Annotated in this window: 46 protein-coding genes (2 of these 46 running past the window's edge); 35 read left to right on the forward strand and 11 right to left on the reverse strand. The window is 71.5% G+C overall.

What is annotated here, in order from left to right; genetic code table 11:
- Both ACFY1P_RS17590 and ACFY1P_RS17595 read right to left on the reverse strand, forming a co-directional pair.
- Positions 1 to 2,197, reverse strand: partial view of a helix-hairpin-helix domain-containing protein gene (locus ACFY1P_RS17590; RefSeq protein WP_361533240.1) — the 5' portion only. It extends 515 nt beyond the left edge of the window; the window shows 2,197 of its 2,712 coding nt (coding positions 1-2,197); it begins with the start codon at positions 2,195 to 2,197; the stop codon falls past the left edge of the window.
- Entirely contained in the window at positions 2,194 to 3,177 is a 984-nt protein-coding gene (locus ACFY1P_RS17595) for an aldo/keto reductase (RefSeq protein WP_361533237.1), read from the reverse strand. The genes ACFY1P_RS17590 and ACFY1P_RS17595 overlap by 4 nt, the downstream gene beginning before the upstream one ends.
- Positions 3,178 to 3,338: 161 nt before the next feature.
- Between ACFY1P_RS17595 and ACFY1P_RS17600 the strand changes: the two genes are divergently transcribed.
- A complete protein-coding gene (locus ACFY1P_RS17600; protein ID WP_361533249.1) occupies positions 3,339 to 4,388 on the forward strand; it encodes an LLM class F420-dependent oxidoreductase in 1,050 nt (349 codons plus the stop codon).
- A gap of 168 nt (positions 4,389 to 4,556) precedes the next feature.
- On the opposite strand, the gene corA is transcribed toward ACFY1P_RS17600, so the two are convergent.
- Complete coding sequence (gene corA, locus ACFY1P_RS17605; protein ID WP_361533234.1) at positions 4,557 to 5,540, reverse strand: magnesium/cobalt transporter CorA; 984 nt, start codon at positions 5,538 to 5,540, stop codon at positions 4,557 to 4,559.
- 211 nt (positions 5,541 to 5,751) lie between these two features.
- Here corA and ACFY1P_RS17610 point away from each other — a divergent pair, with 211 nt between their 5' ends.
- The 4 genes from ACFY1P_RS17610 (at position 5,752) to mshC (ending at position 9,571) form a co-directional block, all read left to right on the forward strand.
- Positions 5,752 to 6,447, forward strand: coding sequence for a histidine phosphatase family protein (locus ACFY1P_RS17610; RefSeq protein ID WP_361533231.1), 696 nt, complete (start codon positions 5,752 to 5,754; stop codon positions 6,445 to 6,447).
- A 143-nt stretch (positions 6,448 to 6,590) separates the two neighbouring features.
- The gene (locus ACFY1P_RS17615; protein ID WP_361533228.1) at positions 6,591 to 7,181 is read left to right on the forward strand and encodes a DUF3090 domain-containing protein; all 591 of its coding nucleotides are present in this window, start codon (positions 6,591 to 6,593) and stop codon (positions 7,179 to 7,181) included.
- The gene (locus ACFY1P_RS17620) at positions 7,145 to 7,972 is read left to right on the forward strand and encodes an SCO1664 family protein (protein ID WP_390751067.1); all 828 of its coding nucleotides are present in this window, start codon (positions 7,145 to 7,147) and stop codon (positions 7,970 to 7,972) included. The genes ACFY1P_RS17615 and ACFY1P_RS17620 overlap by 37 nt, the downstream gene beginning before the upstream one ends.
- A gap of 369 nt (positions 7,973 to 8,341) precedes the next feature.
- A complete protein-coding gene (gene mshC / locus ACFY1P_RS17625; protein WP_361529668.1) occupies positions 8,342 to 9,571 on the forward strand; it encodes a cysteine--1-D-myo-inosityl 2-amino-2-deoxy-alpha-D-glucopyranoside ligase in 1,230 nt (409 codons plus the stop codon).
- Between the two features lie 94 nt (positions 9,572 to 9,665).
- On the opposite strand, the gene ACFY1P_RS17630 is transcribed toward mshC, so the two are convergent.
- The gene (locus tag ACFY1P_RS17630) at positions 9,666 to 11,393 is read right to left on the reverse strand and encodes an AAA family ATPase (protein WP_390751068.1); all 1,728 of its coding nucleotides are present in this window, start codon (positions 11,391 to 11,393) and stop codon (positions 9,666 to 9,668) included.
- Positions 11,394 to 11,581: 188 nt separating this feature from the next.
- On the opposite strand from ACFY1P_RS17630, the gene ACFY1P_RS17635 reads away from it, so the two are divergent.
- The gene (locus ACFY1P_RS17635) at positions 11,582 to 13,129 is read left to right on the forward strand and encodes a N,N-dimethylformamidase beta subunit family domain-containing protein (RefSeq protein ID WP_390751069.1); all 1,548 of its coding nucleotides are present in this window, start codon (positions 11,582 to 11,584) and stop codon (positions 13,127 to 13,129) included.
- Positions 13,130 to 13,153: 24 nt separating this feature from the next.
- Here the strand turns inward: ACFY1P_RS17635 and ACFY1P_RS17640 are convergent, their stop codons facing one another.
- Positions 13,154 to 14,206: a hypothetical protein gene (locus ACFY1P_RS17640; protein ID WP_390751070.1), complete on the reverse strand. Its 1,053-nt coding sequence runs from the start codon at positions 14,204 to 14,206 to the stop codon at positions 13,154 to 13,156.
- Between the two features lie 47 nt (positions 14,207 to 14,253).
- Positions 14,254 to 15,858, reverse strand: coding sequence for a M48 family metallopeptidase (locus ACFY1P_RS17645; protein ID WP_361529656.1), 1,605 nt, complete (start codon positions 15,856 to 15,858; stop codon positions 14,254 to 14,256).
- A 191-nt stretch (positions 15,859 to 16,049) separates the two neighbouring features.
- On the opposite strand from ACFY1P_RS17645, the gene ACFY1P_RS17650 reads away from it, so the two are divergent.
- Positions 16,050 to 18,338, forward strand: a complete 2,289-nt coding sequence (locus ACFY1P_RS17650) for a TIM-barrel domain-containing protein (protein WP_361529653.1) — start codon at positions 16,050 to 16,052, stop codon at positions 18,336 to 18,338.
- Between the two features lie 303 nt (positions 18,339 to 18,641).
- Here the strand turns inward: ACFY1P_RS17650 and metH are convergent, their stop codons facing one another.
- Positions 18,642 to 22,148 carry a methionine synthase gene (metH, locus tag ACFY1P_RS17655; protein ID WP_361529650.1) on the reverse strand — a complete coding sequence of 1,169 codons (3,507 nt, stop codon included), beginning with the start codon at positions 22,146 to 22,148 and terminating at the stop codon, positions 18,642 to 18,644.
- Positions 22,149 to 22,397: 249 nt separating this feature from the next.
- On the opposite strand from metH, the gene ACFY1P_RS17660 reads away from it, so the two are divergent.
- The 9 genes from ACFY1P_RS17660 (at position 22,398) to ACFY1P_RS17700 (ending at position 34,413) form a co-directional block, all read left to right on the forward strand.
- Entirely contained in the window at positions 22,398 to 23,162 is a 765-nt protein-coding gene (locus ACFY1P_RS17660) for an IclR family transcriptional regulator (RefSeq protein WP_361529647.1), read from the forward strand.
- A gap of 309 nt (positions 23,163 to 23,471) precedes the next feature.
- On the forward strand, positions 23,472 to 24,254 hold the full coding sequence (locus ACFY1P_RS17665; RefSeq protein ID WP_361529644.1) for an MIP/aquaporin family protein: 783 nt from the start codon (positions 23,472 to 23,474) through the stop codon (positions 24,252 to 24,254).
- Positions 24,255 to 24,295: 41 nt separating this feature from the next.
- Positions 24,296 to 25,828: a glycerol kinase GlpK gene (gene glpK, locus ACFY1P_RS17670; protein WP_390751071.1), complete on the forward strand. Its 1,533-nt coding sequence runs from the start codon at positions 24,296 to 24,298 to the stop codon at positions 25,826 to 25,828.
- Positions 25,829 to 25,830: 2 nt separating this feature from the next.
- Positions 25,831 to 27,438, forward strand: coding sequence for a glycerol-3-phosphate dehydrogenase/oxidase (locus ACFY1P_RS17675; RefSeq protein ID WP_361529638.1), 1,608 nt, complete (start codon positions 25,831 to 25,833; stop codon positions 27,436 to 27,438).
- 120 nt (positions 27,439 to 27,558) lie between these two features.
- Positions 27,559 to 28,623, forward strand: a complete 1,065-nt coding sequence (locus ACFY1P_RS17680) for a glycosyl hydrolase family 18 protein (RefSeq protein WP_361532722.1) — start codon at positions 27,559 to 27,561, stop codon at positions 28,621 to 28,623.
- Between the two features lie 210 nt (positions 28,624 to 28,833).
- On the forward strand, positions 28,834 to 29,844 hold the full coding sequence (locus ACFY1P_RS17685; RefSeq protein ID WP_390751072.1) for a PAC2 family protein: 1,011 nt from the start codon (positions 28,834 to 28,836) through the stop codon (positions 29,842 to 29,844).
- 163 nt (positions 29,845 to 30,007) lie between these two features.
- On the forward strand, positions 30,008 to 30,703 hold the full coding sequence (locus ACFY1P_RS17690; RefSeq protein WP_361532704.1) for an HAD family phosphatase: 696 nt from the start codon (positions 30,008 to 30,010) through the stop codon (positions 30,701 to 30,703).
- A gap of 442 nt (positions 30,704 to 31,145) precedes the next feature.
- Positions 31,146 to 32,744 carry an ABC transporter substrate-binding protein gene (locus tag ACFY1P_RS17695; RefSeq protein WP_361532706.1) on the forward strand — a complete coding sequence of 533 codons (1,599 nt, stop codon included), beginning with the start codon at positions 31,146 to 31,148 and terminating at the stop codon, positions 32,742 to 32,744.
- A 73-nt stretch (positions 32,745 to 32,817) separates the two neighbouring features.
- Positions 32,818 to 34,413 carry an ABC transporter substrate-binding protein gene (locus tag ACFY1P_RS17700; protein WP_361532709.1) on the forward strand — a complete coding sequence of 532 codons (1,596 nt, stop codon included), beginning with the start codon at positions 32,818 to 32,820 and terminating at the stop codon, positions 34,411 to 34,413.
- Between the two features lie 56 nt (positions 34,414 to 34,469).
- Here ACFY1P_RS17700 and ACFY1P_RS17705 read toward each other — a convergent pair whose 3' ends face one another.
- Together ACFY1P_RS17705 and ACFY1P_RS17710 are read right to left on the reverse strand one after the other, a co-directional pair.
- The gene (locus ACFY1P_RS17705) at positions 34,470 to 35,141 is read right to left on the reverse strand and encodes a response regulator transcription factor (protein WP_301888638.1); all 672 of its coding nucleotides are present in this window, start codon (positions 35,139 to 35,141) and stop codon (positions 34,470 to 34,472) included.
- A 13-nt stretch (positions 35,142 to 35,154) separates the two neighbouring features.
- Positions 35,155 to 36,135 carry a RecB family exonuclease gene (locus tag ACFY1P_RS17710; protein WP_390751073.1) on the reverse strand — a complete coding sequence of 327 codons (981 nt, stop codon included), beginning with the start codon at positions 36,133 to 36,135 and terminating at the stop codon, positions 35,155 to 35,157.
- Positions 36,136 to 36,257: 122 nt separating this feature from the next.
- On the opposite strand from ACFY1P_RS17710, the gene ACFY1P_RS17715 reads away from it, so the two are divergent.
- The 3 genes from ACFY1P_RS17715 to ACFY1P_RS17725 all read left to right on the forward strand — a co-directional run bounded on the left by ACFY1P_RS17715 (position 36,258) and on the right by ACFY1P_RS17725 (position 39,226).
- The gene (locus ACFY1P_RS17715) at positions 36,258 to 37,496 is read left to right on the forward strand and encodes a site-2 protease family protein (RefSeq protein ID WP_390751074.1); all 1,239 of its coding nucleotides are present in this window, start codon (positions 36,258 to 36,260) and stop codon (positions 37,494 to 37,496) included.
- A gap of 59 nt (positions 37,497 to 37,555) precedes the next feature.
- The gene (locus ACFY1P_RS17720) at positions 37,556 to 38,461 is read left to right on the forward strand and encodes a tRNA (adenine-N1)-methyltransferase (RefSeq protein WP_366003105.1); all 906 of its coding nucleotides are present in this window, start codon (positions 37,556 to 37,558) and stop codon (positions 38,459 to 38,461) included.
- Between the two features lie 186 nt (positions 38,462 to 38,647).
- A complete protein-coding gene (locus ACFY1P_RS17725) occupies positions 38,648 to 39,226 on the forward strand; it encodes a hypothetical protein (RefSeq protein ID WP_361534363.1) in 579 nt (192 codons plus the stop codon).
- 4 nt (positions 39,227 to 39,230) lie between these two features.
- On the opposite strand, the gene ACFY1P_RS17730 is transcribed toward ACFY1P_RS17725, so the two are convergent.
- On the reverse strand, positions 39,231 to 39,533 hold the full coding sequence (locus ACFY1P_RS17730; protein ID WP_361534376.1) for a ferredoxin: 303 nt from the start codon (positions 39,531 to 39,533) through the stop codon (positions 39,231 to 39,233).
- Positions 39,534 to 39,854: 321 nt separating this feature from the next.
- Between ACFY1P_RS17730 and arc the strand changes: the two genes are divergently transcribed.
- The 5 genes from arc (at position 39,855) to prcA (ending at position 45,719) form a co-directional block, all read left to right on the forward strand.
- Positions 39,855 to 41,621: a proteasome ATPase gene (gene arc / locus ACFY1P_RS17735; RefSeq protein WP_361534366.1), complete on the forward strand. Its 1,767-nt coding sequence runs from the start codon at positions 39,855 to 39,857 to the stop codon at positions 41,619 to 41,621.
- Positions 41,622 to 41,957: 336 nt separating this feature from the next.
- A complete protein-coding gene (dop, locus tag ACFY1P_RS17740; protein ID WP_390751075.1) occupies positions 41,958 to 43,469 on the forward strand; it encodes a depupylase/deamidase Dop in 1,512 nt (503 codons plus the stop codon).
- Between the two features lie 144 nt (positions 43,470 to 43,613).
- Positions 43,614 to 43,832, forward strand: coding sequence for a ubiquitin-like protein Pup (locus ACFY1P_RS17745; protein WP_058045164.1), 219 nt, complete (start codon positions 43,614 to 43,616; stop codon positions 43,830 to 43,832).
- A gap of 229 nt (positions 43,833 to 44,061) precedes the next feature.
- Complete coding sequence (gene prcB, locus ACFY1P_RS17750) at positions 44,062 to 44,907, forward strand: proteasome subunit beta (protein WP_361534371.1); 846 nt, start codon at positions 44,062 to 44,064, stop codon at positions 44,905 to 44,907.
- 47 nt (positions 44,908 to 44,954) lie between these two features.
- Positions 44,955 to 45,719 (forward strand): proteasome subunit alpha, encoded by a 765-nt coding sequence (gene prcA, locus ACFY1P_RS17755; protein WP_361534373.1) that lies wholly within the window; start codon positions 44,955 to 44,957, stop codon positions 45,717 to 45,719.
- Positions 45,720 to 45,729: 10 nt separating this feature from the next.
- Here the strand turns inward: prcA and ACFY1P_RS17760 are convergent, their stop codons facing one another.
- Entirely contained in the window at positions 45,730 to 46,734 is a 1,005-nt protein-coding gene (locus tag ACFY1P_RS17760) for a LacI family DNA-binding transcriptional regulator (RefSeq protein ID WP_390751086.1), read from the reverse strand.
- A gap of 635 nt (positions 46,735 to 47,369) precedes the next feature.
- Here ACFY1P_RS17760 and ACFY1P_RS17765 point away from each other — a divergent pair.
- The 11 genes from ACFY1P_RS17765 to ACFY1P_RS17815 form a co-directional block, all read left to right on the forward strand.
- Positions 47,370 to 48,632, forward strand: a complete 1,263-nt coding sequence (locus ACFY1P_RS17765) for an MFS transporter (RefSeq protein ID WP_361535503.1) — start codon at positions 47,370 to 47,372, stop codon at positions 48,630 to 48,632.
- 9 nt (positions 48,633 to 48,641) lie between these two features.
- Positions 48,642 to 50,003, forward strand: coding sequence for a Pup--protein ligase (gene pafA / locus ACFY1P_RS17770; RefSeq protein WP_361535500.1), 1,362 nt, complete (start codon positions 48,642 to 48,644; stop codon positions 50,001 to 50,003).
- A gap of 137 nt (positions 50,004 to 50,140) precedes the next feature.
- Positions 50,141 to 51,121, forward strand: coding sequence for an FKBP-type peptidyl-prolyl cis-trans isomerase (locus ACFY1P_RS17775; protein WP_361533779.1), 981 nt, complete (start codon positions 50,141 to 50,143; stop codon positions 51,119 to 51,121).
- A 65-nt stretch (positions 51,122 to 51,186) separates the two neighbouring features.
- Positions 51,187 to 51,558, forward strand: a complete 372-nt coding sequence (locus tag ACFY1P_RS17780; protein ID WP_361533782.1) for an FKBP-type peptidyl-prolyl cis-trans isomerase — start codon at positions 51,187 to 51,189, stop codon at positions 51,556 to 51,558.
- Between the two features lie 141 nt (positions 51,559 to 51,699).
- Positions 51,700 to 52,725, forward strand: a complete 1,026-nt coding sequence (locus ACFY1P_RS17785; RefSeq protein ID WP_361533785.1) for a WYL domain-containing protein — start codon at positions 51,700 to 51,702, stop codon at positions 52,723 to 52,725.
- Between the two features lie 44 nt (positions 52,726 to 52,769).
- A complete protein-coding gene (locus ACFY1P_RS17790) occupies positions 52,770 to 53,732 on the forward strand; it encodes a WYL domain-containing protein (protein ID WP_361533788.1) in 963 nt (320 codons plus the stop codon).
- 32 nt (positions 53,733 to 53,764) lie between these two features.
- Positions 53,765 to 54,019, forward strand: coding sequence for a hypothetical protein (locus ACFY1P_RS17795; protein ID WP_361533791.1), 255 nt, complete (start codon positions 53,765 to 53,767; stop codon positions 54,017 to 54,019).
- A gap of 69 nt (positions 54,020 to 54,088) precedes the next feature.
- Positions 54,089 to 54,295 (forward strand): hypothetical protein, encoded by a 207-nt coding sequence (locus tag ACFY1P_RS17800; protein ID WP_361533794.1) that lies wholly within the window; start codon positions 54,089 to 54,091, stop codon positions 54,293 to 54,295.
- A gap of 243 nt (positions 54,296 to 54,538) precedes the next feature.
- On the forward strand, positions 54,539 to 54,820 hold the full coding sequence (gene tatA, locus ACFY1P_RS17805) for a Sec-independent protein translocase subunit TatA (protein WP_361533797.1): 282 nt from the start codon (positions 54,539 to 54,541) through the stop codon (positions 54,818 to 54,820).
- A gap of 107 nt (positions 54,821 to 54,927) precedes the next feature.
- Positions 54,928 to 55,824: a twin-arginine translocase subunit TatC gene (gene tatC / locus ACFY1P_RS17810; protein ID WP_361533803.1), complete on the forward strand. Its 897-nt coding sequence runs from the start codon at positions 54,928 to 54,930 to the stop codon at positions 55,822 to 55,824.
- Between the two features lie 148 nt (positions 55,825 to 55,972).
- Positions 55,973 to 57,671, forward strand: the 5' portion of a protein-coding gene (locus ACFY1P_RS17815) for a DEAD/DEAH box helicase (protein ID WP_390751076.1). The gene runs 1,118 nt beyond the window's last position; 1,699 of the gene's 2,817 nt are visible here — the first part of the coding sequence; the start codon lies at positions 55,973 to 55,975; its stop codon lies off the right edge, out of view.

Raw genomic sequence — 57,671 nt, forward strand, 5'->3', positions numbered from 1 at the left:
GCACACCGATCGCCCGGGGGACGGAGTCCGCGACGAGCTGCACCGTGCGGTGCACGGCCTCGCCCGGGTCGCGGACCGGGACGATCACGACCTCCTTGCCGGGGGCGTCCACCTTGTTCAACTCGCCGATGCCGATGCCCGACACGAGTTCGCCGAGCGGGCCCGGATCCGGGGTGCGCGAGACGACGGCGGGGCAGGCGTGGGCGGCCACCACATCGGCGAACACCCGGCCCGGTCCGGCGGACCACAGCACGCCCGGGTCACCGCTGAGCACCAGCCGGGTGCCGTCCGCCAGGGACTCCACGAGCACGGCGGCCGTCTCGACGTCGAGCTGGGGGGCGTCCAGGACGGCGAGCACATCGAGGGCGAGCGAACCGTCGGCGTCCCGCCCGGGGCCCTCCAGGCCGGACAGCAGGCCGGTGACGGTCACCGCTCCGGTTCCGCCGAGGGCCTCGGCTCCGCGGCCGCCCTCGGCGTGCACGGCCACCCAGGCGCGCAGCCCGACGGCGCGCGCCGCGCCGACCAGCGCCGCGACCTCGGCACGCGAGGCTTCCCCGCCGCTGTGCGTCACCAGTCCGGCTCCGGCGACGGCCTGGATCAACTTCTTGGCCGAAGCGGATGCCGAAGCGGCCTGCGCCGCTTCGGCGAGGGCTGCCCAGGGGTCGGCGGGGGGAGTGGCGGCGTCCGCACGGCTGTCGCCGTGGACCTCGCCTCCGGCGGCGGCTGTGCCATCGGCCGCTTCAGCGGCTGTGGTTGCGGCCACGCTCTCCGCTCCGGCCGCTCCGCCGCCGGGCTCGGCTACGGTCGTGCCGCGCTCGGTGGTGTCGCCGTTGGCGTCGGCCCCTGTTCCGGCTGTGCCGGTGTCGGGCGCGCCGCCGTCGGCGCCTGCTCCGGCTGTGCCGCCACCGGTTGTGTCGCTCTCGGCGCCTGCACCGGCTGAGCTGTCGTCAGCTGTGTCGTTGCCAGGCCCGGTTTCCGCTCCGGCCGTGCCGTCGGCCGCCGCGCGGTCGTCAGCTTCGGTTTCCGTTGCGGCCGCGCCGTCGTCTGCAGCCCCGGCCTCGGGGTCCGTTTCGGCCTTCACCGCGGGCGTGCCGTCATCGGCCGTACCGCCGTCGCCTTCGGCTTCCGCCCCGGCCTCGGTTTCCGCTCCGGTCGCGTCCTCACCGGCCGTACCGCCGTCGCGTTCCGCTTCCGGCCCGGCCGTGTCGCCGACGACGGTCTCGGCCCCAGCCGCGCCATCGTTCGCCGTACCGCCGTCGTCCCCGCTCCCCGCCCCCTCCGTGCCGGGGCGTGTCGTGAATGTGCTGATCAGGCGGGACAGGCCGTCCGCCAGGCTCTCCTCCGCCATCGCGTAGCGGTCCAGGCCCAGGAGGAGTCGGACCGGTGTCTCCTGCTCCTCGCCCTCCTCGGTGGGCCGTGCGCCAGGGGTCTCCAGCGCTTCCTGGAACACCAGCACCGTGCCCTCGGCGATGGCGCTCTGGAGGGCTTCGTCCGGATCGGGGACCGCGTGGCGGGCGAGGGCCTCGCGCAGGGTCGGCGCCTCCAGCACGGTGTGGCCTTCGAGCGCGGCGCGCTCCAGCAGCCAGCCGGTCAGAGCGGCGGCGCGGCGCTCGTCGCCGGGGCCGCACTCCGGGCCCAGCAGCGCCCGCGCGAAGCCGTCGGCCTGCTCGGGGCGCACGCCCGGGACGGCCAGCAGCTGCCAGGGGTCGTCCCGCAGGAGCGCTCCGGCCTGCTCGCCCAGTGCCTCGACCGCCCGCACGGCGAGCTGCTCCGGGGCGCCTCCGGCGGCGAGCACCTCCCGTACGCCGCCGAGCCCTTCGGCCAGGGCCGCGTCCGACAGCGGGCGGTGCGGAGCGGCGACGACGGCGGGCCGGGCCACGGCGGGGCCCGCCGTGGACGCCTCCGCGCGAGGGGCGGAGGGCCTGCGCGCCGGGCGGCTCGGCTCGTTGAAATACGAGGCGGCCGACCGCTCGCCGCTCTCCACGGCCCGCACGGCCGCGGCCAGCGCCTCCGCCACCGCGGACCGCTTCCCGGAGTCGGCGGGCTGCGCCGCGGCCGCCTCCGGCTCGGCTTCCTGCCGCCCGTCAGCCGGAACCGCCTCAGCCGGGGCCGCGTCGGGTGACGGTGCGCCACGGGACCCCAGGGGCCCGGCGTCCCCCTGGGGGTCCGGCGAGGCGGGGCGGCGGTCGGTGCTCACAGGGTGCTCCAGTCCTGATCGGGGTAGCGGTGCACAGGGGCCGACACATCGTCGAGCGCCTGGCAGATCTCGTCCGGAAGCGTAAGGGCTTCCACTGACAATGCCGCTCTGAGCTGCTGTTCGTTGCGCGCGCCGACGATCGGGGCGACCACTCCGGGCCGGTCGCGCACCCAGGCCAGGGCCACCTTCAGGGAGGTGGTGGCGAGGCCGTCCGCCGCCGTGGCGACGGCGTCGACGACGCGGCCCGCGGGCTCGTCGAGATACGGGGCGACGAAGGGGGCCAGGTGCTCGGAAGCGCCCCGGGAGTCGGCCGGGGTCGCGTGCCGGTACTTCCCGGTGAGCACGCCGCGGCCGAGCGGCGAGGACGGCAGGATCCCGATGCCCAGGTCGAGCGCGGCGGGCAGCACCTCGCGCTCGATGCCGCGCTGGAGCAGCGAATACTCCATCTGTGTGCTGGCCAGCCGACTCCGCACGCCGGGCGCGGCCAGCTGCCAGGTGGCCGCCTTGGCGAGCTGCCAGCCGCAGAAGTTGGAGACACCGGTATAGCGGGCGCGGCCGCTGCTGACGGCCATGTCGAGCGCTTGGAGGGTCTCCTCGAGAGGTGTGTGCGGGTCGAAGGCGTGGACCTGCCACAGGTCGACGTAATCCGTGCCGAGCCGCTCCAAGGAGGCGTCGAGCGCGGCGAGCAGATGGCCGCGCGAGCCGTCGAACCGCCGGTCGGCGTCGAGGACGCTGCCGGACTTGGTCGCGATGACCAGGTCGCGGCGCGGCACCAGATCCTCCATCAGCCGGCCGAGCAGATACTCGGCGCCGCCGTCCGCATAGACGTCCGCGGTGTCGACGAGCGTGCCGCCCGCTTCCCAGAACGTCTTGAGCTGATCGGCGGCATCCGGCTCGCCGGTGTCCCGCCCCCAGGTGAGCGTGCCCAGCCCGATCCGGGATACCCGCAGGCCGGTGTGGCCCAGCTGCCTTTGCTCCATGAGCGCTGAGATTACTGGCCGCGGCCCGTCCCGTGTCCGCCTGTGGACAACTCCCGGCGGCGGCCTGTGGACAACTCCCCGATGACGTACCCCGGGCCGGCGCGCTACGCTCCCCGGAACAGCGACGTTACTGATGGGTAAGGGGAGCGGTTATGGGTCGTATGAGGCTCGGGATCAACCTCGGCTACTGGGGAGCCGGGATGGACGCCGACAACCTCGAGGTCGCCCGTGAGGCCGACCGCCTCGGTTACGCGGTCTGCTGGGCCGCCGAGGCGTACGGCTCCGACGCGCCCACCGTCCTGTCCTGGGTCGCGGCCCAGACCGAGCGGATCGACATCGGTTCGGCGATCTTCCAGATCCCGGCCCGCACGCCCACGATGACCGCGATGACCGCGGCCACCCTCGACTCGCTCTCCGGCGGCCGCTTCCGGCTCGGCCTCGGGGTGTCCGGCCCGCAGGTCTCCGAGGGCTGGTACGGCGTGAAGTTCGACAAGCCGCTCGCCCGTACCCGCGAATACGTCGACATCGTCCGCAAGGCCATGTCCCGCGAGCGCGTCACCCACGACGGTGAGCACTGGACCCTGCCGCTCCCCGGCGGCCCCGGCAAGCCGATCAAGCTGACCGTCCACCCCGTGCGCGAGCGCATCCCCCTCTACATCGCCGCCATCGGCCCCAAGAACCTCGAGCAGACCGGTGAGATCGCCGACGGCGCCCTCGTCGTCTTCTTCGCGCCCGAGCACGCCGAGGAGACCACCCTGGGCGCCCTTCGCGCGGGCCGCGCCAGGATCGGCAGGGACCTCGACGGCTTCGACCTGGCCCCGACCGTCCCGATGGCCGTGGGCGACGACGTGAACGCCCTGGCCGACCTCTTCCGCCCGTACACCGCCCTCTACGTCGGCGGCATGGGCAGCGCCAAGCAGAACTTCTACAACAAGCTCGCCCAGCGCATGGGTTACGAGAAGGCCGCCGCCGAGATCCAGGAGAAGTACCTCGCCGGGGACAAGCAGGGCGCGGCCGCCGCCGTCCCGCGCGAGCTGATCGACTCCACCACCCTGCTCGGGCCCGTGGAGCGCGTCGCCGACCGGATGCAGGCGTACGCCGACGCCGGGGTGACCACCCTGTCGCTGGCCCCCGCGGGCTTCACGCTGGACGAGCGGATCGCGAGCCTGCGCGCCGGTGTGACCGCTCTGGAGCGCGCCGGACTGGCGTAGCCGAGGGGTCCGGCGGATCGGATCTACGGCCGTGGTGGGGGCTCGGGGTGTCTTCCCCGCCACGGCCGGTACAGAACACAACGCCCGTACGGCCGAGGGGTTACGCCTCGCGGGGGACCCTTTGCCGCACCTTCGACACGCCGGGCGGGGCGAACGCCGCATGCCGGGTCACAGCCACCCGCGCCGCTTGAAGTAACGGTGCAGCCAGAAGACCAGACCGGCCATCAGCACGACCGCCGCCGGGTAACCCCAGGGCTGCCGCAGCTCCGGCATGTCGTGGAAGTTCATCCCGTAGATACCGGCGATCATCGTCGGGACCGCCGCCATCGCCGCCCACGCGGAGATCTTGCGCATGTCGTCGTTCTGCTGGACGCCCACCTGTGCCAGGTGCGCGGACAGTATGTCCGTCAGCAGCCGGTCCAGCCCGTCCACGTACTCGTTCGCCCTCGTGAGGTGGTCGCTCACGTCGCGGAAGAACGGACGCGAGGGCTCCGGCACGAAGGGCACGCCCGCGCCCGCCAGCCGTGACATCGGCTCCGCCAATGGCCCCGACGCCCGCCGGAACTCCATGACCTGGCGCTTGAACGCGTAGATCCGCGACGCCGTGTTCTTGGAGTCCCCGCCCACCGGGGCGAAGACCTCCGTCTCCAGCTCCTCCAGGTCCGCCTGGAGCTCGGTCGCCACCTCGATGTACTGGTCCACGATCGCGTCGCTCACCGCGTACAGCACCGCTGCGGGTCCGTGCCGGAGCACCTCCGGCTCCTGCTCCAGCCGGTGGCGCACCTCGGCCAGCGGGCTGCCCTCGCCGTGCCGCACGGTCACCACGAAGGAGTCGCCGAGGAAGAGCATCAGCTCGCTCGTGGTGACGGTGTCCGCGTCGTCGTCGTAGGTGACGGGCTTGAGCACGACGAACAGGGAGTCCTCGTAGACCTCCAGCTTCGGTCGCTGGTGCGCCTTCAGGGCGTCCTCGACGGCCAGCGGGTGCAGCCCGAACTCGCCGGCCACCAGCTCGAACTCCTTCTCCGTGGGCTCGTGCAGCCCGATCCAGAGGAAGGAGTGGCCCTCCGCCCGCGCCTCGTCGAGGGCATCGGAGAAGTCGGCGGGGCCCTCGGTGCGGCGTCCGTCACGGTAGATAGCGCAGTCCACGATCACGCGTGCATTGTGCCGCCTTCCGGGGGACCCGGGCCACGGGCGTGGTGCGGGTGGTGTCCTCAATCGCCGGACGGGCTGTCATTGCGCACCCACATCAGCCAACTCAAGCCCGTCCGGCGATTGAGGACATGCCCGAAGGGCATTCCCGCCGTAGGCGGCAGACGGTCCCCGGACTGGCGGCCACCCGCAGCCCACCGCCTAAGGTGGCCGCATGCCCACGCTGATCCTGCTCCGGCACGGCCGGTCCACCGCCAACACCGGCGGAGTCCTCGCAGGGTGGACCCCCGGCGTCGCCCTGGACGAGCGCGGCGCCGCCCAGGCCGCCGCCCTCCCCGCCCGGCTCGCGCAGCTCCCGCTCGCCGCCGCCGTCACCAGCCCGCTCCAGCGCTGCCGGGAGACCCTCGCACCGCTGCTCGCCGCCCGGCCCGCGCTGCCCGTGCACACCGACGACCGGATCGGCGAGTGCCACTACGGCGACTGGTCCGGCCGCAAGATCGCCGAACTCACCGAGGAACCCCTCTGGGAGGTCGTCCAGCGGCACCCCTCCGCCGCGGCCTTCCCCGGCGGCGAGTCCGTACGCGCCATGCAGGCACGCGCCCTGGACGCCGTGCGGGAGTGGAACGCCCGGATCGAGGAGGAGCACGGCCCCGAGGCCGTCTACGTCATGTGCTCGCACGGCGACATCATCAAGTCCCTCGTCGCCGACGCCCTCGGCACCCACCTCGACCTCTTCCAGCGCATCGCGGTCGACCCCTGCTCGGTCACGGCCATCCGCTACACCCGGCTGCGCCCCTTCCTGGTGCGCCTCGGTGACACCGGTGACCTGCGCGGTCTCGCCCCGGCCGAGGAGCCGCCCGCCGTGCCCGGCGTCGACGGTGTCGTGGGGGGCGGGGCGGGAGCACCGTGATCGCCGTGCGCAGTAGGGTGGTGACGCGGCCCCGGCCGCCGCTTCACCCGTGATCAGCGCGCACGGAAGGCCGGCTCCCCAGCCGTTTCGCCGGCCGCCTTGAAGACCACCCGCCGACCACCCGAACCAAAGGGAGCAGGACGTTGTCCCGTCAGGTGTTCCTCTATGACCCGCCGGACCGTTTCGTCGCCGGTACGGTCGGGCTGCCGGGCCGCCGCACTTTCTTCCTCCAGGCCACCGCGGCCGGCCGGACCACCAGCGTCGCCCTGGAGAAGGCGCAGGTGGAGGCGCTCGCCGAGCGCATCGACGAGCTGCTGGACGAGGTCGTCCGGCGCACCGGCGGCAATGCCCCGGTGCCGGCCGTGGCCCCGACCGAGATCAGCGACACCGCGCCGCTCCAGACGCCCGTCGAGGAGGAGTTCCGGGTCGGCACCATGGCCCTGGCCTGGGACGGCGAGGGCCAGCGGATGATCGTGGAGGCCCAGGCGCTCGTCGAGCTGGACGCGGACACCGACGAGGACCTGGCCGAGGCCGAGGAGCGGCTGCTCCAGGACGAGGCGAACGGCCCGCCCATGCTGCGCGTACGGCTCACCGGCGCGATGGCCCGCGCGTTCGCCAAGCGGGCCCTGGAGGTCGTCAACGCCGGCCGCCCGCCCTGCCCCCTGTGCAGCCTGCCGCTCGATCCGGAGGGACACGTATGTCCGCGCCAGAACGGATACCGCCGCGGAGCGTGACCCCGCACGAGCTGCTCACCCTGGGCGAGCTCACGGTGCGCGGCCGGGTCCGCGAGGCGTCCAACGCCGTCCTCTACTGCACGGTCGAGTACGAGGGCGTGAGCGCCGCCTGTGTCTACAAACCTGTCGCCGGGGAGCGCCCCCTGTGGGACTTCCCCGACGGCACGCTCGCCCAGCGCGAGGTGGCCGCCTACGAGCTCTCCGAGGCCATGGGGTGGGGGCTCGTCCCGCCCACGGTGCTGCGGGACGGCCCGTACGGCGAGGGCATGGTCCAGCTGTGGGTCGAGGCGTCCGAGGACGCGGCCGACGGCCGGCTCCTCGCCCTCGTCGACGGCGAGGAGCCCGGTCAGGGCTGGAAGGCCGTGGGCTTCGCCGACGTGGGGGAGGAGCGCACCGCGCTGCTCGTGCACGCCGACGACGAGCGGCTGCGCCGCCTCGCCGTGCTCGACGCGGTGATCAACAACGGTGACCGCAAGGGCGGCCACCTGCTGCCCGCCGCCGACGGCCGGCTCTACGCCATCGACCACGGCGTGACCTTCAACGCCGACGACAAGCTGCGCACGCTGCTGTGGGGGTGGGCGGGCGAACCGCTGCCCGAGGAGGCGATCGAGGCGCTACGGCGACTTTCGGCCGATCTGGCCGACGGGAGCCGGTTGGCCGGGCGGCTGGCCGAACTGATCACTCCTGCCGAGATCTCGGCTTTGCGGGAGCGGGTCGCGGATCTGCTGCGGACGGGGCGGCATCGGGAGCCGAGTGGGCAGTGGCCGGCGATTCCCTGGCCGCCGGTTTGACGCCCTGCGGGCGGCGCTTTTCTCTTCCCCAGCCCCGCCCCTTCCCGAAACCGGGGAGACCCCGGACCCCAACCCGGCTTCGCCGGGTGTCCTCAAACTCCCCCAGCTACCTCCCCCAGACTCCGTCCGGGGGTGCCCCCAGAGGTGCCCCCAACGGGCTGGATTTCACGGACCGTAGCCAGCGAAATCAGCCCGTCCGGCGTTTGAGGACGCGGCCGCAGGCCGCCCCCGCCGCAGGCGGCAACGGACCCGCACTCGGCAAACCGCTCACCCCAAAAGCACAGCGCCGCGCCCGACGCAAGACCCCACATTCGGCCAACAGCCGGATCCGGTTCGTATCCGGAACATGCGTCCGGTTACGCTCATGACATGCATGCCTGGCCCGCTTCTGAGGTTCCCGCCCTGCCTGGCAGTGGCCGCGACCTCCGGATCCACGACACCGCGACCGGTGGACGGGTGACCCTCGTCCCCGGCCCCGTCGCCCGTATCTATGTGTGCGGCATCACGCCGTACGACGCGACCCACATGGGTCACGCGGCGACCTACAACGCGTTCGACCTCGTGCAGCGCGTGTGGCTCGACACCAAGCGGCAGGTTCACTACGTCCAGAACGTCACCGACATCGACGACCCGCTGCTGGAGCGGGCCGTGCGTGACGGTGAGGACTGGACCGCCCTCGCCGAGCGTGAGACCGCACTCTTCCGCGAGGACATGACCGCCCTGCGGATGCTCCCGCCCCGGCACTACGTCGGCGCCGTGGAGTCGATACCGAAGATCGTCCCCATGGTGGAGCGGCTGCGCGACGCCGGTGCCGCCTATGAGCTCGAGGGCGACATCTACTTCTCCGTCGCCGCCGACCCCGCCTTCGGCAGCGTCTCCGGGCTCGACGCCGAGGCGATGCGGCTGCTGTCCGCCGAGCGCGGCGGCGACCCGGAGCGCCCCGGCAAGAAGAACCCCCTCGACCCGATGCTGTGGATGGCCGCCCGTCCGGGCGAGCCCAGCTGGGACGGGGCCTCCCTCGGCCCCGGCCGCCCCGGCTGGCACATCGAGTGCGTCGCCATCGCCCTCGAGCACTTCGGCATGGGCTTCGACCTCCAGGGCGGCGGCTCCGACCTGGTCTTCCCGCACCACGAGATGGGCGCCTCGCACGCCCAGGCGCTCACCGGCGAGCACCCCTACGCCCAGGCGTACGCCCACGCCGGCATGGTCGCCCTCGACGGCGAGAAGATGTCCAAATCCCGCGGCAACCTCGTCTTCGTCTCCGCGCTGCGCCGCGAGGGCGTCGACCCGGCCGCGATCCGGCTCGCCCTGCTGTCCCACCACTACCGCGCGGACTGGGAGTGGACGGACGCCGTCCTGACCGAGGCGCTGGAGCGGCTCGCCCGCTGGCGTGCCGCCGTCTCGCGTCCCGACGGGCCGTCGGCCGACGCCCTGGTGGAGGAGGTCCGCGAGGCCCTCGCGGACGACCTCGACGCGCCGCGTGCCCTCGCCGCCATCGACGCCTGGGCCGCGGCCCAGGCCGCCGACGGCGGCACGGACGAGGGAGCGCCGGGTCTGGTGTCCCGCACGGCGGACGCGCTGCTGGGCGTGGCGCTCTAGGAACGCTTTCCCACCCATGGCCGGACGGGTTGCTGTCGCAGCCCGTCCGGCCACTCGCGTAGAAGGGTGTGCCTCGTCGGCGCCACCCGCGGGATCACTCCGCGGCCGCGCCCACGTGCGGCTCCACCAGCTCGCGGTACGCGCTCGTGATGTCCTCGGCGAGCAGCGCCGTGATCTCCTCCCGCGTCGGCGTGCGGCCCTCCTCCAGGACGGCCGCGACCCGCAGATCCCGCACGGCGGCTGCCTTCTGGCAGAGTTCGCGGGCCAAGCGCCCGTTGCCGAGCTTCTCGCCGAGGTCCTGGCCGATCGCCTCGGCGAAGCACCCGGCGAGCACGGCCCTGGCGGCCGGCCCCACCGTGTCGCCCTGCTGGACGAGCAGCGACTCGGCTATGCGCAGCAGTTCGTCCGCCGAGTACGAGGGGAAGTCGACCCGGGTCGTGAAGCGCGAGGCCAGACCGGGGTTGGTGTCGAGGAGTTCGGCCATCTCCTTGCGGTAGCCCGCGAGGACCACCACCAGCCGGTCCCGGTCGTCCTCCGCCCGCTTCAGCAGCACCTGCACGGCCTCCGAGCCGAACGCGTCGCCGCCGTCGTAGCCGCTGTTGACCAGGGCGTACGCCTCGTCGATGAACAGCACGCCGTCCATGGCCGAGTCGATCGCCTCGGTCGTCTTGATGGCGGTCGCCCCGAGATACTGGCCGACCAGGTCGACGCGCTGTGCCTCGACGACGTGCCCGCTCTTGAGCAGGCCCAGCCCGGCGAAGACCTTGCCGATGATCCGGGCGACGGTCGTCTTGCCGGTGCCGGGTGGCCCGGCGAACACGAAGTGCCGGGGCCGCGCCGCCGCCGGCAGCCCCTGCTCCTCGCGCAGGGCCACCATGCGCAACTGCGCGATGAGCGTACGGACCTGATGCTTGACCGGCTCCAGGCCGATCATGGCGTCCAGCGCCTGCTGTGCCTCGGTGAGGAGCGCGGCGCGTGCCTGGTCCGGCACGGGTGCGGCGGGTGTAGCGGGTTTCGTGGCCGGAAGGGGGGCCTCCGCGGGGGCGTCGTCCTCGTCGTCGCCCTCTCCCAGCAACTCCTGGATCACCTCCGCCACGTCGGCCAGGTCCGGCTCCAGGCGGTGCGCGTGCCGGTAGTGCTCCAGCGCCGCGTCCGGATCGCCGAGCCCTTCGCACGCCGCCCCGCGGTAGTAGGACAGCTCGGCCTCGAACGCGCCGCCGGAATCCAGGTGCCGGGGCATCGGCGCCAGGATCCGCAGCGCCTCGTGGAATTCCGCGCGGTGCAGGTGGGCCGCCCCGACGTACAGGCCCGCCTCTTCGGCGACCAGCCCCTCGTCCTCGATGGCACGGGCCCACGTCAGCACCCCGGGCCGGTCGCCGGTCTCATGGGCGAGGCGGACGCGCAGCAGCCGGAACTGGTCGTTCTCGAAGGGCGGCCGGGACAGTGCCTCCGCCGCCCGCTCGTACTCCTCCTCCGCCAGCAGCTGGGCCACGTTCGCGAACCACAGGTCCTCCGCGATCACGAGCCGCGCCTGGACGTACACGCCGACCCAGTACCACGACTCCAGCGGCATGCCGTACTTCTGCCGCAGGGCACCGAAGCCGGCGACGTGCTCGTTCATCGCCGCGAGGGCCTCCTCCTGGCGGTGGCCCGTGGCGTGCAGGCCCAGCCAGGCGTCGGTGGCGGTGGGGTCGTGCTGCACAGCCTCCTCGAACAGCGTGGCGGCGTCGTCGAACTCGTCCCTCCGCAGCAGCACCATCCCCTGCTTCCAGGCGCGTTCGGCCTTCTTCGCGGAACGGTGGCCCTCGAAGGCTCCCAGCACAGCTTCTCCCCACTCACACGCGACCCGGCCGACCGGGCCGCCGCCCAGGCACCGATCATCCCAGGGCCGTGACCAGGGCCGTGACCAGGGGCGAAGCCGGGCCCGGCCCCTCATGTGGCCCCGGACGGAGCAGTCCCCCTCGGTCCCCGGTTGCGCCGCCGAGGGCCCCCGCGCGCAATGGGAGGGTCATGTCCGAGCACGCGTGGGACCGGCGGCACTTCCTCGGCACCGTCGCCGGGGCGGGCGCCGGCGCGGTCGTCGCCGGGTGTTCCGGGCCGGACGGCCCACGGCGGCGGGAGCCGGGAGCCCGGGCGGTCACGGCGGAGAACGAGCGGCCGGGGGACCGCGACTGGGGGCTGCGGCGGGGCGCGGACCGGGCCGTCGAGGGGTATGCCGACCGGGTGAGCGTGCTGCCCGGCGAATCGCTGCGGCTGCATGTCTCCACCACCGCGCGGGAGTTCCGCGCCGAAGCCTTCCGCATGGGCTGGTACGGCGGTGCCCAGGCGCGCAAGGTGTGGGCCTCGGAGGCCATACCGGGCGCCGTGCAGCCGCTTCCCCGGGCCACCGGCGCCACCCGTACCGTCGCGGCCGCTTGGCGTCCCTCGCTGGAGGTCCCGACCCGGGGCTGGCCGGAGGGCGCGTACCTGATCCGGCTCACCGCCGCCTCCGGGGAGCAGCGGTACGTGCCGGTGACCGTGCGTTCCTCGCGTACGGACGGCAAGCTCGTGCTCGTCAACGCGGTCGGCACGTGGCAGGCGTACAACACTTGGGGCGGCCACAGCCTCTATCACGGCCCCGGCGGCAAGGGCGACGACACCAACCGGTCGCTGGCGGTCAGTTGCGACCGCCCCTACGACGGCGACGGCGCCCCGCTGTTCACGACGTACGAGCAGCCGGCCATCGCCCTCGCCGAGCGGCTGGGCCTGCCGCTCGCGTATGTGACGACGATGGACATCGACCGCGATCCGCGTCTGCTCAGCGGCGCGCACGGCGTCGTCTCGCTGGGGCACGACGAATACTGGACGCCCGCGATGCGCGCCCGGGTCACGGCCGCGCGCGACGCGGGCACCAACCTCGCCTTCCTGGGCGCGAACGCCTGCTTCCGGCGCATCCGCCTGGAGAGCACGGCCACCGGCGACCGCCGCCTGGTCGTCTGCTACAAGAGCGACTGGGCGCTGGACCCGATGTGCGGCAAGGACGACACCGCCGTCACCACCGACTGGCGCGAGCCCCCGCACGCGCTGCCGGAGAACTCGCTGACCGGGACGCTCTACGAATCCAACCCGACGACCGCCGACTACGTCGTGACCCAGCCCGGGCACTGGCTCTTCGAAGGCACCGGGGCCGGCCACGGCACGAGCTTCCGCAACCTCGTCGGCACCGAGTACGACCGCGTGGGCGCCGGAGGGGCCACCCCGCGTCCGATCGAGATCGTCGCCCACTCCCGGCTGGTGTGCCGGGGCGTACGGACCTACGCCGACTCCGCCTACTACACGGCACCCGGCGGCGCGGGCGTCTTCAACACCGGCACCATGCGCTGGGTGGAGTCCCTCACCGGCGACGGCACCCACGGCATCCCACCGGCCACCGCGCGCTTCACGGCCCAGGTCACCGCCAACGTCCTGCGGATCTTCGCGAGCGGCCCGGCCGCGCGCACGCACCCGGCGGTGGACAACCTCGCGGCCCACGATCCGTACGACGGCGACCCGGTCTCGGCCCGGCGGGACCTGTGGTGACCGACGGCCGCGACAGGCGCCCCCTCACCCCTCCCGCAGCGCGCCCTTGAGCGTCTGGTCCCGGTAGGCGCAGAAGACGCGCTCCGGAGACGAGTAGTAGAACCACGGAGCCGCGCCCACATGGCCGTCCACCTGGCGGAACTGCTCCAGGGCCGCCTGGTGGCGGCCCGCCTTGGTGAGGAAGTACGCCAGCAGGTGCCGGACTTCCGCGATCCTCGGGTGGGCCGGGTGCGCCGCCGCGACATCGGCCAGCGCGGCTTCCACCATCGCCGTCACCTCCGGCCAGCCGTATGCCTCGGCCGGTGCCTTGTCGTCGTGGTGTTCGTACCAGCTGAGCAGCGGGAGCACCGTGAGCAGGCTGCCGCGTGGGCTCGCCGCCACCGCCTGGGCCGCGAAGTCCCGCGCGATGTCCTCGGAGCCCCGCCACTTCGCGCACCAGAACTGCAGGGCACGCCAGTGCGCTTCGTAGTGGTACGGGGCGCGGGCGGTGACCTCGGCCCACAGCTCGCGCATCGCCTCGTGCGGGGCACCGAGACCCATGTACAGCGGGATCTGCAGGAGATACGGGGTGGGGTCGCCCGGCTGGGCCAGGGACACCGCCCGCGCGAAGTCCTCCCGGGCCTCGCCCAGCACCCGGTGGAAGCCGGCGAACTGCTCCGCCGTGGTGTTCTTCGCCCAGTCACCGCCACGGATCTCCCAGGCCAGCGAGACCTTCGCGGTGGCGTGGACCACCGCCGCGCCCGGGTCGTCGGGGTGCGCGGCCTGCCAGGCCCGCAGCCAGGCGTCGTCCTCGGACGCGTGGTCCGCGATGACGCCGACGAGGTAGGAGCGGCGCTCCCAGTCCGTGCCCGTGGCGGCGAGAGCCTGGGCCGCGGGCAGCCAGTCGCCCCGGGCGAGGGCCGCCGACACGGCCTCCGCCGCGGGGTCGGGGGCGGCCCACTTCGTGTTCTGCCGCTCCGGCGGCAGCAGGCCGGCACCGGCAAGGGCAGCCTCGGCATTGAGCTTCGCCGCGCGTCTCCTGGACCGCAGCCAGTAGAAGAGGATGAGCGCGAGGACGATGAGGGGGAAGATTCTCATGTGGGTGTTTCCGCGATCCGATCGTGTGGGTCCGTGGGTCCGTGGGTTCAGCGAGCGGTGAGGACGCGCAGCGGTGCCGTGTCCGGGACGTCCGCGAGAGCGGCCCGTACCGCCGTGGCCACCGCCTCCCGCGCGTCGGCCGGGTCCTCGGCTCCCGGCAGCCGCAGCCGGGAGGAGGACAGGGACCAGGACAGCTCCCAATAGGCCCCCGCCCGCTCCACGAGGGCCAGTTCGGTCAGCCGGGCCGTGCCTGCCGCCAGCGCCGGGCGCAGGAATTCCCGCGCCGCGCGGCCCGTCGCCCGTGCGGCCTCCGGCGACTTGGGCAGATGGCCGGCGATCTGCCACAGCAGCCCGGCGTCGGCGGCGTCGAGGAGCGCCCGGAGGTCTCCCGCGGCGCTGCCCGTGGCCACCCCCGCCTCCGCCAGCGCCGTCCGCAGCGGCTCGGCGGCCGCCTCCGTCAGCGCGTACATCGCCCGGTGCGTCAGCTCCGGCCACGCCACCCGCTCCATGGCCAGTGCCTCGGGCGTGAGGACGGTGCCTTCCAGGTCCACCAGCACCCGTTCGACATCCCGCAGCAGCGTCAGCGCGGGCCGCGCCGGGTCCGTCGCCGCGGCGTCGGCGGGCAGCGCCTCGATCAGCCGCACCCGCTCGGCCACCGGCGGGTGCGAGTCGTACGGAGAGACCTCGGCGGGCGGCAGTTCGCCGCGCAACTCCGCCAGGCCGGACCGCCGGTGCGGGTCGGCGAGCAGGTGCCGCAGGCCACCGCAGAACTCGCCGCGCGGCGGGAGGAGACCCGCCTCGACGCCCAGCATGGCGTAGCGCTCCAGATAGTGGTCGTGGGCGGCGTCGAGGACCGCGATCTCCCGCAGCGCCGAGGCCGTGGCGTCCCGGCCCGCGACGCGGGCGGCCACCAGGTCGGCGGCGAGCTCCTGCTGCCGGCCCACGCTGTGCGTCGCCCGCAGATACCACTTCGCGTACGCCTGGAACGGCTTGGCCATCATGCGATAGCCGAACCCGGCGCCGCGGGTGTCGACCTGCTTGGCCTTCTTGCCCTTGCGCACCGCCTTGGCGGCCGCCCGCTCCTGCTTGGAGCGTTCCTTGCCGATCCGCTTCTGCTCCTGCTCCTGGAAGGCCGCCACCGTCCGCAGCACGCTGTCGCGGCCGCGCAGGGTGATGCCGGCCAGGCGGGTGTCCGCGTTGCCGTAGTGGGCGAGCTCGTGAGCGATCACGGAACGCAGCTGCCGCTCGGTCAGGCCGATCAGCAGCGGCATGCCGATGTAGAGGCGCCGCCGGCCGGGCAGCAGGCCCAGCAGCCGGGCGTCCTCGGAGACGGCCGCGTTCACGTCCCCGGCGAGGAGGATCTCGTCGGGCGCCCGGGTGCCCGACGTCTCGGCCAACGAGCGGACGGTACGCCACAGTTCGGGCTGCTCGGCCTCGGTGACCGGCAGTCCGGCCTTCTCGTCCCCGTCGGTCCTGCCGAACGCGAACACGCCCCGGAGGACCGGAAAGCCGAACAGGAAGGAGAAGAAGGTCACCTTGGCCGCGGCCAGTCCGGGTGCCCGCGTCCACGCCACGACGTCGACCGCGGCGAACGCGCCGACCACGACGAAGGCGAGCAGGTAGAAACCGGCCAGCAGGACAAGTGCGCGCAAGGCGCGCGGAGATGCGCCCACAGGGCAGAGTCCCCCCACATATGAAGAAATAGAGTAAGGGGATCATAAGTGCGATTCCCGGGCTGTCCAGGTCTATTTCGCTGCTCGCCGAATTCCGGCCGGGGAAAGTCCAGGCGCGCCCGCCGAGAATCCATGGACAGGCACCCGCCCGCCTCACTAAGCACGCCTGCATGAGCTCACCGACACGACGCAGGAGAACACCGACCCGACTGAGAGCGGCCGTGGCCACCGCCCTCCTCGGGCTCGCGGCGGCGCTCGCCGGACCCGTCGGGCTCGCGCACGGCTCCCCGGGCGGTGGCACGGAGCGGACGACCGTCGGCGACGTCACCGGCTTCGCGGCCGACGGGCCCGCCTCCTACCGGCTGACCGCCGGGACGGCCCGGGCGCGCGTCACCTTCGTCTCCGCCGGCACGTTCCGCATCGAACTCGCCCCCGACGGCACCTTCACCGACCCCACCGGCAAGGACATCGTCCTGCCGCAGGGCCCGCCGCCCCGGACCCGCTGGAAGGACAAGGGCGACCGCTACGAACTGAGCACCTCCGCGGTCACCCTGCGCGCCTACAAGTCCCCGCTGCGCTTCGAACTCCGCCGCGCGGACGGCACCCGCGTCTGGGCGGAGACCAAGGGGCTGAGCTGGGACAAGGACAGCACGACTCAGACCCTCGCCCGCGGCGCGCACGAGCAGTTCTACGGCGGCGGGATGCAGAACGGCCGCGGCAACACCTCGCACCGCGGCAGGACGGTCGAGGTCGGCGTCGACTACAACTGGGACGACGGAGGCCACCCCAACTCCGTGCCCTACTACCTCTCCTCGGCCGGATACGGCGTCTACCGCAACACCTACGCCCCCGGCACCTACGCCTTCGACGACCCCGTGACGGCCACCGAGAAGGAGCGGCGCTTCGACGCCTACTACTTCGCCGGACCCACGGCCAAGGACGTCATCGGGCAGTACACCCAGCTGACCGGCCGCCCCTTCCTGCCGCCGGTCTACGGGCTGGAGATCGGCGACTCCGACTGCTATCTGCACAACGCCAACCGCGGCGAACGTCACACCCTGGACGCCCTGAAGGTGGCCGACGGCTACACGGCCAACGACATGCCCAACGGCTGGATGCTCGTCAACGACGGCTACGGCTGCGGCTACGAGAACCTGCCCGAGGTGAACAAGGGCCTCGCCGAGCACAGGACGAAGATGGGCCTGTGGACCCAGGACGGCCTGGCCAAGCTCGCCGACCAGGTCAAGGCCGGCCAGCGGGTGGCCAAGCTCGATGTCGCCTGGGTCGGCGACGGCTACAAGTTCGCCCTCGACGGCTGCAAGGACGCCTACAAGGGCATCGAGGACAACAGCGACGCCCGCGGCTTCACCTGGGCGCCGGAGAGCTGGTCGGGCGCGCAGCGCTGCGGGGTCCAGTGGTCGGGTGACCAGAAGGGCTCGTGGGAGTACATCCGCTGGCAGATCCCGACGTACGCGGGCGCGACCATGTCCGGGCTCGCGTACACCACCGGTGACGTCGACGGCATCTTCGCCGGCAGCCCCAAGACGTACGTCCGCGACCTCCAGTGGAAGGCGTTCCTGCCGGCCGTGATGACCATGGACGGCTGGGCGCCCAGCGACAAGCAGCCCTACCGGTACGGCGATCCGTACACCTCGATCAACCGCAAGTACCTCAAGCTCAAGGAGTCGCTGCTGCCCTACATGTACTCCTACGCGGCGGAGGCGCACCGCACGGGCGTCGGCCCGGTGCGGCCGCTCGCGCTGGAGTACCCGGACGACCCCAAGGCGTCGTCCGACGCCGCCAAGTACGAGTTCCTGTCGGGCCGGGACTTCCTCGTGGCGCCGGTCTACGCGGACACCGAGGTCCGCGACGGCATCTATCTGCCCAAGGGCACCTGGACCGACTACTGGACGGGCCGCACGTACGAGGGCCCGCGGACGCTGGACGGATACCGCGCCCCGCTCGACACCCTGCCGCTGTTCGTGAGGGCCGGGGCCAGCGTCCCGATGTGGCCCGGGATCCGCTCGTACGAGGACCGCACGCCGTCGTCACCGCTGGCCTGGGACGTCTATCCGCAGGGCCGGTCGTCGTTCACGCTCTACGAGGACGACGGCGTCACCCGGGCCCACCGCTCGGGCGCCTACGCCCAGCAGAAGCTGACGGTCCACGCGCCGCGGGAGGGGCGGGGCACGGTCACCCTGGACGTCGGCGCGTCCAAGGGCGACTTCCACGGCAAACAGACCGCCCGGCCGTACGAGTTCATGGTCCACGGCGGCACGGTGCCGAGGTCGGTGACCCTGGACGGCCACGCCCTGCCCCGGCTGTCCGGCGCGGGCGGCCAGGGCGCGGGCTGGTGGTACGACGCGGCCGACCGCGGCGGCGTCGTACACGTGAGAACGGCCGCACTGCCGACGGACCGGGCGTTCACGGTGGCACTGAGGGGAGCGAGCGCGCTCTGACCGGCTGCGGTGGCCCGGGGGAGCGCCCCGGGCCACCGGCCTTGCTGTGCTTTCCCGGGGGCAGCCCCGGACCCCGGCCTCGTGGAGACGGCGCCCAGCCACAACCCAGCCCGGCCGGCGTTTGAGGCCGCGCCCGCAGGGCGCTCCCGCCGCAGGCGGCGAACCGGCCTGCGGATGGCAACGGGGAGCAGCGATGCCGGGGTCCCAGCCTGCGGCAACGCCGCTCCCGCCGCAGGCGGCGAACCGGCCCGCGGCCGACAACGGTGAGCAACCACCCCGGAGCCCCGGCCCGGCACACAGCCGCTACCGCGCGTTGAAGTACTTCGCCTCCGGGTGGTGGATCACGATCGCGTCCGTCGACTGCTCCGGGTGCAGCTGGAACTCCTCCGAGAGGTGGACGCCGATGCGCTCCGGCTCCAGGAGGGTGGCGATCTTGCCGCGGTCCTCGAGGTCGGGGCAGGCGCCGTAGCCCAGGGAGAAGCGGGCACCGCGGTACTTCAGCGCGAACATGTCCTCGACGTCGGCCGGGTCCTCGCCCGCGAAGCCGAGCTCGGAGCGGACGCGGGCGTGCCAGTATTCGGCGAGGGCCTCGGCCAACTGCACGGACAGGCCGTGCAGTTCGAGGTAGTCGCGGTAGGCGTCGGCGGCGAAGAGCTCCGCCGTGGCCTCGCCGATGCGGGAGCCGACGGTGACGACCTGGAGGCCCACGACGTCGGTCTCGCCGGATTCCTCCGGGCGGAAGAAGTCCGCGAGGCACAGCCGGCGCCCGCGCCGCTGGCGCGGGAAGGTGAAACGGGTGCGCTCGGTGCCGTCCTCGTGGAGGAGGATCAGGTCGTCGCCCTTGGAGACGCAGGGGAAGTAGCCGTAGACGACGGCCGCTTCGAGGAGGTTCTCCGTGTGGAGCTTCTCCAGCCAGCCGCGCAGCCGCGGCCGGCCCTCGGTCTCGACGAGCTCCTCGTAGGTCGGGCCGCCCGCGCGGGCCTGCTTGAGCCCCCACTGACCCTTGAAGAGCGCGCCCTCGTCGAGCCAGGAGGCGTAGTCCTTCAGGCCGATGCCCTTGATGACGCGGGTGCCCCAGAAGGGCGGCTCGGGGACGCGGTTGTCCACGGCCACGTCCGACCGTACGGCGCCCTCCGGCTCCTCGACGACGGCCGCGGCGGCCTCCCGCTTGGGCACCCGCCGCTGCTTGAGCTCCGGCAGCGTCGCCCCCGGCACACCCCGCTTGACCGCGATCAGGGCGTCCATCAGCCGCAGGCCCTCGAAGGCGTCGCGGGCATAGCGGACCTCGCCCTCGTAGATCTCGTGCAGGTCCTGCTCGACGTAGGCGCGGGTGAGGGCCGCGCCGCCGAGGATCACGGGGTAGTCGGCCGCCAGCTTGCGCTGGTTCAGCTCCTCCAGGTTCTCCTTCATGATCACGGTGGACTTCACCAGGAGCCCGGACATGCCGATCACATCGGCCCGGTGCTCCTCGGCGGCCTCCAGGATCGCGGAGACGGGCTGCTTGATGCCGAGGTTGACGACGTTGTAGCCGTTGTTGGAGAGGATGATGTCGACGAGGTTCTTGCCGATGTCGTGGACGTCGCCGCGGACGGTGGCCAGCACGATGGTGCCCTTGCCCTCCGCGTCGGACTTCTCCATGTGCGGTTCGAGATAGGCGACGGCCGACTTCATGACCTCGGCCGACTGGAGGACGAACGGCAGCTGCATCTGGCCGGAGCCGAACAGCTCGCCGACCACCTTCATGCCTTCGAGCAGGGTGTCGTTGACGATGTCGAGGGCGGGGCGGTCGCGCAGCGCCTCGTCCAGGTCGGCCTCCAGGCCGTTCTTCTCGCCGTCGATGATGCGGCGCTGGAGCCGCTCGTCCAGAGGCAGCGCGAGGAGCTCCTCGGCCTTGCCCGCCTTCATGGACTTCATGTTGACGCCCTCGAAGAGCTCCATGAGCTTCTGCAGGGGGTCGTAGCCCTCGGCGCGCCGGTCGTAGATGAGGTCGAGGGCGACCTTGACCTGCTCCTCCTCCAGGCGCGCGATCGGCAGGATCTTGCTCGCGTGCACGATCGCCGAGTCCAGGCCGGCCTTGACGCACTCGTCGAGGAAGACGGAGTTCAGCACGACGCGGGCGGCCGGGTTGAGGCCGAAGGAGATGTTGGAGAGACCCAGGGTGGTCTGCACCTCCGGGTGGCGGCGCTTGAGCTCCCGGATGGCCTCGATGGTGGCGATGCCGTCCTTGCGGGACTCCTCCTGGCCGGTGCAGATGGTGAAGGTCAGGGCGTCGATGAGGATGTCGCACTCGCGAATGCCCCAGTTGCCGGTCAGATCCGCGATGAGCCGCTCGGCGATGGCCACCTTGTTCTCGACCGTGCGGGCCTGGCCGTCCTCGTCGATGGTCAGCGCGATGAGCGCCGCCCCGTGCTCGGCGGCGAGGGCCGTCACCTTCGCGAAGCGGGACTCGGGGCCGTCGCCGTCCTCGTAGTTGACGGAGTTGATGACGGCGCGCCCGCCGAGCTTCTCCAGCCCGGCGCGCAGCACGTCGACCTCGGTGGAGTCGAGCACGATCGGGAGCGTGGAGGCGGTGGCGAAGCGGCCCGCGAGCTCCTCCATGTCGGCGACGCCGTCGCGGCCGACGTAGTCGACGCACAGGTCGAGCATGTGCGCGCCCTCGCGGATCTGGTCGCGGGCCATCTCCACGCAGTCGTCCCAGCGGCCCGCCAGCATCGCCTCGCGGAACTTCTTCGAGCCGTTGGCGTTGGTCCGCTCGCCGATCGCGAGGAAGGAGGTGTCCTGCCGGAAGGGCACGGTCTGATAGAGCGAGGCGGCGCCGGGCTCGGGGCGGGGCTCGCGCTCGGTGGGCCGCATGTCGCGGACGCGCTCGACGACCTGCCGCAGGTGCTCGGGCGTCGTGCCGCAGCAGCCGCCGACGAGCGAGAGCCCGTACTCCCGGACGAACGTCTCGTGCGCGTCGGCCAGTTCGGCCGGGCTCAGGGGGTAGTGCGCGCCGTCCTTGCCCAGGACCGGCAGGCCGGCGTTGGGCATCGCGGAGACGCGGGTGCGGGCGTGCCGGGACAGATAGCGCAGGTGCTCGCTCATCTCGGCCGGGCCGGTGGCGCAGTTCAGCCCGATCATGTCGATGCCCAGCGGCTCCAGGGCGGTGAGCGCGGCCCCGATCTCGGAGCCGAGGAGCATGGTGCCGGTGGTCTCCACGGTGACCTGGACCAGCAGCGGCAGGTCGGCACCGGCGGCTTCCAGGGCGCGCCGGGCGCCGACGACGGACGCCTTGGTCTGGAGCAGGTCCTGGGTGGTCTCGACCAGGATCGCGTCGGCGCCGCCGGCCACGAGGCCCTCGACGTTCTGCTGGTAGGCGTCACGGAGCTTGCCGTACGGGGCGTGGCCCAGGGTCGGCAGCTTGGTGCCCGGTCCGACCGAGCCCAGCACCCAGCGGGTGCGGCCGTCGCGGCCGGTGAAGTCGTCGGCGACCTCGCGGGCGATGCGCGCGCCCGCCTCGGAGAGTTCGAGGATGCGGTCGGCGACCTCGTACTCGCCGAGGGCCGCGAGGTTGGCGCCGAAGGTGTTGGTCTCCACGCAGTCGACGCCGACGGAGAAATACGCCTCGTGCACCGAGCGCACGATGTCCGGACGGGTGACGTTGAGGATCTCGTTGCAGCCTTCGAGCTGCTGGAAGTCGTCCAGACTGGGGTCCTGTGCCTGGAGCATCGTGCCCATGGCGCCGTCGGCCACCACGACCCGGGAGGCGAGGGCCTCCCGGAGTTCGGAGGCTCGGGCGGTGCTTGCGGTCGATGGCGTGAACGAGGCCATGGAAGTGCTCCCGGGGTTGCGACGGCTGTCGGCTTTGCGCCTTCCGGCAGAAGGCGCACGTCGTCAGCGTAGCCGCCGGATCCGCCGTTGGGAGGGGTGTCCCACGGCTTGATACGGCGACGACCATGGCCTGACCAGGCACGCTTGCTCTTCGAAAGATCATCCGAAGAGCCGTTGTCGGCTACCTCTCGGTCGGCATCGGCCGATAGTGTTCAGCATTGCCGAACGGCATGTGGAGGAGGTTGCGCGATGGCACGGACCATCCAGTCGCTCGAACGAGCGGCGGCGATGCTACGGCTGCTCGCGGGGGGCGAGCGACGGCTGGGGCTGTCGGACGTGGCCTCCGCGCTGGGGCTCGCGAAGGGGACCGCGCACGGCATTCTGCGGACCCTCCAGCAGGAGGGCTTCGTCGAGCAGGACCCCGCGTCGGGGCGCTATCAGCTCGGCGCGGAACTGCTCCGGCTGGGGAACAGCTATCTGGACGTGCACGAGCTGCGGGCCCGGGCGCTGGTCTGGGCGGACGACCTGGCGCGGTCCAGCGGCGAGAGCGTCTATCTGGGCGTGCTCCACCAGCAGGGCGTGCTGATCATCCATCACGTCTTCCGGCCCGACGACAGCAGGCAGGTGCTGGAGGTCGGCGCGATGCAGCCGCTGCACAGCACCGCGCTCGGCAAGGTGCTCTCGGCCTACGACCCGGTGGCGCACAGTGAGGTGACGGAGTCCGAGCGTGAGGCGTTCACCCCGCACACCGTGACCGGGCTGGCCGATTTCGAGAATGTGCTCGACCTCACCCGGGCCCGTGGGTGGGCCTCGGACGTCGAGGAGACCTGGGCGGGTGTGGCGTCGGTCGCGGCCCCCATCCACGACCGGCGGCGGATGCCCGTGGGGGCGGTGGGCATCACCGGTGCCGTGGAGCGGGTCTGCGAGGACGGCGAGCTGAGGGCACAGCTGGTCGCGGCCGTACGGGACTGCGCGCGGGCCGTCTCCCGGGACCTGGGGGCGGGGCGCTTCTAGCGTCGCGGGACGGCTGGGGGACCGGCGGACGCCGGGGGAGCGGGGCGTTAGGTCGCGGTTAGGTTACCGACGGGTATCGATCGAATGTTTTCGGCCTGTTGGACCGGACTTTTCGGTCACGAAACCCTTGACGCGCCCTTGACCGTGCAGAAAACTGCCGTTCATCGGTCGGCATTGTCGAACACCTAACGACAATATTCGCTATGGTGGGCATTGCCGCGGGACCGATCACCGCCCTCTCGGAGGGTGCGGACCACCGGAGGGACCCGGGGTTCGCCTTCCCCTGGACGAAGGACAAAGGAGTCGCGGGTGTCCAGCTCCGACATCTTCATCGGCGAGACCATCGGTACCGCCGTGCTCATCTTGCTGGGCGGTGGCGTCTGCGCCGCCGTCACCCTGAAGCGCTCGAAGGCGCTCAACGCGGGCTGGCTCGCCATCACATTCGGCTGGGGCTTCGCCGTGCTGACGGGGGCGTACATCGCCAACCCGTCCGGCGCGCACCTCAACCCCGCCGTGACGATCGGCCTCGCCATCGACGGCGCCACCAAGTGGAGCGACGTACCGCTCTACATCGGCTCCCAGATGCTCGGCGCGATGATCGGCGCCACGCTGGTGTGGGTCACGTACTACGGACAGTTCCGGGCCCACCTCACCGACCCGGAGATCGTCGGCAGCCTCAACCCCCAGGAGGGCATGGTCGACCAGACCGCGGCCCCCAAGGCCGGCCCGGTGCTCGGCATCTTCTCCACCGGACCCGAGGTCCGCAACGTCGTGCAGAACCTCGCCACGGAGATAATCGCCACCGCGGTGCTCGTGCTCGCGATCCTCACCCAGGGCCTCACCAAGGGCCTGGCCGTCAGTGGCACCGGCGTGCTGATGACCGCCTTCGTCGTCGTGGGGATCGGTCTCTCGCTCGGCGGCCCGACGGGCTACGCGATCAACCCTGCCCGTGACCTCGGCCCGCGTATCGTGCACGCGTTGCTGCCGCTGCCGAACAAGGGCGGCTCCGACTGGAGCTACGCCTGGATCCCGGTGGTCGGCCCGCTCGTAGGTGCCGCGCTGGCCGCAGGCATCCACAAGCTCGCGTACTGAGCACCCGCCGAGACCTTCAGACTTCCAGGAGCACACCAGACATGACCACCACCGGCACCCACGGCCAGGGCCCGTTCATCGCGGCGATCGACCAGGGCACCACCTCCTCCCGCTGCATCGTCTTCGACCGCGACGGACGCATCGTCTCCGTCGACCAGAAGGAGCACGAGCAGATCTTCCCGAAGCCGGGCTGGGTCGAGCACGACGCCGCCGAGATCTGGGCCAACGTCCAGCAGGTCTTGGCCGGCGCCGTCGAGAAGGCGGGCATCACCGCCGCCGACGTCAAGGCGATCGGCATCACCAACCAGCGTGAGACCACGCTGATGTGGGACAAGAACACCGGCGAGCCCGTCCACAACGCCATCGTCTGGCAGGACACCCGCACCGACGCGCTCTGCAAGGAGCTCGGCCGCAACGTCGGCCAGGACCGCTTCCGCCGCGAGACGGGCCTCCCGCTGGCCTCCTACTTCTCCGGCCCCAAGGTCCGCTGGCTGCTGGACAACGTCGAGGGCCTGCGCGAGCGTGCCGAGGCCGGCGACATCCTCTTCGGCACCATGGACTCCTGGGTCATCTGGAACCTGACCGGCGGCGTCGACGGCGGTGTCCACGTCACGGACGTCACCAACGCCTCGCGCACCATGCTGATGAACCTGCGCAAGCTGGAGTGGGACGACCGCATCCTCGCCTCCATGGGGATCCCGGCCGCCGTGCTGCCGGAGATCCGCTCCTCCGCCGAGGTCTACGGCAACGCCAAGGGCGGCGCCCTCGCCGGCGTCCCCGTCGCCTCCGCCCTCGGTGACCAGCAGGCCGCCCTCTTCGGCCAGACCTGCTTCGAGCAGGGCGAGGCCAAGTCGACCTACGGCACCGGCACGTTCATGCTGATGAACACCGGTGACGAGCCCGTCCAGTCCTACAACGGCCTGCTGACCACCGTCGGCTACCGCATCGGGAACGAGAAGCCGGTCTACGCCCTTGAGGGCTCCATCGCCGTCACCGGCTCCCTCGTGCAGTGGATGCGCGACCAGATGGGCCTCATCAAGAGCGCGGCCGAGATCGAGACGCTCGCCAGCTCCGTCGAGGACAACGGCGGCGCCTACTTCGTGCCGGCCTTCTCCGGCCTGTTCGCCCCCTACTGGCGCTCCGACGCGCGCGGTGTCATCGCGGGCCTGACCCGCTACGTCACCAAGGCGCACATCGCCCGCGCCGTGCTCGAGGCCACCGCCTGGCAGACCCGCGAGATCACCGACGCCATGACGAAGGACTCCGGCGTCGAGCTCACCGCGCTCAAGGTCGACGGCGGTATGACCTCCAACAACTTGCTGATGCAGACGCTCTCGGACTTCCTGGACGCCCCTGTGGTGCGCCCGATGGTCGCCGAGACCACCTGCCTCGGCGCCGCCTACGCCGCCGGCCTGGCCGTCGGCTTCTGGCCGGACACCGACGCCCTGCGTGCCAACTGGCGCCGGGCCGCCGAGTGGACCCCCCGCATGGACGCGGACACGCGTGACCGCGAGTACAAGAGCTGGCTCAAGGCCGTCGAGCGGACCATGGGCTGGATCGAGGACGAGGAGTAATCATGACAACCCCGCAGAGCGTTCCGACCCTGGGAACGCACCCGGCCTCCGGTGCCAACCCGGGCCGCGCCGAGACCCGGGAACGGCTGTCCAACGCGACGTACGACCTCCTGGTGATCGGCGGCGGCATCCTGGGCACCTCGGTGGCCTGGCACGCAGCGCAGGCCGGACTGCGGGTCGCCATGGTGGACGCCGGCGACTTCGCCGGCGCCACCTCCTCCGCTTCCTCCAAGCTCGTCCACGGCGGTCTGCGCTACCTGCAGACCGGCGCGGTCAAGCTGGTCGCGGAGAACCACCACGAGCGCCGGGTGCTGGCCAAGGACGTGGCCCCGCACCTGGTCAACCCGCTGACCTTCTACCTGCCGGTCTACAAGGGCGGCCCGGTCGGCGCCGCCAAGCTCGGCGCCGGCGTCTTCGCCTACTCCGCGCTGTCCGCCTTCGGCGACGGCGTCGGCAAGGTGATCTCCCCGGCCAAGGCCAAGGCCGACAACCCCGGTCTGCGCACGGACAACCTCAAGGCCGTGGCGGTCTACTACGACCACCAGATGAACGACTCGCGCGTCGCCGTCATGACGGTCCGCGCCGCCGTCGAGTCCGGTGCCGTGGTCCTCAACCACGCCGAGGTCACCGGTCTGCGCTTCACCCACGGCAAGGTCACCGGCGCCGAGCTCAAGGACCGCACGGACGGCGCCGAGTTCGGCATCGACGCGCGCGTCGTGCTCAACGCCACCGGCCCCTGGGTGGACCACCTCCGCAAGATGGAGGACAAGGGCGCGGACCCGTCGATCCGCCTCTCCAAGGGTGCGCACATCGTGATGAAGCGCAAGTCGCCCTGGAAGGCCGCCATGGCCACCCCGATCGACAAGTACCGCATCACCTTCGCCCTGCCGTGGGAGGACCAGCTCCTGCTGGGCACCACCGACACGCAGTACGAGGGCGACCCGGCGGACGTGCGCGCCACCGAGGCCGACATCCAGCAGATCCTGGACGAGGCGGCGTTCTCCATCCAGGACGCGGACCTCGACCGCGACCTGATGACGTACGCCTTCGCGGGCCTGCGCGTGCTGCCCGGTGGCCCCGGTGACGTGGCCCAGGCCAAGCGCGAGACCGTCGTCAGCGAGGGCAAGGGCGGCATGCTCTCCGTCGCCGGCGGCAAGTGGACCACCTACCGCCACATCGGCCGTACGGTCATGGCCAAGCTCGCCAAGCTGCCCGGCAGCCCGCTGACCGAGGACATGGAGCCCGTCTCCAACCTCGTCCGCCGGACCCCGCTGCCCGGTGTCGCCAACCCCAACGCGGTCGCCCACCGACTGCTGGTGGACCGCGACCCCGGCGCCCGCATGGACCCGCTGACCGCCCGCCACCTGGCCTCGCACTACGGCTCGCTGTCCTTCGACATCGCGCGCCTGGTCAACGAGAACCCGGAGCTCGGCGAGCGCATCCACCCCGACGGCCCCGAGATCTGGGCCCAGGTCGTCTACGCCCGTGACCACGAGTGGGCCGAGACGGTGGACGACGTCCTGCGCCGCCGCACGACCCTGACGATCCGCGGCCTCGACACCGAGGACGTCCGGGCGCGCGTCAAGGGCATGCTGGGCGACAAGGGCTGAAGCCCCCATCGCCGCTGAGGGGAGAGACGCCATCGGCCGTCTCTCCCCTCAGCGCTGTCCGCGGCGCAACTGACGGGTGCGGGATCGCGTCACTTCAGTGAAAAGGGGGCGATCTTCTCCATGCGCCGGCCGGATCTCCGTGAACTGCTCACCGCACTGCGCCGCTTGCGACCTCGCAGGCGGCTGGTGACGCGCCTGGCCCTCGTCCTGGCCCTGGTGCTCCTCGTGCCGCTCGTCCTGGCGGGCGGCGCGCTGCGGGCCGCCTACGCCGGGGCGCCCGCGGACGACGCGGTCACCCGCGGCCGCGACGCCCTCTGGCTGGGGCACGCGTGGGTCGACGGCCGCAAGAGCGACGCGGACCTCGCCGCGCTGGGGCGCAGGATCGCGGGTACGGGCCTGCGCGACCTCTATGTGCACGCCGGCCCGCTGGAGCACGACGGCACGCTGCCCGCCTCGGCCTACCCCCGGGCGCGTTGGCTGGCCGACTCCGTGCACCGCGCGCTGCCCGGGGTGCGCGTGCAGGCGTGGCTCGGCGACAAGGTCGTGCGCGCCGGGGAGGGGAGCGACGGGCTGCGGCTGGACTCGGCGCCCGCCCGCGACGCCGTGGTCGAGAGCGCCCGGCAGGTCCTGCGGGCCGGGTTCGACGGCGTCCACCTGGACGTCGAGCCCGTGCGCTCCGGCGACACCGCCTTCCTCGCCCTGCTCGACGCCCTGCACGCGGCGGTCGGCCAGGCGGACGGAGTGCTCTCGGTCGCGGCCCAGCAGATCGACCCGCTGCCCTCGATGCACAGCGCCGCCCGCCTGGCGGGCAGCCCCAAGTGGTGGACCCAGAAATATTTCGGGCAGGTCGCGCGCCGCACCGACCAGATCGCGGTCATGTCCTACGACACCGCCCTGCCGGTCGAGAGCCTCTACGGCGGCTATGTGGCCCGGCAGACGGCGCTCGCCCTCCAGGCCACCCCCACGGGGACCGACCTGCTGATGGGCCTGCCCTTCTTCCACACCGACGAGATGGGCCACCACGGCCACGCGGAGACGGCCGCGGCCGCCGTGCGCGGCGCCCGGCTCGGCCTGACCCGCGAGGGCAAGGGCCGCGAGCGGTTCGGCCTGGCGCTCTACGTCGACTTCGCGGCCACCGAGAGCGACTGGCGTGCATACCGGCGTGACTGGGGTACGAGGGGGTGAGGAAGTGCCCGTACAGGGACTGCGAACAGGGGGCGCGGAAGTCGTAGTCTTAGGGGTCGCACGACAGGGAACGCGCTGCGGGGGGCCGCTCCGGACGACACGGCACGATCCCGCACGACGCCGCGCGATCCCGAACAACCCCGAACAACACTGCACGGAACTGCAACCGGTGGTACGGACCCGTCCGCCCCGGTCGGAAGGAGGCGCTGGGTGATCGAGCTTGAGGGGGTTCCCGAGCTGATCGACCCGGTCATGATCTGTGCCTTCGAGGGCTGGAACGACGCCGGTGACGCCGCCTCCAGCGCGGTCGCGCACCTGGACCGGGAGTGGAAGGGCGAGGTCTTCGGCGCGCTCGACGCCGAGGACTACTACGACTTCCAGGTCAACCGGCCCACGATCTGGCTGGACGGGGGAGTCCGCAAGGTCACCTGGCCGACCACCCGGCTGTCCGTGGTGCGCACCGGTGGCGACGGCAAGCCCTCGCGCGACCTCGTCCTGGTGCGGGGCATCGAGCCGAGCATGCGCTGGCGCTCGTTCTGCAACGAGATCCTGGGCTTCGCCCACGAGCTGGGCGTGGAGCTCGTCGTGGTGCTGGGCTCGCTGCTCGGCGACACCCCGCACACCCGGCCCGTGCCGGTCAGCGGGGTCACCTCCGACCCGGACCTGGCCCGCACCATGGATCTGGAGGAGTCCCGCTACGAGGGCCCGACCGGCATCGTCGGCATTCTCCAGGAAGCCTGCGCGCACGCGGGCGTCCCGGCGGTGAGCCTGTGGGCGGCCGTGCCGCACTACGTCTCCCAGCCGCCGAACCCGAAGGCCACCCTGGCGCTCCTGAACCGCCTGGAGGACCTGATCGACCTGCGGATCCCGCTGGGCGAGCTGCCGGAGGACGCCCGCGCCTGGCAGCTGGGCGTGGACCAGCTGGCGGCCGAGGACAGCGAGGTCGCGGAGTACGTCCAGTCGCTGGAGGAGGCGCGGGACACGGCTGACCTCCCGGAGGCCTCGGGCGAGGCGATCGCGCGTGAGTTCGAGCGCTATCTGCGCCGCCGCGACGGTCAGCCGGGCGGCCTCGCGGCCGAGCCCGGCCTCACGGACGGCTCCTTCCTCCGCGACACCTCCAGCGGCCGTACGCGCCCGCCGCGGCCCCCGGCCAAGGACAGCGACGGGGGCCCTGCCCCGGCACCGGAAGAGGAGTCGGAGGGCCCCGAGAACGAGAGCTGAGGCGCCGTTGCCGGGGCGGCCCGTAATCGGGCGGGCCCGGATATCGAAGCGACGCGGAAGGCGGACCGCCGTACACTTGTCGGTCCGGTGAAGGCCGGTCCGGTCGCGCCCCCGAGGGGCGCGGCGGGGCCGGCCTTCTCGTCCCCTCAGGAGGTGTGCCCGGATGACCAGCAGCATCCCCGCAGTCGAGCCCCGGCCGACCACCGGGTCGGCCCTGCAGGCCGTCCTGCTCGACATGGACGGCACCCTGGTCGACACCGAGGGCTTCTGGTGGGACGTCGAGGTCGCCGTCTTCGCCGAGCTCGGCCACCAGCTCCTGGAGGACTACCGCGCGGTCGTCGTCGGCGGCCCCATGGCGCGCAGCGCCTCCTTCCTCATCCAGGCCACCGGCGCGAAGATCGCCCTGGCCGAGCTGACCGCCCTGCTCAACTCGCGCTTCTCCGAGATGATCGGGCGCGGGGTGCCGCTGATGCCGGGCGCCCGCAGACTGCTCGCCGAGCTGGCCGCCCACTCCGTGCCGACCGCGCTGGTCTCCGCCTCGCACCGGCAGATCATCGACCGGGTGCTGCACACGCTGGGCGCGGAGAACTTCACGCTGACCCTCGCCGGGGACGAGATGGAGCGGACGAAGCCGCACCCCGACCCGTATCTGCTGGCGGCCGCCCGGCTCGGCGCCGACCCCGCGCGGTGCGCCGTCGTCGAGGACACCATGACGGGCGTGACCGCGGCGGAGGCGGCCGGCTGCCGGGTGGTGGCGGTGCCGTCGGTGGCCCCGATCCCGTCGGCCGCCGGCCGCACGGTCGTGGGTTCCCTGGAGGAAGTCGATCTCCGTTTTCTCCACGGGCTGATGACGGGCTGATGACCGGAAAGCACTGACGCGTGCACTGAGCGTGTCCCGGAATGCCCGCTGAACCCGAGCCCGCACCGGCGTGATTGTTTTCCGTGACGAATGTGGTGGTCGAATTGCCCTGGGCGCCGCCGAGTTCACCGGAGTGAGTTTCGTCACCGGGTCAAGAGCCGTTGTGTGGGGTGTCGATCACTCTCCTGTGACCGGGGCGGGGTTGAAGCGCACCGTTGTGTCCCGATTGATGATCAGGTGCGCGAATCGTTCCGGCGTCCGGATATCGGTGAACTGCCGGTCGTTATCCCGGCGTGATATCGCATCAAGTTCCCCGCGTTCCGGTTACCTCGGCACCGCGCACTAATCTCTTCGCGAGAACTTCACGGCTGCCCATGGGCCGACGCAACCGCCGTCGGTATCGTCCCGGGAACCGATCGCATCACAGGGAGAACCCCGCACAATGAACCGCAAGACGTTGGTGCTGCCGACCGTGGCAGCCCTGCTGGCCCCCGTGCTCGTCGCCTGTGGCGGGAGCTCCGGAGCCGGAAAGGGCAACGGCGCCATCGTCATCGGCACGACCGACCGTTTCGAGGAGACGACGGACGCCCCGGCGCCCTTCGACCCGGCCGCCGCGTACGACATCAGCGCGTGGAACGTCCTGCACAGCACCTTCCAGACCCTGCTGCGCCTGCCCCGCTCCGGCGCCAACCCGGTCGGTGACGCCGCCGAGAAATGCTCCTTCGGGGACCGCAAGAACGAGCAGTTCCGCTGCACACTGCGCAGCGGGCTGAAGTTCTCCAACGGGCACGCGCTCACCTCCGAGGACGTCAAGTTCTCCATCGAGCGCGCCCGCACCATCAACTTCGAGAACGGCCCGGTGTCGCTGCTCAGCAACATCGACAAGGTCGAGACGCCGAGCGAGCTGGAGGTCGTCTTCTCGCTGAAGACGCCCGACGCGACCTTCCCGCAGAAGCTCGCCACCCCGGCCGCCGCCATCGTCGACAGCGAGACCTACGCCAAGAACCAGCTCAACACCGGTTTCAAGGTGGTCGGCTCCGGCCCGTACACCCTGAAGACGGACGAGAAGGACGGCCGGGTCGTCAAGGCCGTCTTCACCAAGAACTCCAGTTACCAGGGTTCGGTGGAGCTGCAGAACGACAAGTACGAGATGCGGTTCTACGACGACTCGAAGTCGATGGAGAAGGCGCTCAAGGGCGGCGACATCGACATCATGAACCGCACCCTGTCGCCCGAGCAGCTCAGCCGGCTCGGCGGCGCCACGACCAAGGGCGTCAAGCTGCTGGAGGCGCCGGGCCAGGAGATCAGCTTCCTCGCCTTCAACACCGAGGACCCCACGGTCAAGAACAAGGCCGTACGCCAGGCCATGGCCCAGCTGATCGACCGCCAGGCGCTCTCCCGCGACGACTACGCGCGGACCAACGACCCGCTCTACTCCGTCGTCCCCAGCGGCATCACCAGCCACCAGAACTCCTTCTCCAACAAGTACGGGGACCCGAGCGTCGACAAGGCCCGCTCGATCCTGCGCTCCGCGAACATCAGCACCCCCGTGCCGCTGACCCTCACCTACTCCGAGGACCACTACGGCGAGGCGACCGGCAAGGCGTTCAGGACGCTGCAGAAGCAGCTCAACGACAGCCAGCTGTTCAACGCCAAGATCGAGGGCGTGAAGTGGGCGGACTTCCGCCCGGAGGCCGCGAAGGGCAAGTACGCCGTCTACGGCATGGGCTGGTTCCCCGACTTCCCGGACCCGGACAACTTCGTCGCGCCGTTCTTCGGCAAGGACAACTTCCTCCGCTCCCCCTACCAGAACACCAAGATCACCAACCAGCTGATCCCCGACTCCCGCGAGACCCCGCAGCGCGAGTCCGCGGCCAAGTTCTTCCAGCAGGCCCAGGACATCGTCGCCGACGACGTGCCGGTGCTGCCGCTGTGGCAGGGGAAGCAGTACGTGGCGGCCCGGGACAACGTCACCGGTGCCGAGTGGGCGCTCAACTCCGCCTCCGAGATGCAGCCGTGGGAGCTGGGCCGCGGCGTGTGAGGCAACAGGCTCGTCAGACCGGTTCTGCCGAAGATCTCTTCAGACGATCAAGGAAACTGTGAGGAACGTGCACGTGAGGAAACGTGACCAGTGGCTTGCCGCCCCGCTCGGCGCGGGGCTCGCCGCCGCCCTGCTCACCGGGTGCGGTTCGGAAGACGGCAAGGCGGGCGGCACCGGTGAGTCGGTGGTCATGGGGATGTCCGACGAAGTCGTGACCACCGACCCCGCATCCGGTTACGACCCGGGTACCTGGCTGCTGTTCAACAACGTCTACCAGTCGCTGCTGAGCTTCCCCAAGGGGAGCACCACTCCCCAGCCGGAAGCCGCCGACAGCTGCAAGTTCCAGGACGACACGAGCAAGACCTTCCAGTGCAAGCTGAAGGACGGTCTGAAGTTCAGCAACGGCCACGACCTCACCTCCGAGGACGTCGCCTTCTCCTTCCGCCGGACGCTGAAGATCCATGACAAGAAGGGCCCGGCGGACTCGCTGCTGTCCTCGATCCAGGACATCAAGACCCCGGACAAGTCCACGGTCGTCTTCCACCTGAACCGGTCCGACGCCACCTTCCCGCAGAAGATCGCCTCCGGTGCCGGCTCCATCGTCGACCACCAGGAATACCCCGCGGACCGGCTGCGCACCGACGGCAAGGCGGTCGGCTCCGGGGTCTACAAGCTGGACTCCTTCGACAAGAAGCAGGCCGTCTTCTCGGTCAACTCCTCGTACAAGGGCTCGGTCGGCGCGGTGCAGAACCGCGGCGTCACGATGAAGTTCTTCCACGGCGACCAGGCGGAGCTGAAGTCCGCGGTCCAGAAGGGCGGCGTCGACATCGCCTACCGCGGTCTGGCCATGAAGGACCTGGCCGACCTGGACGCCACCGACGGCGGCAAGGCGAAGCTCAAGGTCGTCGAGGGCACCAGTGCCGAGGTCCAGCACCTGGTCTTCAACACCAAGGACCCGGTGGTCGGCAAGCCGGCCGTCCGCAAGGCCATCGCCTATCTCGTCGACCGCAGCGCGCTCGTGCGCGACGTCTACAAGCGCACGGCCGAGCCGCTGTACTCGATCGTCCCCGCCGGCATCGCCAGTCACAAGACGCCGTTCTTCGACCTCTACGGCGACCGGCCGCAGCCCGACAAGGCCGCCGCCGCGCTCAGCGCCGGCGACATCAAGGGCAAGGTCAAGCTGACCCTCTGGGCCACCCCGATCCGCTACGGCCCGGGCACCGTGCCCGAGCTCGAGGAGATCGCCAAGCAGCTCAACAAGAGCAACCTCTTCGACGTGGACGTCAAGAGCGTCCCGCAGGAGGAGTACGACCAGGGCATCGAGGCCGGGAAGTACGGCGTCTACGTCAAGGGCTGGATCCCCGACTACCCGGACCCCGACAACTTCACCGCGCCGTTCTTCGGTGAGAACAACGTCCTCTCGAACAACTACGACTCCAAGGACATCAACAACCGCATCCTGGCCACCGCGGCCGAGGGCACCCGGACCGCGACCGTCGGCGACTTCGCCAAGGTCCAGACCACCGTCGCCCAGGACCTGCCGATCCTGCCGCTGTGGCAGGGCAAGCAGTACGCGGTGGCGAGCGACCGGATCTCCGGTCTCCAGTGGACGCTGGACGCCTCCACGGTCTTCCGCTTCTGGGAGATAGCCAAGGCGGCGAAGGAATAAGCCGACCCCGTTCCCGCGCCCCGTCAGGGGCGCGGGGCGGAGCCCCGGCGAAAGGGTTACTGCGCGCCCGGGCGCACCAGCCCGCTCTCGTAGGCGTAGACCGCCGCCTGCACGCGGTCCCGCAGCCCGAGCTTCGTGAGCACGTGCCCGACGTGCGTCTTGACCGTGGTCTCGCTGACGAACAGATCCGCCGCGATCTCCGCGTTCGACAGCCCGCGCGCCACCAGCTTCAGCACCTCGACCTCACGGTCGGTCAGCGTGTGCAGGGTGTCGGGCAGCGGCTCCTCGCCCGAGGGGAGGTGGCCCGCGTACTTGTCGAGCAGCCGCCGGGTGATGCTCGGCGCGAGCATCGCCTCGCCGCCCGCCACCACCCGGATCGCCTGCACCAGCTCATTGGCGGGCGCGTCCTTCAGCAGGAAGCCGCTGGCCCCCGCCCGCAGCGCCTCCACCACATACTCGTCCAGGTCGAAGGTCGTCAGCACCAGCACCTTCGCCGGGCCGTTCCGCTCCGGGCCGGTGATCTGCCGGGTCGCCTCGACACCGTCCATCCGCGGCATCCGGATGTCCATCAGCACCACATCGGGCTGCAGCGCCCGCACCTGGTCGAGCGCCTGAAGACCGTCCCCGGCCTCGCCGACGACCGCGAGGTCCGCCTCCGCCTCGAGGATCATCCGGAAGCCGGTGCGCAGCAGCGGCTGGTCGTCGACCAGCAGGACGCGGATCGCCACGTGAACTCCTTCGTTAGACCGCGTCCATTCTGCCCTGAGCGGCCGCGACGGGGGCCACCCGCCCGGCGTGCTGCGCCACGACCGGCAGCGGATACGGCGGGGGAGTGCCGCCGAACTCGGGACAGACGGCCTGGTGATCGCACCAGCCGCACAGCTTGGTGGGCCGGGGCCGCCAGTCGCCGGTGTCCGTCGCCAGCTCGATGGCCTCCCACAGGGCACGCAGCTTGCGCTCCACCGCCAGCAGCTCGGCCTCGGCCGGGTCGTACGTCAGGACGTCACCGCTGCCCAGATAGACCAGCTGGAGCCGGCGCGGCACCAGGCCGCGCAGCCGCCACAGCACCAGGGCGTAGAACTTCATCTGGAACAGCGCGCCGTCGCGGTACTGCGGGGCGGGGGCCTTGCCCGTCTTGTAGTCCACGATCCGCACGTCGCCGGTGGGCGCCACGTCGACCCGGTCGATGAAGCCGCGCAGCGTCAGCCCCCCGCCTGCGGAACCCGCGCCGTCGATCACCGTCTCCACATAGAGCTCGCGGTCCGCGGGCTCCAGCCGCGTCGGGTCCTCCAGCGTGAACCAGCGCTCCACCAGCCGCTCCGCGTCCGCCAGCCACGTCGCCAGGCGGTCGCCGTCGTGCGTGCCGTCCTCCCGCAGGAACAGCTCGGCCAGCTCCGGGCGGGCCGCGAGCAGCTTCTCCCACTCGCCCGGCACCAGGCCCTTCGCCCGCGGCGCGGTGCGCTCGGCGGCGGGCGCGTCGAAGAGCCGCTCCAGCACGGAGTGCACCACCGTGCCGCGCGTCGCCGCGGCGCTCGGCTTCTCGGGCAGTTTGTCGATCACGCGGAAGCGGTAGAGCAGCGGACACTGCATGAAGTCACCGGCGCGCGACGGCGACAGCGCGGCCGGACGCACGGCGCCCGACGGCCGCTCCGCGGCACTCTCCGGCGCCTGCCCGGCCTGCCCGTCGCCGCTGCCGGCGGTTTCCTCGGTGGCGATACCCATGACAGGAACCCTACGGCCCGTGACTGACAGTCGGCCGCATACCATCGACTCAGAAGCTCTCGCACTGCATGATCGTGAGAACGCACCGCGGGTGCGGGGGCCGCATCCGACGAGGGGACACCGTGGACAACAGCGGGCAGGACCGGCCCGGCAGCGGGGGCGCCGGGACCGAGGGCGAGCCCGGGGACCGCGTTCCCAAGCGCCCTCGCGAGAGCGGCGGTGGCATCCTCATGGGCCGCCCGTTCGGGGTGCCCGTCTATGTCGCCCCCAGCTGGTTCCTCGTCGCCGCCCTCATCACCTGGGTCTTCGGCGGACAGCTCGACCGCGTCCTGCCCGAGCTCGGCCGCGTCCGCTATCTCGTCTCGCTCTTCTTCGCCGTCGCCTTCTACGCCTCCGTGCTGGTGCACGAACTGGCGCACACGGTCGCGGCCCTGCGCTTCAAGCTCCCCGTGCGCCGGATCCAGCTCCAGTTCTTCGGCGGCGTCTCCGAGATCGAGAAGGAGACCGAGACCCCGGGCCGCGAATTCGTCCTCGCCTTCGTCGGACCGCTGCTCTCCCTGGTCCTGGCCGGGCTGTTCTACCTCGGCATGCTGGCCGTCGAGCCGGGCACCGTGCCCGGCGTCCTGCTGGCCGGCCTGATGATCTCCAACCTCCTGGTGGCGATCTTCAATCTGCTGCCCGGCCTCCCCCTCGACGGCGGGCGCATGCTCCGCGCCGTCGTCTGGAAGATCAGCGGCAAGCCCATGACCGGCACCGTCGCCGCCGCGTGGATCGGCCGCGCGCTCGCCGTCGCCGTCCTCGTCGGCCTCCCGCTGCTCACCCAGGCCGGCCTCGGTGACGGGGCGCCCAGCTTCGGCGGCGTCGACTCCCTCACCGACGCCCTGCTCGCCGCGATCCTCGCCGCCATCATCTGGACCGGCGCCGGCAACAGCCTGCGCATGGCCCGCCTCCGCGAGCGCCTCCCCGGCCTGCGGGCCCGCACCCTCACCCGCCGCGCCGTCCCCGTCGAGGCGGCCACCCCGCTCTCCGAGGCCCTGCGCCGCGCGGGCGAGGCGGGCGCCCGTGCCCTCGTCGTCGTCGACGGCCAGGGCACGCCCACCGCCCTGGTCCGCGAGGCGGCCATCGTCTCCGTGCCCGAGCACCGCCGCCCCTGGGTGGCCGTCAGCACCCTCGCCCAGGACCTCAAGGCCGGCATGCGCGTCTCCGCCGAGCTCGCGGGCGAGGACCTCCTCGACATCCTGCGCGCCACCCCCGCCACCGAATACCTGGTGATCGAGGAGACCGGCGAGGTCTACGGCGTCCTCGCGACCTCCGACGTCGAACGCGCCTTCGTCGCCGCGATGTCCCGTACGCCCTCCTGACCACCCCGCGGGCGGGCTCCGTGTCCGTACCCCCGCCCGATCACGGGTAGGCTGGTCACATGTCCGAACCGACCGGTGCCGCCCGCCGTCGCGGCCCCTTCCAGGTCGGGGACCAGGTCCAGCTCACCGACCCCAAGGGACGCCACTACACCTTCACGCTCGAAGCCGGGAAGCAGTTCCACACCCACAAGGGTGCCTTCCCGCACGACGAGCTGATCGGTGCTCCCGAGGGCAGTGTTGTCCGTACCACGGGAAACGTCGCCTACCTCGCGCTGCGCCCCCTGCTCCCCGACTATGTCCTGTCCATGCCGCGCGGAGCCGCCGTGGTCTACCCCAAGGACGCGGGGCAGATCCTGGCCATGGCCGACATCTTCCCCGGCGCCCGCGTCGTGGAAGCCGGCGTCGGCTCCGGCTCCCTGAGCAGCTTCCTGCTGCGCGCCATCGGCGACCAGGGCATGCTGCACTCCTACGAGCGCCGTGCCGACTTCGCCGAGATCGCCACGCAGAACGTCGAGCGCTACTTCGGCGGCCCGCACCCCGCGTGGCAGCTGACCGTCGGCGACCTCCAGGACAATCTGTCCGACACGGACGTCGACCGCGTCATCCTCGACATGCTCGCCCCCTGGGAGTGCCTCGAGGCCGTGCGCAAGGCGCTCGTCCCCGGCGGCATCCTGTGCTGCTACGTGGCCACCACCACCCAGCTCGCACGGACCGTCGAGTCCATCCGCGAGATCGGCTGCTTCGCCGAGCCGTCGGCCTGGGAGACCATGGTCCGCACCTGGCACGTGGAGGGTCTGGCCGTGCGCCCCGACCACCGCATGATCGGGCACACCGGCTTCCTGCTCACCGCCCGCCGCCTCGCGGACGGCGTCGAGCCGCCGCTGCGGCGTCGCCGCCCGGCGAAGGGCGCGTACGGCGAGGACTACGCAGGGCCGGGCAGCCAGAGCGGCTCCGCCGAGAGCTGACCCCACCTCGATCAATCACCGCGGCGCCGCCGCCGGGTACCGCACCACGCGGAACTCGGCGGCGGCGCCCGTGTGTTGGGGCCCCGCGAGCGCGGCGACGGGCCCGTACCCCCTGTTCCCCGGCGCCGGGCGATATGGCACGATGCGGATCATCCCCCGCAGCCCAGCTCACAGGAGTCAGCGCGCGTGCAGCCACCGGCAGGGCACACCCCGTCCACGGCCTTCGAACCACTCCCGCACCACCGGGCGCGCCCCGTGCACTGGGTGATCACCGCGGCCGCGCTGGCCGCCGTGGTCGTCTGCGCCTCGCTCGTGGGTCCGCGCGACGAGACCGCCGCCGCCTCCGCGCCCCGCGCCGCCGCACCGGACGCCCGCGCCGCGCACTTCCCGCTCGACTGCGGAGGCCGGGCGGTCGACGTCGTACGCCAGGCCACCGCCGACCTCGACGGCGACGGGCGGCCCGAGACCACCGCCGTGGTGCGCTGCGCCTCCGGCGGCGGCACTCCGGCCAGCGGGGTCTACGTCCTCGCGCCGCCGTCCGAGGAGGGCCGGCCGCCGCGGATCCTGGCGACCTTGGTCGACCCCGCGGAGAAGATGAGCGTCACGGGATTCCGCGTGACAGGGGAGACTGTTTCGGCCACTCTGCTCGGCTACTCCTCCGCGAGAGTGCCGCGTTGCTGTCCCGACATGAGCCGGAATGTCGAATGGCGGTGGCGGGACGGCAAGTTCGCGCTCACCGCCCTGCCGGTAGCGGGGAGTGTGTGATCCGTCACTCCGCGTCGGGGCCGTAGACCTCGACCTTGTCGGAGACGCGGCGGACGTGGATGCAGTCGCCCGGGCAGTCCTTCGCCGAATCCCGCACGTCGGTCAGCAGCGGCAGCGGCACCAGTGTCGTGGCGCCCGGGTCCTGCAACAGCTCGTCATCGGCGCTCTTCACATACGCCAGGCCGTCGATGTCCAGCTCGAAGACATCGGGGGCGTACTGCGCGCAGATGCCGTCACCCGTGCAGAGATCCTGGTCGATCCAGACCTCCAGCGCCTCCGCGCCGGCGGCCTCCGCCGTGGCGGCCAGGGGCTCCTCGGCCGCGGTGGCTTCGGCGACCCCGGTGCTGCCGGGAGCGCCGGCACGGTCTTCGTTCTGCACGGTCATCTCGCCCTGCCGTTTCCTGCGTACGTGAATCAATTGGAGCCAGCCCTGACGGGTGTTGACCGACTCGACGATACAACCGCCCGCTTTCCGATGTTGATGGGTGGGTATTCCCCTGCTGTGGGGACGTGCGCAAGGGTGAAGATCGGACACACTCCGACCGGGTTTGTGATCTAGGGGTTTCAACCAGCACCTGCCCAGGTAGGGTCAGGAAGCGTCCAGCTCCCCTTGGAGGAGGTGAGGACCGTGGCAGCCCACGACGACGACATGAACCGCGGCATCCGGCCGGGACGAGGGTCTGACGACCTCGCGAGCCAGGTTGCCTATTTCGAGCAGGAGATCGCCGTCCTGCGGCGCAAGCTCGCCGACTCTCCGCGTCACACGAGGATTCTCGAAGAGCGGATCGTCGAGCTCCAGACGAACCTGGCCGGGGTGTCCGCTCAGAACGAGCGGCTCGCCAATACCCTCCGCGAGGCCCGCGACCAGATCGTCGCGCTCAAGGAGGAAGTCGACCGGCTCGCGCAGCCGCCGGCCGGCTTCGGGGTCTTCCTGCAGGCGAACGAGGACGGCACGGCGGACATCTTCACCGGAGGCCGCAAGCTCCGGGTCAATGTCAGCCCCACCCTCGAGCTCGACGACCTCCGGCGAGGCCAGGAGGTCATGCTCAACGAAGCGCTCAACGTGGTCGAGGCCATGGAGTTCGAGCGGGCCGGTGACATCGTCACCCTCAAGGAGATCCTCGAGGACGGCGAGCGGGCCCTGGTCATCGGGCACACCGACGAGGAGCGGGTGGTGAGGCTCGCCGAGCCGCTGCTGGACATCACCATCCGCCCCGGCGACGCCCTGCTGCTCGAACCCCGATCCGGCTACGTCTACGAGGTCATCCCGAAGAGCGAGGTCGAGGAGCTCGTCCTCGAAGAGGTCCCGGACATCGACTACACGAAGATCGGCGGACTGGGCAACCAGATCGAGCTGATCCGCGACGCGGTCGAGCTCCCCTACCTCTACCCCGACCTCTTCAAGGAGCACGAACTGCGGCCGCCCAAGGGTGTGCTGCTGTACGGCCCGCCCGGCTGCGGCAAGACGCTCATCGCCAAGGCCGTCGCCAACTCCCTTGCCAAGAAGGTCGCGGAGGTCACCGGCCAGCCCGCGGGGAAGAGCTTCTTCCTCAACATCAAGGGCCCCGAGCTGCTCAACAAGTACGTCGGCGAGACCGAGCGGCACATCCGGCTGATCTTCCAGCGGGCCAGGGAGAAGGCGAGCGAGGGCACGCCCGTCATCGTCTTCTTCGACGAGATGGACTCCCTCTTCCGCACCCGCGGCTCCGGGGTCAGCTCGGACGTGGAGAACACCATCGTCCCGCAGCTGCTCTCCGAGATCGACGGCGTGGAGGGCCTGGAGAACGTCATCGTCATCGGCGCCTCCAACCGCGAGGACATGATCGACCCCGCGATCCTGCGCCCCGGCCGGCTCGATGTGAAGATCAAGATCGAGCGTCCGGACGCGGAGGCCGCCAAGGACATCTTCTCGAAGTACCTCACCGCCACCCTGCCCATCCACACGGACGACCTCGCCGAGCACGGCGGCGACGCCAAGGCGGCCGTGGCCGGGATGATCCAGTCGGTGGTCGAGCAGATGTACGCGGAATCCGAGGAGAACCGCTTCCTGGAGGTCACCTACGCCAATGGTGACAAGGAGGTCCTCTACTTCAAGGACTTCAACTCCGGCGCGATGATCCAGAACATTGTGGACCGGGCCAAGAAAATGGCGATCAAGGCATTCCTGGACCACAACCAGAAGGGCCTGCGCGTCTCCCACCTGCTCGCCGCCTGCGTGGACGAGTTCAAGGAGAACGAGGACCTGCCCAACACCACCAACCCGGACGACTGGGCCCGCATCTCCGGAAAGAAGGGCGAGCGGATCGTCTTCATCCGCACCCTCGTCACCGGAAAGCAGGGCGCCGACACCGGTCGCTCCATCGACACAGTGGCCAACACCGGTCAGTATCTGTAAAACCGTCGTCCGGCTGCGGATGTCCTACCCCCCGCTTTTGGCGGGGGGACACCCAGGGCGTCCGTGGCCGGACGCGTTTTCCGCCGCCTTTTCGGCGGCCCCCGGGTCCCCGCGAGATTTTCCGCCAGGTTGCACCAGGAATCCGCCACGACGGCGCCGATCGACCGGGTACGGCACGAACCGGAGCAATGACTGTAATGATCTCCCCACCGCCGCAAAGCCGTTCTAGGCTCTTCGGTACCACCGCTCAGCGCGTGGGGGAGCACACGGACCGGAAGCGCAGCGGTACTTGAGCGCCGACCCCATTCCGGGGCGCCGCCGGGCAAGGAGGGCCGCATGACCGTACGGCGAGTAATGGGCATTGAGACGGAGTACGGGATCTCCGTCCCCGGTCACCCGAACGCCAATGCCATGCTCACCTCGTCCCAGATCGTCAACGCCTACGCGGCGGCGATGCACCGGGCGCGACGAGCCCGCTGGGACTTCGAGGAGGAGAATCCGCTGCGGGACGCCCGCGGCTTCGACCTCGCCCGCGAGGCCGCCGACTCCAGCCAGCTCACGGACGAGGATATCGGCCTGGCCAATGTCATCCTCACCAACGGGGCGCGGCTGTACGTCGACCACGCGCACCCCGAGTACAGCTCCCCGGAGATCACCAACCCGCGGGACGCCGTCCTCTGGGACAAGGCGGGGGAGCGGATCATGGCCGAGGCCGCCGAGCGCGCCGCCCAGCTGCCCGGAGCCCAGCCGATCCACCTCTACAAGAACAACACCGACAACAAGGGCGCCTCCTACGGCACCCACGAGAACTACCTGATGAAGCGGGAGACCCCCTTCTCGGACATCGTGCGCCACCTGACGCCCTTCTTCGTCTCCCGCCAGGTGGTCACCGGGGCGGGCCGGGTGGGCATCGGGCAGGACGGCCGGGAGCACGGCTTCCAGCTCAGCCAGCGCGCGGACTACTTCGAGGTCGAGGTCGGCCTGGAGACCACGCTCAAACGGCCCATCATCAACACCCGCGACGAGCCGCACGCGGACGCCGAGAAGTACCGCCGGCTGCATGTGATCATCGGCGACGCCAACCTCTCGGAGATCTCCACCTACCTCAAGCTCGGCACCACCGCCCTGGTGCTGTCGATGATCGAGGACCGCTTCATCACCGCCGACCTCGCCGTCGAGCAGCCCGTCCGCACCCTCCACCAGGTCAGCCACGACCCGTCCCTCAAGCGCCTGATCACGCTCCGTAGCGGACGCACGCTGACAGCCGTCCAGCTCCAGATGGAGTATTTCGAGCTGGCCCGCAAATACGTGGAGGACCGCTTCGGGGCGGACGCGGACGAGCAGACCAAGGACGTGCTCGGCCGCTGGGAGGACGTGCTCGGGCGGCTGGAGCACGACCCGATGAGCCTCGCCGGCGAGCTGGACTGGGTGGCCAAGCGCGAGCTGCTGGAGGGCTACCGCCGCCGGGACGGCCTGGACTGGGACGCGGCCCGGCTGCACCTGGTGGACCTGCAGTACGCGGACGTACGCGCCGACAAGGGCCTCTACAACCGCCTCGCGGCCCGCGGCAGGATGAAGCGCCTGCTGGACGAAACCGAGGTCGGGCGCGCCCGCACGGCACCGCCGGAGGACACCCGGGCGTACTTCCGGGGCCGCTGTCTCGAACAGTACGCCGACGACGTGGCGGCCGCGTCCTGGGATTCGGTGATCTTCGATCTGCCGGGCCGCGACTCCCTCCAGCGGGTGCCCACCCTGGAGCCGCTGCGCGGCACGCGCAACCACGTCAAGGAGCTCCTGGACCGCTGCCGCACCGCGGAGGAGCTGGTGCGGGTGCTTTCGGGCGGCTGAGGGGTCTTAAGAGGCGGGGGAACCGGGAATCATCACGGTGGTTCCGGGACGTTGTAGCAAGTACAGGGCCGATGTCGGACCCTGCTTGTAGGGTCTGAACGAGAACGTCCGATCTTGTACGTCGAACCGAGCGGGGTGAGGGATATGGCGACCAAGGACACCGGCGGCGGGCAGCAGAAGGCCACGCGATCCACGGAGGACGTGGAGGAGCAGGCGCAGGACGCGCAGGTCTCGGAGGATCTCAAGGAGCGGCAGGAGAAGCTCTCCGACGACGTCGACTCCGTGCTCGACGAGATCGACGACGTCCTCGAGGAGAACGCCGAGGACTTCGTCCGGAGCTTCGTGCAGAAGGGCGGCGAGTAGGCCGCTCGGCCTGTCGCGAGTACGGCCTGGTCAGGCCGAGTTGTCCGGCCCGGCGGGGTCGTGGGGAGGTCGCCGACGTGATCTGTCCCGCTGCTCCGTCCGGGCGGGTGGATCGCGATCAAGGGACGGGTAAGGTCCCTGGCGTACTGTGCTTCGGCCGCGGCGTCGGGGCATCACGATCGGGCGGAACGTCATGGGGGCGGGCCGCCGCATATGTGGAAGGAAACGCGTGGAAGCCAACACTCGTAGCACCGGGCGTCTGCCGGCGGCCTTCCTGACGCCCGGGTCCTCCTCGTTCATGGACTTCCTCGGCGCGCACTCGCCGGACCTCCTGCCGGGCAACCGCCCGCTGCCTCCGGTGAAGGGCGCCGTGGAGGCCCCGCACGGGACGACCATCGTCGCGGCGTCGTTCCCCGGCGGCGTGGTGCTGGCCGGTGACCGCCGGGCGACGATGGGCAATGTCATCGCGCAGCGCGACATCGAGAAGGTCTTCCCGGCCGACGAGTACTCCGCCGTCGGGATCGCGGGCACGGCGGGTCTCGCCGTGGAGATGGTCAAGCTCTTCCAGCTCGAACTGGAGCATTTCGAGAAGGTCGAGGGCGTCCAGCTCTCGCTGGAGGGCAAGGCCAACCGGCTGTCCACGATGATCCGCAGCAACCTCGGCATGGCCATGCAGGGCCTCGCCGTCGTCCCGCTCTTCGCCGGCTGGGACGTCGACCGGCAGAAGGGCCGGATCTTCTCCTACGACGTGACGGGCGGCCGCTCCGAGGAGCACGGCTTCGCGGCCACCGGCTCCGGATCGGTCTTCGCGCGCGGCTCGTTGAAGAAGCTCTTCCGCGAGGACCTGACGGAGAGTCAGACCGCCACGCTCGTCGTCCAGGCGCTCTACGACGCCGCCGACGACGACTCCGCGACGGGCGGGCCCGACCTCGCGCGCCGCATCTATCCGATCGTCACCGTCATCACCGACGAGGGCTTCCGGAAGCTGACCGAGGCGCAGTGCTCCGAGATCGTCCGCGCGATCCACGACCGGCGGCTCGAGGAGCCGGACGGGCCGCGCGCCGCACTGCTCTGAGGTTTTTCGGAATGTACTCGTCTATGACAGAAAGGGACGGATAGCCGGTGTCGACGCCGTTCTATGTCTCACCCCAGCAGGCCATGGCCGACCGCGCCGAGTACGCCCGCAAGGGCATCGCGCGTGGCCGCAGCGTCGTCGTGCTCCAGTACGCCGACGGCGTCGTCTTCGTGGCCGAGAACCCGTCCCGCGCGCTGCACAAGGTCAGCGAGATCTACGACCGGATCGCCTTCGCGGCGGTGGGGAAGTACAACGAGTTCGAGAACCTCCGGATCGGCGGCGTCCGCTACGCCGACCTGCGGGGCTATACCTACGACCGTGACGACGTCACCGCCCGTGGCCTCGCCAATGTCTACGCCCAGACGCTGGGCACCATCTTCTCCAGCGCCGGGGAGAAGCCGTACGAGGTCGAGCTGATCGTCGCCGAGGTCGGGGCCGGCCCCGAGGACGACCAGATCTACCGCCTGCCGCACGACGGCTCCATCGTCGACGAGCACGGCTCGGTCGCGGTCGGCGGCAACGCCGACCAGATCAGCAGCTATCTCGACCAGCGGCACCGGGACGGGATGACCCTGGCCGAGGCGCTCAAGCTCGCGGTCGAGTCCCTCACCCGGGACAACAACGGCGGGGAGCGCACGCTCACCGCCGAGCAGCTGGAGGTCGCCGTCCTGGACCGGACGCGGCCCCAGCAGCGCAAGTTCAAGCGGCTGCTGGGCCGTCAGCTGTCCCGCCTGCTGGACGGGGAGTCGGCTCCGGTCGACTCCGAGGAGAGCGCGGCGGACGAGCCGGACGCCGACTCCACCGAGAGCTGACGCTCCGCCCTCAGAGGCCGGGCGGGCCGGATCCTCCGGCCCGCCCGGCCTCTGCCGTGCTGCCCCGCACCACCAGCTCGACCGGCAGGGCGGGCGCCGGGGTGGCGCGGCCGTCGAGCACCGCCATCAGCGTGCGCATGCCCGCCTCGCCGACGGCCTCCGCGGGCAGCCGGACGGTGGTCAGCTCGGGCTCGACGGCCGTCGCCAGGGAGAGGTCGTCGAAGCCGGTCACCGAGACGTCGTCGGGCACCCGCAGCCCGAGCCGCCGGGCCGCCTTGCAGGCGCCCGCCGCCAGGATGTCGTCGTCGCAGATCAGCGCGGTCGGCCGGGCGCCGGGCCGGGTGAGGGCGCGCTCCGCGGCCCGCAGGCCGTCGGCGACGGCGAGGGCGGCGGGCTCGGTGTGCAGCTCGGCGCCGGGCACTCCGCGCAGGGCGTCGGCGAGCGCCCCGGCCCGTACGTGGAAGGTCCACGAGTCGACGTCGGCCGCCAGGTGCGTGAAGCGCCGGTGGCCGAGCGAGAGCAGGTGCTCGGTCACCTTCCGCATGCCGTCGGCGATGTCGAAGTTGACGGTCGCCGCCGTCTCGGCGCGCCGGGGGTCGCTGTCGAGCATGACCAGCGGCAGCCCGCCCTCGCGGATGGCGGCCAGGGCGTCCGCCGCCATGGAGGAGGCGATGATTCCGTCGAGCGTGGCACGCGCTGAGGCGAAGGGGTCGCGGGCGGGGCCGACGCCCTCCGGGGAGGGATAGAGGAGCACGCCGACGCCGTGTTCGGCGGCGACGCGGGCCGCGCCGGTGTAGACGCGGGCGAAGAATTCGTTGGTGAGCGCCGGGACGACCAGCAGGGCCGTCCTGGCCCGGCCGAGCCGGAGGTTGCGGGCGGCGAGGTTGGGGCGGTAGCCCAGGCTGCGGGCCGCGGACCGCACGGCCTCGGCGGTCCGCTCGGAGACCCGCCCGCGCCACTTCTCACCCATGACGAGCGAGACGGTCGCCTGCGAGACGCCCGCGACCCGCGCCACGTCCCGACTGGTGGCCCGGGCACCGGCCCGCGCCCCCCGAATGCTGGGCCACCGCCCGGCGACCCGGCCGGACTCGCCTTCCGGCCGCCCGGCCCGTGCCTCATCGGCCCGGGGGCCCGCCGCGGCGGCATGGCCGTCGTCCCCGGCCTCGGCCGCACCGGCGCGGGGGCCCGGGTGGCCGGCTCGCACCCCGTCGTCCCGGGGCTCCGCCGCAGCGGCACCGCCGTCGGGCGCCCGCAGTCGCTCCTCGCTCGCGCGGCCGCGACGGCCGCTCGGCGCGGGCCTGTCACCGTCGGCCGACGGCATCGCCCCGCCGGCCTCGTCATCGCTCGCCCGCTGGCGCTCGTCGGCCGCGTGGCCGACGCTCTCGCCCGCACCGTTGCGCCCCCCGCTCGCCCCCGCCGGGTCCGGGCGCCCGCCCCGTGGCTCGCCGGCGCCCCCGTCCGCCCGGCCGTCCGCCCCTACGTCGTCCGTCCGCCGAGACCCACTCGACACTGGCAGCCTCCCCGTCCACATCGCTCGCCGCAGGCGGCCCGGTGGACCGGCTCGGCCTCATCATGGTACGTATAACGTCAACGGTTATACGTAAAACCCGACGCTCGGGAAGAGGCTCGGGAAGAGAGTTGGAGTCATCGATGGCGGCCGGTTACGGCGACATGCTCAGGACGCGGTACGCGGCGCGTCTGCTGACCGGCACCCTCGTGGGGCGGTTGCCGAACGCCACCGCCGCGCTCGCGATCGTGCTGTTCGTGCGCGCCGAGGGCGGCAGCCTCGCGCTGGCCAGTGCCCTCTCCGCCGTCTACGGCGTGGCCAACGCCGTCGGCCAGCCGCTGCTCGGCCGGGCCGTCGACCTCCACGGCCAGCCGAAGGTGATGTTCCCCGCGGCCGTGCTGTCCGCGCTCGGCATGACCCTCTTCGCCGTCGGGAGCCTCGACCCGCTGCCGCTGCCCTACCTCGCCATGGTCGTGGCCGGCTTCTTCACGCCCCCGCTGGAGGGCGGGCTGCGCGCGCTGTGGCCCTCGGTGCTCAAGGACGAGGGGCGCATCCACGCCGCGTACTCCCTCGACGCCATCGCGCAGGAAGTGATGTACGTCGTCGGGCCGTTGATCATCACCGGCTTCGTCGCCTGCTGGTCCCCGGCCGGCGCGCTCTACGTCATCAACCTGCTCGGCGTGCTCGGCGCGCTCGCCGTCGTCACCTCGCCGCCCTCGCGGCAGTGGCGCAGCGAGCCCCGCGACGCGCACTGGCTGGGCGCGCTGCGCTCGCGTGGACTGCTGGTGCTGCTCGGGGCGTTCTTCTGCATCGGTTCGGCGCTGGGCTCGATCGCCCTGGCGGCCGTCGCCTACGGCGGCGACCACGGCGGCGACACGGTCGCCGGCTATCTGCTCTCCGCCCTCGGCGTGGGCGCCCTCATCGGCGGCACGATCTACGGCGCCCGCCAGTGGCCGGGCAGCCCGGAGCAGCGGCTGCGGGTGCTCGTGGCCGGGCTCGCGGTCTGCTACGTACCGCTGCTGCTGGTCCCCGGCGTGGTCGCGATGACGGTGCTCGCCGGTGTGGCGGGTGTCTTCCTGGCGCCGTCGCTGGCCTGTGCGTTCGTCGTCGTCGACCGGCACGCGCTGCGCGGCACGGTGACCGAGGCGTTCTCCTGGCTGGTGACGTCCTTCGGTGTGGGCGCGGCCATCGGCACGGCACTCGCGGGTCCGGCGGTGGAGAACGGCGGCGGTGTCACGGCGGGGTTCGCGGTCGCGGTGTGCGGTGGATTCGCCGCGCTGCTGGTGCTGGTCCTCGCCCGGCGCGCCCTGCGGGCCCCGGAGGTCGAGTCCACCGTCGTGGCCCGGTCGGAAAATGATCGGAACGGTGCGGTCGAACCCGGTTTCAGCACAGGGGTTCAGGCGTAATGTTCAGGCATGGACCGCCGCATTTTCGGGCTGGAGAACGAGTACGGCGTCACGTGCACGTTCAGGGGACAGCGCCGACTGTCACCTGACGAAGTGGCGCGCTACCTCTTCCGCCGTGTCGTTTCCTGGGGGCGCAGCAGCAATGTCTTCCTGCGCAACGGTGCTCGTCTCTATCTGGATGTGGGTTCGCACCCCGAATACGCGACTCCGGAGTGCGACAGTGTGATCGAGCTGGTCACCCACGACAAAGCGGGCGAGCGCATTCTCGAAGGACTCCTCGTCGATGCCGAACGGCGCCTGCACGAGGAGGGGATCGCGGGCGACGTCTATCTGTTCAAGAACAACACCGACTCGGCCGGAAACTCCTACGGTTGCCATGAAAACTATCTCGTGGCCCGGCACGGCGAGTTCTCCCGCCTGGCGGACATCCTCATTCCCTTCCTCGTCACCCGGCAGCTGCTGTGCGGCGCGGGCAAGGTGCTCCAGACCCCGCGCGGCGCCGTCTACTGCGTGAGCCAGCGCGCGGAGCACATCTGGGAGGGCGTCAGCTCCGCGACGACGAGATCGCGTCCGATCATCAACACCCGGGACGAGCCGCACGCGGACGCCGAGCGCTACCGCCGCCTGCATGTGATCGTCGGCGACTCGAACATGTCCGAGACGACGATGCTGCTGAAGGTGGGCGCCACCGACCTCGTGCTGCGGATGATCGAGGCCGGGACGGTGATGCGCGACCTGACCCTGGAGAATCCGATCCGGGCGATCCGCGAGGTCAGCCACGACATCACCGGCCGCCGCAAGGTGCGGCTGGCCAGCGGCCGCGAGGCGTCGGCCCTGGAGATCCAGCAGGAGTATTACGAGAAGGCCGTCGACTTCTGCGAGCGCCGCGGCATCCGCACGGGCACGGTCGAGCGGGTCCTGGAGCTGTGGGGCCGCACCCTGGAGGCGATCCGCGACGAGGACCTCGACCGGATCGACACCGAGATCGACTGGGTGATGAAGTACCGCCTCATCGAGCGGTACCGCGCGAAGAACAACATCACCATGTCGCACCCGCGGATCGCTCAGATAGACCTCGCGTACCACGACATCCACCGCCGCCGCGGGCTCTACTACCTCCTGGAGAAGCGCGGCCAGGCGGCCCGGGTGTGCAACGACCTGAAGATCTTCGAGGGCAAGTCGGTGCCCCCGCAGACCACTCGGGCCCGGCTGCGCGGTGACTTCATCCGGCGGGCTCAGGAGCAGCGCCGTGACTTCACCGTCGACTGGGTGCACCTGAAGCTCAATGACCAGGCGCAGCGCACGGTGTTGTGCAAGGACCCGTTCCGTTCGGTGGACGACCGGGTGGAGAAGCTGATCGCCGGGATGTAGTTCCGTCCGTCGTCCGTCACGGCAGCGCGCCGGGGCCGCACCCCGGCGCGCTGCCGTGTCGGGCAACGGTTGATCCAGGTGGCTCAGGCCGTAGAGTGGCGGGCACTGCTCAGACCCCCCTAGCCCGAGTTGGACTGATGAACCTCACGAAGAACACGCGTCGCCTCGCTGCGGCGTTGGCCGTGCCTGTCCTGCTGTTCACTGCCGCGGCGTGCGGGTCCGACGACGGCGGTTCGTCCGACTCCAAGGTCAAGGTGTCGGGGAACTTCGGGGACAAGCCGGACATCTCCGCGCCGAAGGACGCCAAGGCCGGTGACAAGGTCGCCACGAAGACCTTGGTCGAGGGCAAGGGCGACACCGTGCAGAAGGGCGCGTTCGTCCGCCTCGACTACGTGGGTCAGGCGATGAAGTCGGACAAGCCGCTCGTCAGCAGCTGGATGTCCCCGACCGGTGGCGCCGAGAAGGGCCCCCGGCGCCAGGCCGTGGCGCAGACCGGCCAGCCCGGCCGCGAGCTGCCCACGAAGGTGCTCGACGAGGTCGTCGGCAAGAAGGCCGGCACCCGGATCGAGGTCGAGGGCACCGCCAAGGCGCTGGTGGGCGAGGAGCTCAACCCGCAGGCCGGGGTCGCCCCCGAGGACGGCCTGGTGTGGGTCATCGACATCGTCGGGACGCAGAAGGTCGACCCGAAGAGCGAGGCCAAGGGCGAGCAGGCCAAGCCGGATTCGGGCATGCCCGAGGTGAAGGCCCCGTCGCAGAAGGCCGCGGAGATCACCATCCCCAAGGACGAGAAGGCGCCCACCGACCTCAAGCAGCAGCTGCTGATCAAGGGCAACGGCCCGGAGATCAAGGCCGGTGACGGTCTGATCGCGCAGTACACGGGCGTGAAGTGGGAGGACGGCAAGAAGTTCGACTCCTCCTGGGACCACGGTGGCGCGATCGCCTTCCAGATCGGCACCGGCTCGGTCGTCCAGGGCTGGGACAAGGGCCTGGTCGGCAAGCACGTCGGCGATCGCGTCGAGCTGGTCATCCCGCCGAAGCTGGGCTACGAGGGCCAGGCACAGAGCGGCCTCGACAAGAACACCCTCGTCTTCGTCGTGGATATCGTGGGCAAGGTCTGATCCACCGGGCCGATCTGCCAGACTTGCACGGTTGTTTTTCAAGATTCGTTCGTAGGAGCACTTTCGTGAGCATCGACAAGCCCGAGGTCGACTTCCCGGGTGGCGAGCCGCCGGCCGGCCTTGAGATCAAGGACATCTGGGAGGGTGACGGCGCGGTCGCCGAGGCCGGTGCCATGGTCCGCGTCCACTACGTGGGCGTGTCCTTCTCCACCGGTGAGGAGTTCGACGCGAGCTGGAACCACGGCCAGCCGCTCCAGTTCAAGCTGGGCGCCGGCCAGGTCATCGCGGGCTGGGACCAGGGCGTCCAGGGCATGAAGGTCGGCGGCCGCCGCCAGCTGATCATTCCCCCGCACCTCGCCTACGGCGACCGCGGCGCCGGCGGCAAGATCGCCCCGGGCGAGACGCTGATCTTCGTCTGCGACCTGATCTCCGTCTGAGACCCGGTGCGCAAGCCGGTCCCCGGACCGGCCTGAGCGCGGGCCGAGGGCCCATGCCTGCGGGCATGGGCCCTCGGCTTTTGTCGTACGACCGCCGAGCGGTACGGTCAACGGTTGAGAGCACAAGTAGAGAGGGCGTCGATGGCGATTGCCAAGGCCGAGCGGCTGATGAACCTGGCGCTGTGCCTGCTGGGCACGCGTCGTCCGCTCAGCAAGCGGGAGCTGCGGACCTCGATCGAGGCCTACCTCGAGGCCTTCGGGCCGGGACACGGCACCGGCCCCGGCCCGGGGCGGACCACGGCCTCGGCCGGCGACGGCACCGGCAACGGCGGCGATGACGCCTTCAATCGCATGTTCGAGCGCGACAAGGAAGACCTCCGCGAGCTCGGCCTGATCATCGAGACCGTGGAGAGCGTCGACGGCGAGACCGGCTACCTCGCCCGCCGCGACAGCAACCGCCTCCCTCCGGTCACCCTCGACGTCGAGGAGGCCGCCGCCCTGGGCCTGGCCGCCAAGGTCTGGCAGCAGGCCCGCCTCGCCGGTGCCGCCAGCGGTGCGCTCCAGAAGCTGCGCGCCGCGGGGATGCCGCTCGCGGAGGATCCGTACGAGGGCAACCTGGCGCTCGAACCGCGCATCCCCGTCCACGAGGCGGCCTTCGAACCGCTGATGCTCGCCGCCCGCGACCGCCGCCCCGTCACCTTCGACTACCGCAAGGCCAACGCCGCGCGCCCCGAGCAGCGGCACGTCGAGCCTTGGACGCTGGAGTGCTGGCGCGGCCACTGGTATCTCGCGGGCTGGGACCGCGACCGCGGTGCCGAGCGGGTCTTCCGGCTCTCCCGGATCACCGGCCGGGTGCGCTCGCGCGGCATCCCCTTCACCGCCCCCGTGCCCGACCACGTGACCGTCCGCGGCACGGTCGAGAGCTGGGCGGGGGAGACCGCGACCGGCACCGCCCGGATCAAGGTGCGGGCCGGCCACGGCTATCCGCTGCGCGCCCGCGCCCTCGCCGCCCGCGACCTGGGCGACGGCTGGGACGAGCTGGAGATTCCGTACGGCCACGGGCTGGACGCCTGGCTGGTCGAGTTCGGCCCGGACGTGATCGTGCTGGAACCCGCCGAACTGCGGGCCGACGTACTTGACCGGCTGCGCGCCGTGGCCAAGGGCTGAGACCGAAGCAGGACACAAGCAGGAAAGGGGACGGACCCACTCTTATGGCCGGAAACGCCATTGACCAGACCCGGCGGATGCTGTCGCTGGTCACCTACCTGCGGGAGCGCCCCGGCGCCCGGGTCGCCGACGTCGCGCGCGCCTTCGGGATCACCGAGGACGAGCTGATCGGCGACCTCGACGTGCTGCCGATGTGCGGCACCAGCTTCCGCGGCGGTGACCTGCTGGACATCGACACCGACGGCGACCGCATCTGGTGGCACAACCCGGACGCCTCCGGCACGAGCACCGGCGAGCCGCTGCGGCTCGCCGCCGACGAGGCCACCGCGCTGCTGGTCGCCGCGCGCGCCGTGGCGACCCTGCCCGGCCTGCGCGAGGGCGACCGGCAGGCGCTGGTGCGCGCCACCGCCAAGATCGAGGCCGCGGCGGGCGAGGCGGCCGGTGCCAGCTCCCGCCTGTCGGTCACCTTCGAGTCCGAGGGCGGCGTCTTCGCCGACGTCGACCGGGCCATCGCCGAGCGCCGCCGGGTGTGGCTGCGCTACTACTCTCCCGCCCGCGACGAGCTCACCGAGCGCGAGGTCGACCCGATCCGGCTGTTCGCCGTCGGCCACACCTATATGGAGGCGTGGTGCCGGCTGTCGGAGGCGCGGCGCACGTTCCGCCTCGACCGGGTGGCCGAGATCAGGATCCTCGGCGAGCGCTCCGACCCGCCGCCCGTGGAGCTGCGGGACCTCTCCGCGGGCCTGGTCCAGCCGGCGGCCGAGGACCCGGAGGTCGTCATCGAGGTCGGGCCCGGCGGCCGCTGGGTCGCGGAGTATTACCCGCACGACAGCGCCGAGGAGCTGCCCGAGGGGGGCTTGCGGATCACGCTGCGCACCCCCGACCCCGCGTCGCTGCGCCGGCTGGCGCTGCGGCTCGGCCGCGACGGGCGGATCGTCACCCCGCCGGAGCTGGCGGAGAGCGCGCGCGACGCGGCCCGTGAGGCCCTCGCGGCGTACGGCGAGTGACCACGGTGGTTTCGGGGAGAGGGGCGGGACGCATGGGTGGGGACGTACTGGACGCCGGACGGGCCGTGGCCGCGATCTTCAAGGCGGCGTGCCCGGACTGCCGGGGGCGCTTCGAGCTGGCGGCCGGGGCGCTGCGGCTGGCGATCGGCGCGAGCGACCGGACGACCTTCTACTCCTTCACCTGCCCCGACTGCGGCGCCGCCGTCCGCAAGCCGGCCGGGGAGCGGATCATCGAGCTGCTCACGGGTGGCGGAGTGCGCACGCTGCGGTTGCACTCGTCGGTGTGACGCCCGGGTCCGGCGGCCGTCCGGCCCGCCCTTTCCGGCCGTCCCGCACACCCCGATAGGCTCGTTCCCATGTTCTGGCCCATGCTCGCCATCGCCCTCGCCTTCTGCGGCATCGCCGTGCTCGGCGTGCTCGCCGCCCGGGTCCTCGTGGAGGTGCGGCGCCTGGCCCGGCAGGTGTCCGAGAGCTCGGTGCGGATCACCCGCGCGGCCGAGGACCTCGAACGGGCGGCGACCCCGCTGGCCGGCCAGGCCGCGTCCGCTTTCCGCCAGGACTGAGCGCAGGCCGCGGCGGGAGTGGCAGGGGGCGGCCGCAGCACTCTCCTGTGGCCCGGACGCTGGCGGTACGCTGTTTCGGGCGGCCCTGCTGACGAGGCGGAGGGCCGCAACCGGGCGTACGTGCGGGGATTGCCCAGCGTTTACCCCTGCGCGTTACGATCGCTGCCGTACAGCTGGTGGACAAATGTCCGATCAGTCGGCAGTACCCACACCCATGCCGCTTCGGTGAGAAGGTAAACGCATATGTTCGGAAGGCTCGGCGCCCCCGAGATCATCCTCATCCTCGTCGTCGTTGTCCTGCTGTTCGGTGCGAAGAAGCTCCCGGACATGGCGCGCTCCCTCGGCAAGTCCGCCCGGATCCTCAAGAGCGAGGCCAAGGCCATGCGCTCGGAGGGCCAGGACAACGCTTCCGCCCCGGCCGACCCGCCCGCCGACTCCCAGGCCCCCCGTACGATCAAGGCCGCGCCCGGCGACGTCACCGCCCGTCCGGTGAACGAGCCCAGCGACCGTACGCCGCAGCACTGATCCAGGGACGATTGGGACGGCCGCCCGTGGCGACCGTCTGCCGCACGAGATAGGGACGTGGGTTGCCCAAGTCTGCCCGCAAGAAGGAGAAGGACCCCGAGGGGCGGATGCCGCTCGCGGACCACCTGCGTGAACTGCGCAACCGCCTCGCGAAGGCCGTGCTGGCCATCGTCGTGGTCGCCATCGTCGCCGCGTTCTACAACAAGCAGATCATGGACTTCCTGTCCAGCCCCGTGCCCAAGTGCCCGGGCCGTGATCTGGCCCAGAGCCACGGCGGCAATTGCGCGGTCCTGACGTTCAACAGCCTCTCCGCGCCGTTCACGACGGTGGTGAAGGTGTGCCTGCTCGCGGGCGTCACCGTCTCCTCCCCGGTCTGGCTCTACCAGCTGTGGGCGTTCCTCGCGCCCGGACTGCACAAGAACGAGAAGAAGTACACGATCGCCTTCGTGGCGACCGCCGCCCCGCTCTTCGTCGCGGGCGCCTACCTGGCGTACCTGATCATGCCCGCCAGCATGCGGGTGCTGCTCAGCGTCACCCCGGAGACCGCGGCCAACACCCTCGGCCTGAACGACATCCTCGACTTCACCGTCCGGATGATCCTCGTCTTCGGCCTCTCCTTCGAGCTGCCGCTGATCCTGGTCATGATGAACATGGTCGGCATGGTCTCGGGCAGGACCATGCTCAAGTGGTGGCGCGGTGTCGTCATGGGCACCTTCGTCTTCGGTGCCGTCGCGACGCCGAGCACCGACCCCTTCGGCATGTGCGTCCTCGCCGTCCCGATCAGCATCCTGTACTTCGGTGCCGTCGGCTTCGCGATCCTCAACGACAAGCGCCGGGACCGCGCCAACCCCGACCACCTCCTCGACGACGACGAGGCGGCACCGCTGGACCTGACCCCGCAGCCCGTCGGCGACTCCGAGCCGATGCCCTCGCTGCCGGCCCGCCCGGCCGACGGCCACGGCGCCGAACCGGTCCGCCGCAACGGCTACGACGACGTCACCTGACGTCCCGCGGCGGCCACCGGGCCGCACGCACCGCACACCGCAGGGGCGGCCGCTGTCACAGCGGCCGCCCCTCGGCGTCACCGGCACCCGGCCCGCTCGATAAAGATCGGGTGCGCTGTCAGGGGTCCCCGGTAGGCTCGTACACAAGATGACCGACGACATGTCCCCTGCTGAGCGCTACGCCCTGTCCCGGGCCCGCGCCGCCGAGCAGGCCACCGCGCTCGCCCCCTTCCGCGAGATGTACGAATTCGAGCTCGACCCCTTCCAGATAGAGGCGTGCCAGGCCCTGGAAGCGGGCAAGGGCGTGCTGGTCGCGGCGCCCACCGGCTCGGGCAAGACCATCGTGGGCGAGTTCGCCGTCCACCTCGCCCTCACGCAGGGCCGCAAGTGCTTCTACACCACGCCGATCAAGGCGCTGTCGAACCAGAAGTACAGCGATCTCGTCAAGCGCTACGGCGCCGCCAAGGTCGGCCTGCTGACCGGTGACAACAGCGTCAACGCCGACGCCCCGGTGCTCGTGATGACCACCGAAGTGCTGCGCAACATGCTCTACGCCGGCTCCCAGGCGCTGAACGGCCTCGGCTATGTGGTCATGGACGAGGTGCACTATCTCTCCGACCGCTTCCGCGGCGCCGTCTGGGAGGAGGTCATCATCCACCTCCCGGACTCGGTGACGCTGGTGTCCCTGTCGGCCACCGTCTCCAACGCCGAGGAGTTCGGCGACTGGCTGGACACCGTCCGCGGCGACACCGAGGTGATCGTCTCCGAGCACCGGCCCGTGCCGCTGTGGCAGCACGTGCTCGCCGGGCGGCGGATGTACGACCTCTTCGAGGAGAAGGAAGGCGCCACCGGCACCAGGCGCGAGGTCAACCCCGACCTGGTGCGGCTGGCCCGGATGGAGAACAGCCGACCCTTCGGCGGCCGCGACCGGCGCCGCGGCAAGAACCTCCGCGAGGCCGACCGCGAGCGCGAGCGCCGCCAGCGCAGCCGGATCTGGACCCCCAGCCGCGTCGAGGTCATCGAGCGGCTCGACGCCGAGGGCCTGCTGCCCGCCATCACCTTTATCTTCAGCCGGGCCGGCTGCGAGGCCGCCGTCCAGCAGTGCATGTACGCAGGGCTGCGGCTCAACGACACCGAGGCGCGGGCCAGGGTCCGCGAGATCGTCGAGGAGCGCACCGCCTCGATCCCCGACGAGGACCTCCACGTCCTCGGCTACTTCGAGTGGCTGGAGGGGCTGGAGCGGGGCATCGCCGCGCACCACGCCGGGATGCTGCCCACCTTCAAGGAGGTGGTCGAGGAGCTCTTCGTCAAGGGCCTGGTCAAGGCCGTCTTCGCCACCGAGACCCTCGCGCTCGGCATCAACATGCCGGCCCGCTCGGTCGTCCTGGAGAAGCTCGTCAAGTGGAACGGCGAGCAGCACGCCGACATCACCCCCGGTGAGTACACCCAGCTGACCGGCCGCGCCGGGCGGCGCGGCATCGACGTCGAGGGGCACGCGGTCGTCCTGTGGCAGCGCGCCATGGACCCCGGCGCGCTCGCCGGCCTGGCCGGCACGCGTACGTATCCGCTGCGGTCGAGCTTCAAGCCGTCGTACAACATGGCGGTCAACCTCGTCTCGCAGTTCGGCAGGCACCGCTCGCGCGAGCTCCTGGAGACCTCCTTCGCGCAGTTCCAGGCGGACAAGTCCGTCGTCGGCATCTCCCGGCAGGTGCAGAAGAACGAGGAGGGCCTGGCGGGCTACCGCGAGGCCGTCACCTGCCACCTCGGCGACTTCGAGGAGTACGCGCGGCTGCGCCGCGAGCTCAAGGACCGCGAGACCGAGCTGGCCAAGCAGGGCGCCACCCAGC

Origin of the sequence: Streptomyces sp. NPDC001407 (assembly GCF_042895325.1) — a bacterium.
GTDB lineage: Bacteria > Actinomycetota > Actinomycetes > Streptomycetales > Streptomycetaceae > Streptomyces.

Bases quoted from the DNA above. Each gene is read 5' to 3' on its own strand.
- ACFY1P_RS17795 (WP_361533791.1), top strand. From the start codon at position 53,765: ATGGGTGGGGACGTACTGGACGCCGGACGGGCCGTGGCCGCGATCTTC.
- pafA (WP_361535500.1), top strand. From the start codon at position 48,642: ATGGACCGCCGCATTTTCGGGCTGGAGAACGAGTACGGCGTCACGTGC.
- ACFY1P_RS17675 (WP_361529638.1), top strand. From the start codon at position 25,831: ATGACAACCCCGCAGAGCGTTCCGACCCTGGGAACGCACCCGGCCTCC.
- ACFY1P_RS17800 (WP_361533794.1), top strand. From the start codon at position 54,089: ATGTTCTGGCCCATGCTCGCCATCGCCCTCGCCTTCTGCGGCATCGCC.
- metH (WP_361529650.1), bottom strand. From the start codon at position 22,148: ATGGCCTCGTTCACGCCATCGACCGCAAGCACCGCCCGAGCCTCCGAA.
- ACFY1P_RS17660 (WP_361529647.1), top strand. From the start codon at position 22,398: ATGGCACGGACCATCCAGTCGCTCGAACGAGCGGCGGCGATGCTACGG.
- ACFY1P_RS17610 (WP_361533231.1), top strand. From the start codon at position 5,752: ATGCCCACGCTGATCCTGCTCCGGCACGGCCGGTCCACCGCCAACACC.
- tatC (WP_361533803.1), top strand. From the start codon at position 54,928: ATGCCGCTCGCGGACCACCTGCGTGAACTGCGCAACCGCCTCGCGAAG.
- ACFY1P_RS17720 (WP_366003105.1), top strand. From the start codon at position 37,556: ATGTCCGAACCGACCGGTGCCGCCCGCCGTCGCGGCCCCTTCCAGGTC.
- ACFY1P_RS17640 (WP_390751070.1), bottom strand. From the start codon at position 14,206: ATGAGAATCTTCCCCCTCATCGTCCTCGCGCTCATCCTCTTCTACTGG.
- ACFY1P_RS17650 (WP_361529653.1), top strand. From the start codon at position 16,050: ATGAGCTCACCGACACGACGCAGGAGAACACCGACCCGACTGAGAGCG.
- ACFY1P_RS17745 (WP_058045164.1), top strand. From the start codon at position 43,614: ATGGCGACCAAGGACACCGGCGGCGGGCAGCAGAAGGCCACGCGATCC.
- ACFY1P_RS17680 (WP_361532722.1), top strand. From the start codon at position 27,559: ATGCGCCGGCCGGATCTCCGTGAACTGCTCACCGCACTGCGCCGCTTG.
- glpK (WP_390751071.1), top strand. From the start codon at position 24,296: ATGACCACCACCGGCACCCACGGCCAGGGCCCGTTCATCGCGGCGATC.
- dop (WP_390751075.1), top strand. From the start codon at position 41,958: ATGACCGTACGGCGAGTAATGGGCATTGAGACGGAGTACGGGATCTCC.
- ACFY1P_RS17710 (WP_390751073.1), bottom strand. From the start codon at position 36,135: ATGGGTATCGCCACCGAGGAAACCGCCGGCAGCGGCGACGGGCAGGCC.
- ACFY1P_RS17635 (WP_390751069.1), top strand. From the start codon at position 11,582: ATGTCCGAGCACGCGTGGGACCGGCGGCACTTCCTCGGCACCGTCGCC.
- tatA (WP_361533797.1), top strand. From the start codon at position 54,539: ATGTTCGGAAGGCTCGGCGCCCCCGAGATCATCCTCATCCTCGTCGTC.
- ACFY1P_RS17595 (WP_361533237.1), bottom strand. From the start codon at position 3,177: ATGGAGCAAAGGCAGCTGGGCCACACCGGCCTGCGGGTATCCCGGATC.
- ACFY1P_RS17600 (WP_361533249.1), top strand. From the start codon at position 3,339: ATGAGGCTCGGGATCAACCTCGGCTACTGGGGAGCCGGGATGGACGCC.
- ACFY1P_RS17785 (WP_361533785.1), top strand. From the start codon at position 51,700: ATGGCGATTGCCAAGGCCGAGCGGCTGATGAACCTGGCGCTGTGCCTG.
- ACFY1P_RS17690 (WP_361532704.1), top strand. From the start codon at position 30,008: ATGACCAGCAGCATCCCCGCAGTCGAGCCCCGGCCGACCACCGGGTCG.
- ACFY1P_RS17695 (WP_361532706.1), top strand. From the start codon at position 31,146: ATGAACCGCAAGACGTTGGTGCTGCCGACCGTGGCAGCCCTGCTGGCC.
- ACFY1P_RS17790 (WP_361533788.1), top strand. From the start codon at position 52,770: ATGGCCGGAAACGCCATTGACCAGACCCGGCGGATGCTGTCGCTGGTC.
- ACFY1P_RS17775 (WP_361533779.1), top strand. From the start codon at position 50,141: ATGAACCTCACGAAGAACACGCGTCGCCTCGCTGCGGCGTTGGCCGTG.
- mshC (WP_361529668.1), top strand. From the start codon at position 8,342: ATGCATGCCTGGCCCGCTTCTGAGGTTCCCGCCCTGCCTGGCAGTGGC.
- ACFY1P_RS17765 (WP_361535503.1), top strand. From the start codon at position 47,370: ATGGCGGCCGGTTACGGCGACATGCTCAGGACGCGGTACGCGGCGCGT.
- ACFY1P_RS17620 (WP_390751067.1), top strand. From the start codon at position 7,145: ATGTCCGCGCCAGAACGGATACCGCCGCGGAGCGTGACCCCGCACGAG.